Origin of the sequence: Pseudomonas sp. YH-1 (assembly GCF_051990045.1) — a bacterium.
Classification (GTDB): Bacteria; Pseudomonadota; Gammaproteobacteria; order Pseudomonadales; family Pseudomonadaceae; genus Pseudomonas; species Pseudomonas nicosulfuronedens.
In genome coordinates, this window is sequence record NZ_CP178184.1 from 3,918,167 (window position 1) to 3,975,837 (window position 57,671).

At 63.5% G+C, this 57,671-nt stretch carries 46 protein-coding genes and 1 pseudogene (2 of these 47 running past the window's edge); 24 read left to right on the forward strand and 23 right to left on the reverse strand.

The annotated features are described in order from the left end of the window. The 3 genes in view from ACKI1H_RS18140 to ACKI1H_RS18150 are tightly spaced (at most 59 nt apart) and all read left to right on the forward strand, a layout consistent with a single transcriptional unit that may run on beyond the window. Positions 1-211: the 3' end of a DUF1329 domain-containing protein gene (locus tag ACKI1H_RS18140; protein WP_440465830.1), read on the forward strand. Its footprint begins 1,148 nt before the window's first position; 211 of the gene's 1,359 nt are visible here — the last part of the coding sequence; the start codon falls outside the window, past its left edge; it ends in the stop codon at positions 209-211. A 54-nt stretch (positions 212-265) separates the two neighbouring features. Continuing rightward, positions 266-1,354 carry a WD40/YVTN/BNR-like repeat-containing protein gene (locus tag ACKI1H_RS18145; RefSeq protein WP_440465831.1) on the forward strand — a complete coding sequence of 363 codons (1,089 nt, stop codon included), beginning with the start codon at positions 266-268 and terminating at the stop codon, positions 1,352-1,354. Positions 1,355-1,413: 59 nt separating this feature from the next. Next, positions 1,414-3,849: an efflux RND transporter permease subunit gene (locus ACKI1H_RS18150; RefSeq protein WP_440465832.1), complete on the forward strand. Its 2,436-nt coding sequence runs from the start codon at positions 1,414-1,416 to the stop codon at positions 3,847-3,849. Positions 3,850-4,110: 261 nt separating this feature from the next. Here ACKI1H_RS18150 and ACKI1H_RS18155 read toward each other — a convergent pair whose 3' ends face one another. Further along, entirely contained in the window at positions 4,111-5,004 is an 894-nt protein-coding gene (locus ACKI1H_RS18155; protein WP_138523089.1) for a LysR family transcriptional regulator, read from the reverse strand. Positions 5,005-5,135: 131 nt separating this feature from the next. Between ACKI1H_RS18155 and ACKI1H_RS18160 the strand changes: the two genes are divergently transcribed. The 6 genes from ACKI1H_RS18160 (at position 5,136) to ACKI1H_RS18185 (ending at position 11,523) form a co-directional block, all read left to right on the forward strand. Further along, positions 5,136-6,215 (forward strand): ABC transporter ATP-binding protein, encoded by a 1,080-nt coding sequence (locus ACKI1H_RS18160; protein WP_440465833.1) that lies wholly within the window; start codon positions 5,136-5,138, stop codon positions 6,213-6,215. 39 nt (positions 6,216-6,254) lie between these two features. Further along, on the forward strand, positions 6,255-7,388 hold the full coding sequence (locus ACKI1H_RS18165) for an ABC transporter substrate-binding protein (protein WP_440465834.1): 1,134 nt from the start codon (positions 6,255-6,257) through the stop codon (positions 7,386-7,388). Between the two features lies 1 nt (position 7,389). Next, positions 7,390-8,241 (forward strand): ABC transporter permease, encoded by an 852-nt coding sequence (locus ACKI1H_RS18170; protein WP_138523095.1) that lies wholly within the window; start codon positions 7,390-7,392, stop codon positions 8,239-8,241. Next, a complete protein-coding gene (locus tag ACKI1H_RS18175; protein WP_440465835.1) occupies positions 8,238-9,080 on the forward strand; it encodes an ABC transporter permease in 843 nt (280 codons plus the stop codon). The genes ACKI1H_RS18170 and ACKI1H_RS18175 overlap by 4 nt, the downstream gene beginning before the upstream one ends. Positions 9,081-9,171: 91 nt before the next feature. Continuing rightward, positions 9,172-10,323: a M24 family metallopeptidase gene (locus ACKI1H_RS18180; RefSeq protein ID WP_440465836.1), complete on the forward strand. Its 1,152-nt coding sequence runs from the start codon at positions 9,172-9,174 to the stop codon at positions 10,321-10,323. A 105-nt stretch (positions 10,324-10,428) separates the two neighbouring features. Next, entirely contained in the window at positions 10,429-11,523 is a 1,095-nt protein-coding gene (locus tag ACKI1H_RS18185; protein ID WP_440465837.1) for a hypothetical protein, read from the forward strand. 198 nt (positions 11,524-11,721) lie between these two features. Here the strand turns inward: ACKI1H_RS18185 and ACKI1H_RS18190 are convergent, their stop codons facing one another. The 3 genes from ACKI1H_RS18190 to ACKI1H_RS18200 form a co-directional block, all read right to left on the reverse strand. Next, positions 11,722-12,546: a lytic transglycosylase domain-containing protein gene (locus tag ACKI1H_RS18190; protein WP_440465838.1), complete on the reverse strand. Its 825-nt coding sequence runs from the start codon at positions 12,544-12,546 to the stop codon at positions 11,722-11,724. A 314-nt stretch (positions 12,547-12,860) separates the two neighbouring features. Then, the gene (locus ACKI1H_RS18195; protein WP_440465839.1) at positions 12,861-13,220 is read right to left on the reverse strand and encodes a cupin domain-containing protein; all 360 of its coding nucleotides are present in this window, start codon (positions 13,218-13,220) and stop codon (positions 12,861-12,863) included. Between the two features lie 11 nt (positions 13,221-13,231). Continuing rightward, on the reverse strand, positions 13,232-14,617 hold the full coding sequence (locus ACKI1H_RS18200) for an NAD(P)/FAD-dependent oxidoreductase (protein WP_440465840.1): 1,386 nt from the start codon (positions 14,615-14,617) through the stop codon (positions 13,232-13,234). Positions 14,618-14,856: 239 nt separating this feature from the next. Here ACKI1H_RS18200 and ACKI1H_RS18205 point away from each other — a divergent pair, with 239 nt between their 5' ends. Further along, the gene (locus tag ACKI1H_RS18205) at positions 14,857-15,597 is read left to right on the forward strand and encodes a helix-turn-helix domain-containing protein (protein ID WP_425049022.1); all 741 of its coding nucleotides are present in this window, start codon (positions 14,857-14,859) and stop codon (positions 15,595-15,597) included. Positions 15,598-15,816: 219 nt separating this feature from the next. Continuing rightward, positions 15,817-17,289 (forward strand): aldehyde dehydrogenase family protein, encoded by a 1,473-nt coding sequence (locus ACKI1H_RS18210; RefSeq protein ID WP_440465841.1) that lies wholly within the window; start codon positions 15,817-15,819, stop codon positions 17,287-17,289. Positions 17,290-17,501: 212 nt separating this feature from the next. On the opposite strand, the gene ACKI1H_RS18215 is transcribed toward ACKI1H_RS18210, so the two are convergent. Further along, positions 17,502-18,416: a LysR family transcriptional regulator gene (locus ACKI1H_RS18215; protein ID WP_138523113.1), complete on the reverse strand. Its 915-nt coding sequence runs from the start codon at positions 18,414-18,416 to the stop codon at positions 17,502-17,504. A 106-nt stretch (positions 18,417-18,522) separates the two neighbouring features. Between ACKI1H_RS18215 and ACKI1H_RS18220 the strand changes: the two genes are divergently transcribed. The 3 genes from ACKI1H_RS18220 (at position 18,523) to ACKI1H_RS18230 (ending at position 22,922) form a co-directional block, all read left to right on the forward strand. Then, complete coding sequence (locus ACKI1H_RS18220; RefSeq protein ID WP_138523115.1) at positions 18,523-20,247, forward strand: amidohydrolase; 1,725 nt, start codon at positions 18,523-18,525, stop codon at positions 20,245-20,247. Between the two features lie 93 nt (positions 20,248-20,340). Further along, positions 20,341-21,420, forward strand: a complete 1,080-nt coding sequence (locus ACKI1H_RS18225; RefSeq protein ID WP_138523117.1) for a C45 family autoproteolytic acyltransferase/hydolase — start codon at positions 20,341-20,343, stop codon at positions 21,418-21,420. 167 nt (positions 21,421-21,587) lie between these two features. Then, positions 21,588-22,922 (forward strand): MFS transporter, encoded by a 1,335-nt coding sequence (locus ACKI1H_RS18230; RefSeq protein ID WP_440465842.1) that lies wholly within the window; start codon positions 21,588-21,590, stop codon positions 22,920-22,922. Here ACKI1H_RS18230 and ACKI1H_RS18235 read toward each other — a convergent pair. From ACKI1H_RS18235 to ACKI1H_RS18245, 3 genes are all read right to left on the reverse strand, one after another. Beyond that, positions 22,919-23,803, reverse strand: a complete 885-nt coding sequence (locus ACKI1H_RS18235) for a DMT family transporter (RefSeq protein WP_138523121.1) — start codon at positions 23,801-23,803, stop codon at positions 22,919-22,921. The genes ACKI1H_RS18230 and ACKI1H_RS18235 overlap by 4 nt on opposite strands. Before the next feature lie 335 nt (positions 23,804-24,138). Then, on the reverse strand, positions 24,139-25,128 hold the full coding sequence (locus tag ACKI1H_RS18240; protein ID WP_138523123.1) for a D-2-hydroxyacid dehydrogenase family protein: 990 nt from the start codon (positions 25,126-25,128) through the stop codon (positions 24,139-24,141). A gap of 229 nt (positions 25,129-25,357) precedes the next feature. Continuing rightward, positions 25,358-26,341: a GlxA family transcriptional regulator gene (locus tag ACKI1H_RS18245; protein WP_440468886.1), complete on the reverse strand. Its 984-nt coding sequence runs from the start codon at positions 26,339-26,341 to the stop codon at positions 25,358-25,360. A 108-nt stretch (positions 26,342-26,449) separates the two neighbouring features. On the opposite strand from ACKI1H_RS18245, the gene ACKI1H_RS18250 reads away from it, so the two are divergent. Continuing rightward, positions 26,450-27,244 (forward strand): SDR family NAD(P)-dependent oxidoreductase, encoded by a 795-nt coding sequence (locus tag ACKI1H_RS18250; RefSeq protein WP_138523125.1) that lies wholly within the window; start codon positions 26,450-26,452, stop codon positions 27,242-27,244. Positions 27,245-27,524: 280 nt separating this feature from the next. Here the strand turns inward: ACKI1H_RS18250 and ACKI1H_RS18255 are convergent. The 4 genes and pseudogenes from ACKI1H_RS18255 to ACKI1H_RS18270 all read right to left on the reverse strand — a co-directional run bounded on the left by ACKI1H_RS18255 (position 27,525) and on the right by ACKI1H_RS18270 (position 31,204). Continuing rightward, positions 27,525-28,419 (reverse strand): annotated as a pseudogene (locus tag ACKI1H_RS18255) (serine hydrolase domain-containing protein). A 244-nt stretch (positions 28,420-28,663) separates the two neighbouring features. Beyond that, a complete protein-coding gene (locus ACKI1H_RS18260) occupies positions 28,664-29,302 on the reverse strand; it encodes an SDR family oxidoreductase (protein ID WP_440465843.1) in 639 nt (212 codons plus the stop codon). Positions 29,303-29,332: 30 nt separating this feature from the next. Next, a complete protein-coding gene (locus tag ACKI1H_RS18265) occupies positions 29,333-30,262 on the reverse strand; it encodes an alpha/beta hydrolase (protein ID WP_440465844.1) in 930 nt (309 codons plus the stop codon). A gap of 27 nt (positions 30,263-30,289) precedes the next feature. Continuing rightward, positions 30,290-31,204 carry an alpha/beta hydrolase gene (locus tag ACKI1H_RS18270; protein WP_440465845.1) on the reverse strand — a complete coding sequence of 305 codons (915 nt, stop codon included), beginning with the start codon at positions 31,202-31,204 and terminating at the stop codon, positions 30,290-30,292. A gap of 117 nt (positions 31,205-31,321) precedes the next feature. On the opposite strand from ACKI1H_RS18270, the gene ACKI1H_RS18275 reads away from it, so the two are divergent. Continuing rightward, the gene (locus ACKI1H_RS18275; protein WP_440465846.1) at positions 31,322-32,242 is read left to right on the forward strand and encodes a LysR family transcriptional regulator; all 921 of its coding nucleotides are present in this window, start codon (positions 31,322-31,324) and stop codon (positions 32,240-32,242) included. A gap of 179 nt (positions 32,243-32,421) precedes the next feature. Here the strand turns inward: ACKI1H_RS18275 and ACKI1H_RS18280 are convergent, their stop codons facing one another. The 5 genes from ACKI1H_RS18280 to ACKI1H_RS18300 form a co-directional block, all read right to left on the reverse strand. Then, positions 32,422-33,987 (reverse strand): aldehyde dehydrogenase family protein, encoded by a 1,566-nt coding sequence (locus tag ACKI1H_RS18280; protein ID WP_440465847.1) that lies wholly within the window; start codon positions 33,985-33,987, stop codon positions 32,422-32,424. Between the two features lie 28 nt (positions 33,988-34,015). After that, positions 34,016-35,317 carry an NAD(P)/FAD-dependent oxidoreductase gene (locus ACKI1H_RS18285; RefSeq protein ID WP_440465848.1) on the reverse strand — a complete coding sequence of 434 codons (1,302 nt, stop codon included), beginning with the start codon at positions 35,315-35,317 and terminating at the stop codon, positions 34,016-34,018. A 14-nt stretch (positions 35,318-35,331) separates the two neighbouring features. Then, positions 35,332-36,669 carry an aspartate aminotransferase family protein gene (locus tag ACKI1H_RS18290; RefSeq protein ID WP_440465849.1) on the reverse strand — a complete coding sequence of 446 codons (1,338 nt, stop codon included), beginning with the start codon at positions 36,667-36,669 and terminating at the stop codon, positions 35,332-35,334. Positions 36,670-36,725: 56 nt separating this feature from the next. After that, positions 36,726-38,144, reverse strand: a complete 1,419-nt coding sequence (locus ACKI1H_RS18295; protein WP_440465850.1) for an amino acid permease — start codon at positions 38,142-38,144, stop codon at positions 36,726-36,728. 177 nt (positions 38,145-38,321) lie between these two features. After that, complete coding sequence (locus tag ACKI1H_RS18300) at positions 38,322-39,194, reverse strand: MurR/RpiR family transcriptional regulator (protein WP_440465851.1); 873 nt, start codon at positions 39,192-39,194, stop codon at positions 38,322-38,324. Positions 39,195-39,579: 385 nt separating this feature from the next. On the opposite strand from ACKI1H_RS18300, the gene ACKI1H_RS18305 reads away from it, so the two are divergent. Further along, a complete protein-coding gene (locus tag ACKI1H_RS18305; protein ID WP_440465852.1) occupies positions 39,580-39,708 on the forward strand; it encodes a hypothetical protein in 129 nt (42 codons plus the stop codon). Positions 39,709-40,119: 411 nt separating this feature from the next. Here the strand turns inward: ACKI1H_RS18305 and ACKI1H_RS18310 are convergent, their stop codons facing one another. Next, a complete protein-coding gene (locus ACKI1H_RS18310) occupies positions 40,120-40,365 on the reverse strand; it encodes a hypothetical protein (protein WP_440465853.1) in 246 nt (81 codons plus the stop codon). Between the two features lie 22 nt (positions 40,366-40,387). Between ACKI1H_RS18310 and ACKI1H_RS18315 the strand changes: the two genes are divergently transcribed. Continuing rightward, complete coding sequence (locus ACKI1H_RS18315) at positions 40,388-45,613, forward strand: autotransporter domain-containing protein (RefSeq protein ID WP_440465854.1); 5,226 nt, start codon at positions 40,388-40,390, stop codon at positions 45,611-45,613. A 313-nt stretch (positions 45,614-45,926) separates the two neighbouring features. On the opposite strand, the gene ACKI1H_RS18320 is transcribed toward ACKI1H_RS18315, so the two are convergent. Next, a complete protein-coding gene (locus tag ACKI1H_RS18320) occupies positions 45,927-47,363 on the reverse strand; it encodes an IS1182 family transposase (RefSeq protein WP_440465640.1) in 1,437 nt (478 codons plus the stop codon). 578 nt (positions 47,364-47,941) lie between these two features. Between ACKI1H_RS18320 and ACKI1H_RS18325 the strand changes: the two genes are divergently transcribed. Then, complete coding sequence (locus ACKI1H_RS18325) at positions 47,942-49,375, forward strand: basic amino acid/polyamine antiporter (RefSeq protein WP_440465855.1); 1,434 nt, start codon at positions 47,942-47,944, stop codon at positions 49,373-49,375. A 1,760-nt stretch (positions 49,376-51,135) separates the two neighbouring features. Here ACKI1H_RS18325 and ACKI1H_RS18330 read toward each other — a convergent pair. From ACKI1H_RS18330 to ACKI1H_RS18345, 4 genes are all read right to left on the reverse strand, one after another. After that, positions 51,136-51,993: a helix-turn-helix domain-containing protein gene (locus ACKI1H_RS18330; RefSeq protein ID WP_440465856.1), complete on the reverse strand. Its 858-nt coding sequence runs from the start codon at positions 51,991-51,993 to the stop codon at positions 51,136-51,138. A gap of 289 nt (positions 51,994-52,282) precedes the next feature. Then, a complete protein-coding gene (locus ACKI1H_RS18335; protein WP_440465857.1) occupies positions 52,283-52,417 on the reverse strand; it encodes a hypothetical protein in 135 nt (44 codons plus the stop codon). Between the two features lie 86 nt (positions 52,418-52,503). Further along, a complete protein-coding gene (locus tag ACKI1H_RS18340) occupies positions 52,504-53,157 on the reverse strand; it encodes a hydrolase (protein ID WP_138525646.1) in 654 nt (217 codons plus the stop codon). 205 nt (positions 53,158-53,362) lie between these two features. Beyond that, entirely contained in the window at positions 53,363-54,226 is an 864-nt protein-coding gene (locus tag ACKI1H_RS18345; protein ID WP_440465858.1) for a LysR substrate-binding domain-containing protein, read from the reverse strand. A gap of 138 nt (positions 54,227-54,364) precedes the next feature. On the opposite strand from ACKI1H_RS18345, the gene ACKI1H_RS18350 reads away from it, so the two are divergent. The 5 genes from ACKI1H_RS18350 to ACKI1H_RS18370 form a co-directional block, all read left to right on the forward strand. Further along, positions 54,365-54,811 carry a putative quinol monooxygenase gene (locus ACKI1H_RS18350; protein WP_440465859.1) on the forward strand — a complete coding sequence of 149 codons (447 nt, stop codon included), beginning with the start codon at positions 54,365-54,367 and terminating at the stop codon, positions 54,809-54,811. Positions 54,812-54,851: 40 nt separating this feature from the next. Next, positions 54,852-55,313 carry an L-alanine exporter AlaE gene (gene alaE / locus ACKI1H_RS18355; protein WP_440465860.1) on the forward strand — a complete coding sequence of 154 codons (462 nt, stop codon included), beginning with the start codon at positions 54,852-54,854 and terminating at the stop codon, positions 55,311-55,313. A gap of 597 nt (positions 55,314-55,910) precedes the next feature. Then, positions 55,911-56,441, forward strand: a complete 531-nt coding sequence (locus ACKI1H_RS18360; protein WP_440465861.1) for a sigma-70 family RNA polymerase sigma factor — start codon at positions 55,911-55,913, stop codon at positions 56,439-56,441. Then, positions 56,438-57,397, forward strand: a complete 960-nt coding sequence (locus ACKI1H_RS18365) for a FecR domain-containing protein (RefSeq protein ID WP_440465862.1) — start codon at positions 56,438-56,440, stop codon at positions 57,395-57,397. The genes ACKI1H_RS18360 and ACKI1H_RS18365 overlap by 4 nt, the downstream gene beginning before the upstream one ends. Positions 57,398-57,500: 103 nt before the next feature. After that, a protein-coding gene (locus tag ACKI1H_RS18370) for a TonB-dependent siderophore receptor (RefSeq protein ID WP_440465863.1) crosses the window boundary here: on the forward strand, positions 57,501-57,671 show its beginning. Its footprint extends 2,262 nt past the window's final position; the window shows 171 of its 2,433 coding nt (coding positions 1-171); the start codon lies at positions 57,501-57,503; the stop codon falls past the right edge of the window.

Consider the following 57,671-nt stretch of genomic DNA (forward strand, 5'->3'; position numbering starts at 1 on the left):
TGGCCAGCTCTACCGCGGCTCCTTCGCCTTCCTCAGCCAGAGCTATGACAAGCGCATCCCGGACGCCACACCGTTCATGATCTACGACCTCACCGCCGGTTCCTACAACATCAACGGCGTGGTCGGCCCGTACGGCGGCATCACCTACATCGATCCGCTGGCCAAGACCCAGTGGTCCCCCGAGGCGCTGGCCGGCAGCGGCATCCGCTGACCACGGGCGGCGGTCCCGGCCGGGGCCGCCGCTGCTCTACCCGAGGAAAGCTCCATGCAGATTCCCTTCAAGCGCCTGCTGCTCCTGGGCGCCTTGCTGCTGGCCAGCGGCGCCCATGCCGGTGACGACGCGGGTGGCTTCGTCGATGTGCTCGACCTGCCTGCCGTCTACAGCAATGTTCCCAGTCGTGTCCCGCTGCTGGCCATCAGCCGCGCCGGCAACCGGCTGATCAGCGCGGGCGCGCGTGGCCACATCCTGTATTCCGATGACGGCGGCAGCAGTTGGCGCCAGGCCGAGGTGCCGGTGAGTTCCGACCTGACCGCCGTGCGCTTCCCCACACCGCAGGACGGCTGGGCCGTCGGACACGACGGCGTGGTCCTGCACAGCGCCGATGGCGGCCTGCACTGGCAGCGCCAGCTCGACGGCCGGCAGATCGGCCAGTTGATGATCGATTACTACAACGCCCACCCGCAGCCGGACAACGCCACCTGGCTGGCGCAGGCGCAGCGGCTGAAGGAGGAGGGCGCTGACAAGCCATTCCTCGACCTGTGGTTCCGCGACGCCCGTGAGGGCTTCGTGGTTGGTGCCTTCAACCTGATCCTGCACACCACCGACGGCGGGCTCAGCTGGGAACCCTGGAACCACCGCATCGACAATCCCCAGGCGCTGCACCTGACCGCCATGACGGCGAGCGGCGATGACCTGTTCATCGTTGGCGAGCAGGGCCTGCTGCTGCGTCTGGCTTCTCGAACGGTGAGTCGACAGGAGAGTCAGCAGCCGCGTTTTGTCGCCCTGCCGTCGCCCTACGCCGGCAGCTTTTTCGGCGTTGTCGCGCGGCCCGGCCTGGTGTTCGCCTACGGCCTGCGCGGCCACGCGATCCGCAGTCTCGACGGCGGCGAAAGCTGGACGGCCGTGGATACCGGCCTGCCGGTGAGCCTGACCGCCGCCAGCTTCGACGCCAACGGCCGGCTGTACCTGTTCAGCCAGGCCGGCCAGGGGCTGGTCAGCGATGACAGCGGTGCCAGCTTCAAAGCCCTGGACCTGGCCGAGCGCCTGCCCGTCAGCGGCGCCGTGGCCGGACCCGGTCGGCTGCTGCTGGTCGGCGCCCGTGGCATCCGCGAGAACGCGATGCCGGTGCGCTGAGCGCGCCGGTGTCTCACCCGTTCAAGAACCATAAGAACAAGAGATAGAGAGACAGCCTCATGGTCGACCTGAAGCAAGGCGAGATGCCTGTAGTCCGCGAACTGCGGGACTTCGACACCCACAGCGGCAACCTGCTGGAGCGCCTGGTGTTCAACCACCGTGCGCTGTTCATCGCCCTGATCGCGCTGGTCACCCTGGTGCTGGGCTACATGGCCGTGACCCGCCTGGAGATGCGCCCGGCCTTTGAAAAGATGATCCCCCACGGCGATCCCTACATCCGCAACTACCTGGACAACCGCGCCGCGCTGCGCGGCCTGGGCAACTCGGTGCGGGTGGTGGTGGAGAACCCCGACGGCGATATCTTCGACCCGGCCTACATCGACAGCCTGCGGCAGATCAGCGACCAGTTGTTCCTCAGCCACGGCGTCGACCGCGCCTGGATGAAGTCGCTGTGGTCGCCGGCGGTGCGCTGGACCGAGGTCACCGAGGAAGGTTTCCAGGGCGGCCCGGTAATGCCCGACGGCTATGACGGCAAACCGGAGTCCATCGCTCAGCTGCGTCAGAACATCGCCCGCGCCGGTATCGTCGGCAGCCTGGTGGGCAACGACTTCCGCTCCAGCATGCTGGTGGTGCCGCTGCTCGATCGCGACTCGGCCACCGGCAAGGGCATCGACTACCGCGAGTTCTCCCGTGCCCTCGACGACCTGAGGCTGAAGTACGAATACCTGGGCGACGCCCGCGCCTTCGCCGCTGGCGAGGAGGGCAAGGGCCCGGTGCGCCTGCATGTGATCGGCTTTGCCAAGCTGGTGGGCGACCTGATCGACGGCCTGGTGCGGGTGATGCTGTTCTTCGGCCTGGCAGTGGTCACCGCCTTCGTCATCATCCTCTTCTACACCCGTTGCCTGCGCAGCAGCCTGCTGGTGATCGGCTGCTCACTGCTGGCGGTGGTCTGGCAGCTCGGCCTGGTGGCCTGGCTGGGCTATGCACTGGACCCGTATTCGATCCTGGTGCCGTTCCTGATCTTCGCCATCGGCGTGTCCCACGCCACCCAGAAGATGAACGGCATCATGCAGGACATCGGCCGTGGCACCCACAAGCAGGTGGCGGCGCGCAACACCTTCCGCCGCCTGTTCCTGGCCGGCGTCACCGCGCTGCTGTCCGACGCCGTGGGCTTCGCCGTGCTGATGCTGATCGACATCCCGGTGATCCAGGACCTGGCGATTGCCGCCAGCATCGGCGTGGCGGTGCTGATCTTCACCTCGCTGCTGATGATGCCGGTGGCGCTGTCCTATGTGGGCGTCAGCCAGCGTGCCGCCGAGCGTGCGCTGCGCGAGGAGCGCCAGGTGGACCGCCAGCAGGGCATCGGCAAGCTGTGGGCGCTGCTGGACCATTTCACCGAACGTCGCTGGGCGACCATCGCGCTGGCCGTGGCAGCGCTGCTGGGCGTGGGCGGCCTGCTGGTCAGTCAGCATCTGCAGATCGGCGACCTCGACGCCGGCGCCCCGGAGCTGCGCGCTGACTCGCGCTACAACCGCGACAACGCCTACATCACCAGCCACTACGCGCTGTCCAGCGACCTCTTCGCGGTGATGGTGAAGACCGCGCCGGAAGGCTGCCTGAACTACCGCACGCTGGTCCTCGCCGACCGCCTGGGCTGGGCGCTGCAACAGCACGAAGGCGTGCAGGCCACGACTTCGCTGGTCAATGCGGTACGGCAGATCACCGCCGGCACCTACGAGGGCAACCCCAAGTTCGCCAGCCTGCAACGCAACCAGGACGTGCTCAACTACGCCGCCCAGCAGGCCTCGGTCAACACCCCGGAGCTGTTCAACACCGAGTGCTCGCTGATGCCGGTGATCGCCTTCCTCAAGGACCACAAGGCGCAGACCCTGGACGAGGTGGCCGGCATCGCTGAGAACTTCGCCCGCGCCAACAGTACGCCGGACCGCCAGTTCCTCCTGGCCGCCGGCAGCGCGGGCATCGAGGCAGCGACCAACCGCGTGGTGCGCGAGGCCAACCATCGCATGTTGTTCTACGTCTATGCGGCGGTGGGCATCTTCTGCCTGATCACCTTCCGCAGCTGGCGCGCGACGCTGGTGGCGCTGTTGCCGCTGGTGCTCACCTCGATCCTCTGCGAGGCGCTGATGGTGGTGATGGGCATCGGCGTGAAGGTCGCCACGCTGCCGGTGATCGCACTGGGCGTGGGGATCGGGGTGGATTACGCGTTGTATCTGCTCAGTGTGCAGTTGCAGATGCAGCGGGCCGGTTTGCCGCTGTCGGTGGCCTACCAGCAGGCGGTGGCCTTCACCGGCAAGGTGGTGGCACTGGTCGGCGTGACCCTGGCGGCGGGCGTCATCACCTGGGCCTGGTCGCCGATCAAGTTCCAGGCGGACATGGGGATTCTGCTGACCTTCATGTTCCTCTGGAACATGCTCGGGGCGTTGATACTGATTCCGGCGTTGTCGCATTTCCTGTTGGGTGGGAAGAAGCTCTGATGACATAGCCGCCCGCCGCTGCGGATATTTGTTCGCGAGCAAGCTCGCTCCTACAGGGTGCGCCATGGTGCTCTTCGTAGGAGCGAGCTTGCTCGCGAACTGGCCCATCACCGGACCGCGCGGCTATGCGGTCATCAATCAAACGCCGGAATCGCTGCCAGTACGTAGGATGGGTGGAGCGAAGCGATACCCATGCTGTCCGTGCACGAAATTGATGGGTATCGCTGCGCTCCACACCATCCTACGAGAGCATCTTGCCACTCAATCAAACGCCGGAATCGCCTCCAGCTCATGCAGCAGCCAATCGGCGAACTCCCGCGCCAGGGCTTGGTTGCCGTGGGGCGGGATGATCAGGAAGTAGGGGTGGGGTGCCGGGAAGTCGATGTCGAACAGGCGCACCAGGCGGCCTTCGGCCAGCTCCTCGCCAGCGAGGATATGGTCGCTGATGGTCACGCCGCCGCCAGCCAGCGCGGAACGGATGGTCAGGTAGGCGTCGGGCAGGAAGACATTCTGCCGTGCTTGCAGGCCGGGCACGCCGGCGGCGAGGAAGTAGCGGCTCCAGTCGAAACCGTCGTCCTCGTGCAGCAGTACCTGGCGCGCCAGGTCGCGCGGCTTGCGCAGGTGTTCCTGGGTGTTGAGCAGGCGCGGGCTGCACACCGGGAAGTAGCGGATGTCACCCAGCGCGGCGAAGCGCTGGCCTTCGATGTGCGTCTCGCCGAAGGAGATCACCATGTCCACCTGGCCCAGGTCGCTGCTCATCGGCAGCAGGTGCAGGGCGACCTCCTGATAGTTGCGCAGGAATTTCTCCAGCAGCGATGACACCCGCGCCAGCAGCGCCGGGGCGCAGGCGATGCGAAGCTCGCCGGCGGGTTCCTCGGTGGGCAGCGCGCGGCGGATGTCGCGCAGCTGGTCGAAGGCGCTGCTGATCTGCTGGCTCAGCTGGCGCCCGGCCGGGGTCAGCTTGACGCCCTTACCCTGGCGTTCCACCAGCGCCACGCCCAGCTCTTCTTCCAGCTTCTTCACCTGGTGACTGACCGCCCCATGGGTGACGTGCAGCTCCAGCGCCGCGCGGCTGATGCTGCCCTGGCGGACCAGCGCCTCGAAAGCGCGCAGGGCGATGAGAGAGGGCAGGCGGAACGCACTGTTCTGACGCATGAGGGACCTTCTTTCGTGAATTTGACTAACGATTCAGGCGGAAATCTATTGAATTGTCGTTAGTTAAATTTGCACAGAAGATGAGCCCAAGCCAACACCGATCAACAAGAAAAAACGGCTGGAGATCCGCCATGCAGCATTTCGTCGACTTGCTCGGCCTGGGCAAGCGCTACGGCAACCTGCAGGTCCTGAGCGACCTCAGCCTGAGCATCCGCCAGGGCGAATTCCTCACGCTGCTCGGCCCTTCGGGCTCGGGCAAGAGCACCACGCTGATGATGCTCGCCGGCTTCGTCGAGCCCAGCGAAGGGCGCATCGAGATGGACGGCCGCGACATCACCCACCTGGCGCCGGATGCCCGTGACTTCGGCGTGGTGTTCCAGGGCTATGCGCTGTTCCCGCACATGAGTGTGGCGCAGAACGTTGCCTACCCGCTGCGTATCCGCAAGGTGCCGGGCGCCGAGATCGAGCGCCGGGTGGCGGACGTGCTGGAACGCGTCGGCCTGGGCGGCATGGGCAATCGCGGCATTGCCCAGCTCTCCGGTGGCCAGCAGCAGCGTGTGGCGCTGGCCCGCGCACTGGTGTTCAAGCCCAGACTGCTGCTGCTCGATGAGCCGCTGTCCGCCCTCGACCGCCGCCTGCGCCAGGAGATGCAGGGCGAGCTGGCGCGGATGCACAAGGACTTCGGCACCACCTTCGTCTTCGTCACCCACGACCAGGAAGAAGCGCTGGCACTTTCCGACCGCATCGCCGTGTTCAACAAGGGCCGCCTGGAACAGCTCGGCACTCCGCGCGAGGTCTACGAGCGTCCGGCCAGCCGCTTCGTCGCCAACTTCCTCGGCGATACCAACCTGCTGGAGGTCGGCGTGGTGGGCCGCGAGGCAGAGGCCACGCTCTGTGATTTCCGTGGCCAGCACCTGCGGGCGGCCTATTCGGTCCAGGCCAGTCAGGGCGGCAAGAGCTGGCTGGCGGTGCGCCCGGAGCACATCGACCTGCGCCCGTTGCAGGACGCCGGCCGCGACAACGGCCTCTGCGCCACGGCTGGCAGCGCCACCTACCAGGGCGCCCACGTCAATCTCGAACTGACCCTGGAGCAGGGCGAACGCCTGGACCTGCGCCTGCCGGTGTCGCACCCGCTGCTGGGCGAGCTGCGCAGCGGCCAGCGCTACTGGTGCAGCTGGTCGCCGCAGCACTGCCACCTGTTGTCTGCCTGACCCACGCATAACGAAAACAAACCATCGGGGAGCAATCACATGAGCGATTATCCAAAAGCAGGCCAAGGCTTCATCGAAGACGCCATCGAAGTCGCCGCTGAAAAAAGCGAGCGCGCCGGCATCAGCCGCCGCGATTTCAACCGCAGCCTGCTGCTGCTTGCTGCTGCCAGCGCCTTGCCTTTCGGTGCCGGCAGCCGTGCTTTCGCTGCGGGCGGCAACCTTGTGCTGGCCAACTGGGGCGGCGACGCGGTGCCGGCCTTCGAGAAGAGCTTCGGCGGCTTCGACCAGGTTGCCGGCCTGACCCTGAAAGTGGACGGCAGCGGCCCCACCGAAGGTGCGCTGAAGACCCAGGTGAGCAGCGGCGCGGTGCGCTGGGATGTGTGCGACGGCGAGATGTATTCGTCCTACCGCCTGGGCAAGGACAAGTTCCTCACCCCCATCGACTACGGCATCGTCGACAAGTCGCTGATCGGCTATGGCGACGTGCATGACTTCGGCCTCGCCAACTACACCTACAGCTACGTGATCGGCTACGACCACGAGCAGTTCGGCAAGAACCCGCCCAAATCCTGGGCCGACTTCTGGGACGTGAAGAAGTACCCGGGCAAGCGCACTCTCTACAAGTGGATGAGCGCCAACCTGGAGTGCGCGCTGCTGGCCGACGGCGTGCCGCCGGAGCAGCTCTACCCGCTGGACGTGGACCGCGCCCTGCGCAAGATCGAGGAGCTGCTGCCGCACATCGCCACCCACTGGTCCACCGGCGCCGAGTCGCAGCAGCTGATCCGCGATGGCGAAGTGAGCATGGCGCAGATGTGGCATACCCGCGCGGAGCTGGTGAAGAACGACACCGCCGGCAAGATCGACTGGAGCTTCGATGGCGGTATCGTCTCGCCCTCGGTGTGGATGGTGCCCAAGGGCAACCCGGCCGGCGCCAAGGCGGCCATGGACTTCATCGCCTATGCGCTGCGACCGGAGGTGCAGGCAAAGCTCATGGAGGTCTACAACATGGGCCCGGTGAACCTGAAGGCCAACGACCTGCTCAGTGCGCAGTTGCAGGCGATCAATCCCACTGCGCCGGACAACCTGAAGAAGCAGGTGTCGCTGAACAACAAGTGGCACGCCGAGCACTACGGCGAAACCCTGGAGCGCTACCTGGCGCTGATCGGTGGCTGAGATGCGACGTTTCGCACCGGGCGTGCTGCCGGTCTACGGCCTGCTGATCCTGCCGCTGCCCTTGCTCGTGGTGGTCGGCTACCTGCTGCCGACCCTCGGCGTGCTGGGCTGGAGCTTCAGCCTGCCGGAGTGGGGCACACAGAACTACGCGGCCATCGCCGACAACGCCAACCTGCAGGCGGTGATCTGGCGCACCCTGCGCATCTGCCTGCTGACCACCGCGATCAGCGTCGCCATCGCCTACCTGATCGCCTACCGCTGGCGTTTCGCGACACCACGCGGCCGGCAGCTGATCGAGCTGTTCGTGCTGCTGCCGTTCTGGCTGTCGATGCTGATCCGCGCCTTCGCCTGGTTGGTGCTGTTGCGCAACGGTGGGCTGGTCAGCCAGGGGCTGATGGCCACGGGCTGGTTCGATGCGCCGCCACCACTGGTGCGCAACGAACTGGGCGCGCTGATCGGCATGGTGCACTTCATGGTGCCGTATGCAGTGCTGCCGCTGTTGTCCTCGCTCAAACAGGTGGACGACAGCCTGCTGCGGGCCTCCAGCAGCCTGGGCGCCAGCCACTGGCAGACGCTCAAGGACATCTTCATCCCGCTGACCCTGCCAGGTGTGGTTGCTGCATCGGCCATCGTCTTCGTCTTCAGCCTCGGTTGCTTCGTCACGCCGGCGCTGCTGGGTGGTGGCAAGGCGGCGATGCTTGCGGAGTACATCTACGTGCAGATGTTCCAGCTGTCCAACTGGGGCCTGGGCGCGGCGCTGAGCATCGTGCTGATGCTGCTGGTGGTCGGTTGCGCGCTGCTGTTCGGACAACTCATCGGCTACCGCCGCCTGCTCGGGAGGACTGAGCTGTGACTCCGCAGGGAACCTATCTCTCCGCCATGCCCAAGGGCGTGAAAAAGCCGCAACTGCCACGCCCGCCGATCGGCCGCTGGCTGTCCTGGCTCGCCCTGTCGCTGTCGGCACTGTTCCTGCTGCTGCCGATTCTGGTGATCGTCCCGCTGTCGTTCGGCAACCAGCGCTACCTGGCCTTCCCGGGCGGCGACTGGTCGCTGCGCCACTACGCGACGCTGTTCGACGGCGCCTGGCTGGTGTCGATCCTGCAGAGCCTCGGCCTGGCGCTGGTGGTTGGCGCGCTGTCCACGGCGCTGGCCTTCCTGTTCGCCACCGGCATCTGGCTGCAGCGCCGGCACCGCACCTTGCTGACGGCGATCGTGCTGTTGCCGATGATCGTGCCGCAGGTGGTCTCGGCCATGTCGATCTACTACCTCGATGCCCGCCTGGGCGTACTCGACAGCCTGCTGGGCGTGGGCTTCGGCCATCTGCTGATGGCGCTGCCGTACTCGGTCATCGCCCTGCTGGTGGCCTACGCGCGGCTCGACCAGAGCCTCTACAAGGCGTCGCGCTCCCTCGGCGCCGGGCTCTGGCCGACGCTGTGGAACGTGCTGCTGCCCAACGTGCGCGGTGGCGTGGCCGGCGGCTTCTTCATGGGCTTCGTGATGTCCTGGGAAGAAGTGGTGGTGACCCTGTTCACCAGCGGCCTGAACGTGGTGACGCTGCCCAAGCGCATCTGGGACGGCCTGCGCTACAACCTCGATCCGGCGATTGCCGCCGTGTCCACCCTGATGATCGTCCTCACCCTGGTGGTGATGCTGGTGCGCCTGTACCTGGCGCGGCACCAGCCACCCAGCTGACTGTTTTAACCCCGCATATGGCCGCTGGATGGCGGCCTCAAACAAAAAACGCCTGTATCGCTTGCACCTTGTCCCTGAGGAGGGAATCCCCATGCTTACTGCTTTCCCCGCTCGCACCTACCGTCAACGCGTCGAAGCCGTCAAACGCCGCATGGCCGACCGTGGCCTGGATGCCCTGGTGGTCAACTACCCGGACAATATCAACTACCTGACCGGCTTCGACAGCCTGGGCTTCCTCTGGTACCAGGCGCTGATCATCTCGCCCAAGCTGGCCGAACCGGTGTTCCTCACCCGCACCAGCGAAGAGCCCTGCACCTGGGAGCTGTCGTGCATCAACGAGGCGATCTTCTATGACATCGCCAAGCAGGACCCGCTGAAGATCGTCGCCGACGTGCTCGCCCAGGCGGGCCTGAGCCAGGCGCGCATCGGCCTGGAAATGACTGCCTCGACCTTCTCCCCGGCACAATACAACGCGCTGCTGGGCTACATGCCCGAAGCCCGCTTCGAAGACGCCGGCCCGCTGGTCGCGGAGAATCGCCTGATCAAGACTGCCGAGGAAATCGAATACCAGCGCAGCGCCGCGCGCATGGCCGACCAGGGCATGCTGGCCGCCTTCGAGGCGCTGCGTCCGGGCATTTCCGAGGTGGAAGTAGCGGGCATCGTCGCCAACGCCCTGGGCCGCGCTGGCAGCGAGTACTCGGCGATCAGCCCGATGTGCGCCACCGGCCGCCGCAGCACCATGACCCACGCCATGCCGCACCGCCAGACCATCAGCCACGGCGACGTGGTGATCCTCGAACACGCCGGCGTGTGCAACCGCTACCACGCCATCCTCATGCGCACCGTTGTAATCGGCAAACCCAGCCCGCGGGTGAAGGAAGTGGCGACCCTGCTCACCGAGGCCTTCAACGCCGCCATCGAGATCGCCAAGCCGGGCACTCCGGTGGGCGAGGCCAACCGCGTGTGCAACCAGATCCTCGACCGCATCGACCTCTCGCGCACCCGCGTGCACCGCATCGGCTACAGCCTGGGCCTGGCGTACCCGCCGACCTGGCTGGAAGCAATGATGGTGGACGAGGCCGACGACCACGTGTTCCAGCCGAACATGTCGTTCTCCATCGAACCCAACCTGTCCTTGTACAACGAAGGCTTCGGTATCAAGCTCGGCGACACCGTGCTGTGTGGCGAGAAAGGTTCGGTGAGCCTGTCGGAGATACCGCCCGAGCTGACCATTATCGACTGATGGAGGTTCGCCCCCGGTCCGCATACTGCCGGGGGCGAAGCCGTGTTGCGTGTCTGCGCCCGAGGGTGCAGCGAAGTAGACCGAGGGCTTCTGATGAGTCACACAATGGATATTTTCTGGCACGACGACGTGTTGCGCCACGACACCGCCGCCGGCGTGTTCGAGGCGCCACCCAGCGACCTGCTGGCCGAACAGCTGCAGCACCCGGAGAGCAATCCGCGGCTGCTGAACATGCGCGCCATCCTCCAGCGCGGGCCGGTGGCCGGCTCGCTGCGCTGGCATGAAGGTCGCCATGCCAGCGAAGAGGAGTTGCTGGGCTTCCACGATGCCGATTACCTGCGCGGCATCTTCGAGGCGGATGCCCAGGGCAAGCGCTTCAGCAGCACCACCCTGATGGCTGCGGGCAGCCTTGGCGGATTATTGGCCGCCGCCGGCACCAGCCTGGCGGCGCTGGAAAGCATACTGGCCAGCGGCAACCCGGCCATGGCCCTGGTGCGCCCGCCGGGCCACCATGCGGCGCCGGCGATGGCGGACGGCTACTGCTTCTTCAACCATGCCGGGATCGCCGCGCGCGCAGCCCAGGCGGCCGGTCTCGAACGCGTTGCCATCGTCGACTGGGACGTGCACCACGGCAATGGCACCCAGGAGGGGTTCTACGATGATCCGTCGGTGTTCACCGTGTCGCTGCACATGGACCACGGCGCCTGGGGGCCGAGCCACCCGCAGACCGGCGCGGTGGATGAGCGTGGCTATGGCGCGGGGCTTGGCAGCAACCTCAACCTGCCACTGCCCATGGGCTCGGGCGACCAGCTCTACGAGATGGTCTTCAGCCGCTTCGTCGAGCCGGCGCTGCGCGCCTTCAAGCCGGACCTGCTGATCATCGCCAACGGCCTGGATGCCTCGCAGTTCGACCCCAACGGCCGCCAACTGGTGACCATGCAGGGCTTCAATCGCCTGGCCCGTCGTGCCCGCGCACTGGCCGACGAGCTGTGCTCTGGGCGGCTGCTGGTGGTGCAGGAGGGCGGCTATAACCCGGCCTACAGTGCGTACTGCCTGCATGCGGCGACGGAAGGCTTCCTCGGTGAGTCGTCCACGCTGCCCGATCCGCTGGCGTATATGCCGGAGCCTGCGGCACGGGTCGAAGCCGACCTCGCCGCCTTGGATACGCGACTGGCGTCGGCGGGGTGGAAGTTCGGCTGAAACCCTGGTGCCCTTCGTAGGGCGTATAACGCGTCAGCGTTGTCCGCCGAAAAGCCGGCGCATAACCTGTTCCAGGTTATGCGCCCTACGTCCCATCAACGCGGTTCGCGAGCAAGCTCGCTCCTACACCCACGGGCGAGCTTCGGCGTGCTTTCTGTAGGAGCGAGCTTGCTCGCGAACCCCCGCTGACCCCACCGTCTACGGATGATTGCGATAGCGCTCGGTCAGGGACTGCACGCGGGCGACGTAGGTTTGCGTCTCGGCGTAGGGAGGGATGCCGTTGTACTTGTCGACGGTCATTTCCCCGGCGTTGTAGCTGGCCAGCGCCAGCCTCTGGTTGCCATTGAAGCGCTTGAGCAGCCAGGCCAGATAGCGCACGCCGCCGCGGATGTTCTGCCGCGCATCGAACGGATCGCTGACGTTGAAGCGCTCGGCGGTATTGGGCATCAACTGCATCAGCCCCTGGGCACCGGCAATGGAAATGGCGTTGGGCTGGAACGCCGATTCGGCATGGATCACCGCGCGGACCAGCGCCCTGTCGACGCCGTAGCGCAGTGAGGCGGCCTCGATTTCCCGGCGATAGGAGCGGGTGTCGAGGCGCAGCGTGGCGACGTTGAAATCCTTCGGCGCCATGCACAGGTAGCAACCCTTGATGTAATACACATCGATCACATCGACCCGCGCGGAGATCCCGACAGGACGTCGACTGACATACTGGCGGACACCCTTGTGGACGAAGGTGTAGACCCGAACCCGTCCTGAGCCCGGATCGTCCCCGCGTGCGGCTGCTGGCGCGGCCTTTGACCTGGCGCCAGCAGTCGCACTCGTCTTGCCGGTCTGGCCAGTCTTGCCGTTCTGAAGCGTGCAGTGCGCGCCGGCAACGGCGTGGCTGGTGTGGCTGACGGTCCCGTCGCGGGCCTGGCACCTGAACAGGGCGCTGGCGTAGAGCGGAGCGACCAGCAATGCCAGTCCGATGCAGCCAGGAAGGCTCCTGCGAGCCCATCGCCAGGTTCTGGAACTCATCAAACCGCTCCGCGCCGCGGGCGCCGATCAGGCTCGGGAGTACCTGATCCATGCAAGGGGGAAACGCCAATAGGGGCTGTCGCTGCAGGGGGGAGCCTGCCGACCTGCCGTTTCGTTTCGCTAGTTATAGCCCTTTCAAACGGCGGTGGAGCTTTGGGGGACGTACGGCCAGCGGGGGCTGAGGAGCGTGGCGTAGGTTTGCGCTGAGGAAGCAGGTTTGGGGGCGGAGTAGAGGCAGGTCAGAGTCGTCACCGGTGATGCCGGTTTTCAGGCTGTTCGCGAGCTTGCTCGCGAACAGTCGGCAAACACTGAAGTCACCCGAGAATGAAATAGACCTTGCGCACCGGCGTGAGGTTTTCCCAGGTGCCCTTGAACCCCGCCGCGACCACGAAGGAATCCCCCGGGCCGAAGGTCTTCGCCATGCCGTCGGTATCGGTCAGGCGTACGGTGCCTTCGAGGATGTGGCACAGCTCGTCGTAGTCGCACTCGCAACGCTCCAGGTGCACGCCGGCCTCCCAGATGCCGGCGATGGCGCTCTTTTCCGGTGCCGCAAAGTGCCGCCAGCTGCGGCTCTGGTAAGGCGCATCGACGATGGCCGGGTCGTTGATCTCGCGTTCCTGCGGGGCGAGCTCGGGGTTGGCGAAGTCGATGACATGGCGGGGCAGGGTGGGCATGAAGTTCTCCATCAGGAATCGAAACCGATGCCGAAGGCATCGAAGGTCTTGAGCAGCAGGTCGCGGCGGCCGTTGCGGTCTTCCTTGGCCAGCGAGCGCTGGGCCAGGCGTACGCCGAGGTAGCGCAGCGGCTCGGGCGGGAAGGGGAAGGGCTTCTGCGAGGTCATGCGCAGTTCGGTGCGCTCGGTGCGCTCGCCACCCAGTTGATCGAGCATGTTCAAGGCGGCGAAACGGCTGGCGGAGACGCCCTGGCCGGTGAAACCCAGCGCGTAGGCGACGCGCCCGCCGAGCACGCAACCGGTGAACAGCGTGGTACGCGCCGAGGTGTCGATGATGCCGCCCCAGGCATGGCTGAACTGCACCGGGCCAAGCTGCGGGAAGGCCTCGCGGAACTGCCCGGCCAGGCGTTCGAAGCTTTCCGGACGCTGGGTCAGGGATTCGTCGCGGCGGCTGCCGAAATGGTAGATGGCGTCGAAGCCGGCCCAGAGGACGCGGTTGTCGGCGGTCTTGCGCAGGTAGTGGAACTGGTTGCCGGCATCGGCGATGCCGTAGCGATCGACCCAGCCGATGGCGCGCAGCTGTTCGTCGCTGAGCGGCTGGGTGACCAGCGAGTAGTCGTACACCGGGATCACGCTGGAATTCAGGTGGCCGAGCAGCGGCGGGGCAATGTTGGTCGCCAGGGCGATCTGCCCGGCCTCCAGTTCGCCACGGTCGCAGCGCAGCAGCAGGCGGTCGCCGCGCTGGTGCAGCTCGTGCACGGGGGTATTCTCGAACAGCTCGATGCCCTGCTCCCGGCAGACACGGCGTAGCTCAGCGGCCATCTTCGCCGGGTTGAGCAGCGCGTAGTTGGGCTCGAACACGCCGGCCTGGTAGGCGGGCGAGTCCAACTTTCCGGCCAATTGCGCCTTGTCGAGAAAAGCGGACTCGATACCGAAACGCTCATAGTTGCGCTGCATGCCACGCAGGCCGTCGACCTGCCAGGGCTGGGCGGCGACGCTGAGCTTGCCGCGGCGCTCGAACTCCACATTCATGCCGAAGCGCTTGAGGTCCGCCTCGAATTCATCGAGGTTCTGACGGCCCAGGCGTACCAGGGTTTCGGCTTCTTCCGGCCAGCGGCGCAGGGCATTGCCTACACCGTGAGAAATACTCGGTGCGCAGAAGCCGCCATTGCGCCCGCTGGCCTCGCCGCCGCAGCGTCGCGCCTCGACCACTGCGATGCTCGCGCCGGGCCAGCGCTGACGGGCGTGCAGGGCAGTCCAGAGACCGGTGAAGCCGCCGCCTACCACCACCAGGTCGAAGCGTAGATCCGCTTCCAGCGCCGGTGCGGCAGCAGCAGGATCAAGGGTGTCGAGCCAGAAGGGTCGGGGAGTGGTGTGCGCAAGAAGGGCGGATGTCATCGGAAAACTCCGGCAGAATGTCGGAAGAAAAAGCGGTCTTCGGGCCGCGTCCGAGTTTTGTAATCGCTTCCGGGGGCCAGGCATACGCTCCAACGCTTTCTGCGGGCACGCCCGGAGCAGGAAAAGCCGGCCGAGACCGGCAGGGGAAAACAATGAGCGAAGAACAGGGCTGGAGTGCCACGCTCGAAGGCAGGACCTACCAGCCCGATCCGGCCAGCGCCGCTACTCACGCCGTGGTGATGCGTTATCACCAGGCCTGGCGCCGCCATGACATCGAAGCGCTGATGGCGCTGTTCGACCCGCAGGTGGAGTACAACGACTTCTTCCAGGGGCGTCGGATCGCGCCGAACGAACTGCGTGAATACCTGCAGACCAGCATGCCGGCGGCGGGCGATGAATCGCAGGTCTACACCGACCGTCTGCGGGTGGACGGCGACACGGCTTTCCTGCAGTACCAGGTGACCCTGCGCGGCACGCAAGGTCTGGTGTCCTTCCGCACCACCGAGGCCTATACCGTGCGGGATGGCCGGATCATTCGGGTCAACGAGCACGCGGCGCTGGTCGGTCAGCCGCAGAAACCCGCCGGCGAACCGCAGCCACGCATGGCCGACAGCCGCCTGGGGCTTTCTGCGCGGCAGTTGAGCCAGTTGGGCGGCGACATCCAGCAGTATTTCCAGCAGAGCCGGCCGTTTCTCAACCCGGACCTGGACATGCCCCAGGTCGCGGCGGCCACCGGCTACACGCGCAACCAGATTTCCTACTTTCTCAACCAGGTGCTGGGCCTGAGTTTCTACCAGTACCTGAACCAGCTGCGCCTGCGCCACCTGCTCGGTCAGTTGGGCGACGCCACCAGCGTCACGCGTATCGACGAACTGGCGCGGGCGGCGGGATTCCGCTCGCTGTCCACTTTCTACCGCTGCTTCCGCGAAGAGACGGGGTTGTCGCCCAAGGCCTACCTGGAGCAGAAGGCGACTTCGTGATCGGATCGCTTTGTAGGATGGCGTGGAGCAAAGCGGTATCCATCAATCGCTGGCGACCCTGACGATGGGTATCGCAAGCTCCACCCATCCTACGAGAGCCATGTCCCCGCATGGCCCGCTCCGCGCGTGCCCGCATGCACGGCAGCTGCGTTATCAATCCCGCGCCCATTTCCCTATGCTCGGTCCACAAATAGTCCAACCCGTTCAGGAGACCTTCGCATGCGCGACCAGCTCTATATCGATGGCCAGTGGCAGGCACCCGCGAAAGGCGGCCGCTTTGAGGTGTACGAACCTTCCAGCGAAACGGTGCTGACCGAAGTCGCCGCCGCCACCGGCGAGGATGTGGATCGCGCCGTGCAGTCTGCGCGCCGGGCCTTCGACGAGGGTGAGTGGGGTCGTAGTACCGGGAAGGAACGCGCTGGCTACCTGCGTGCCATCGCCGACAACCTGCGTGGCCGCCGCGAGGACCTGGCCCGTCTGGAAGTGCAGGACAACGGCAAGCCGCTGCCAGAGGCGCAGTGGGATATCGACGACGCCATCGGCTGCTTCGATTACTACGCCGAGCTGGCCGAAGGGCTGAATGACGACGGTGAAGTGGTCGCGCTGCCCGACGAGCGTTTTGCCTGCCGCGTGCTGCGCGAGCCGGTCGGCGTAGCGGGGCAGATCATTCCGTGGAACTACCCGCTGCTGATGGCTTCGTGGAAGGTCGCTCCGGCGCTGGCTGCCGGATGCACTGCCGTGCTCAAGCCTTCCGAACTGACGCCGCTGACCTCCCTGGAGCTGGCCGCCGCGGCCGATGCCGCGGGCCTGCCCAAGGGCGTGCTCAACGTGGTGACCGGTCTGGGCCGCGACGCCGGTTCGCCGCTCTCGGCGCATCCGGGCGTGGACAAGCTGGCCTTCACCGGCAGCGTGCCGACCGGGCGCGCGATCATGCAGGCGGCGGCCCAGGACATCAAGAACGTCAGCCTGGAGCTGGGCGGCAAGTCGGCGTTCATCGTCTTCGATGATGCGGATGTCGAAGCGGCCGTGGAGTGGATTCTCTTCGGTATCTTCTGGAACCAGGGCCAGGTATGCAGCGCCACTTCGCGTCTGCTGGTGCAGGATGGGCTGCACGACCGGTTGATCGAGCGGCTGGTGGAAGAAACCCGCCGTATCACTATCGGCAACGGCCTGGAACCGGGTGTGCTGCTCGGCCCGTTGGTCAGCGCCGGTCAGCATGCCAAGGTGCTGCAGGCCATCGAGGCCGGCGTGCGCGATGGCGCGAAACTGGTGACCGGCGGTAAGCGCCCGGCGCATCGGGACAAGGGTTGGTTCGTCGAGCCGACGGTGTTCATCGACGCGCCGCTGGAGAGTGCTGTGTGGCGCGAGGAAATCTTCGGCCCGGTGCTCGCCGTACGCCGTTTCAAGGACGAAGCCGAGGCGCTGCGCCTGGCGAACGACAGCCAGTTCGGCCTGGCGGCGGCGGTGATGTCCGCCGACCCCGCACGCTGCCAACGCGTGAGCCGGGGCCTGCGTGCCGGCATCGTCTGGGTCAACTGCTCGCAGCCGACCTTCACCCAGGCGCCCTGGGGTGGCTACAAGCAGAGCGGCATCGGCCGCGAGCTGGGTGTGTGGGGCCTGGACAACTACCTGGAGACCAAACAGGTCACCGAGTACCTCAGCGACCAGCCTTGGGGGTGGTACATCAAGTAGGTCGATGCGCGGCGCGGTGAATGTTGCACGTGGCGCCTCGGAACATCGATGGCCATTGTTCGCGAGCAAGCTCGCTCCTACGAAAAGCAGCTACGTACATGCCTGTAGGAGCGAGCTTGCTCGCGAACCCGCCCAGCGCCGGCTTTGTTGGGAGGGCACAGAACGCCCTGGGTGCTCAGGTATGCCATTACACCAGCTGGCGCGAACGTAGATCAGATCAACCCCTTCCCCTGCAGATGCTCGCGCAGGTACTCGATGAACACCCGCACCTTGCGCGTACTGCGCCGGTGCGGCAGGTAGAGCACATGCACCCAGGGCCCGAAGGCGCTCTGGTCGCGCCAGCAATCGGGTAGCTGCTCCACCAGCTCGCCGCTTTCCAGGTAGGGCAGCGCGCTCCATTGCGGCAGGAACTGCAGCCCTTGTCCGTCCAGCAGGCAGGAGAGCAGGAAATCGTAGTTGTCGCTGGCGATGCGCGGCACCGGCTGGCGGATGCGCAGGCGTTCGCCGTCCTTCTGCACCCACCAGAAATTTCGGTTCAGCAGTGGGTGGCGGAAGATCAGCCAGTCGTGCTGCTCGTAGTTCTCCAATGTCACCTCCAGACCCTTTTCAGCGAGGTACCTGGGGCTGGCGCAGAGCATCAGACGGTTCTCGATCAGTGGCTGGGCGATCACGTCCGGCAGGTCGATGGGGCCGTCGCGCAGAGCGATGTCGTAGCCGCCTTCCACCAGGTCGACGAACTCGTCCAACAGGTCCACCTCCAGGCGCACCTGCGGGTGCTCGCGCAGGAAGCGGCAACACACCGCGTTGAAAAAGGCCGGGGCGAAGGAGGGTGGCGAGACGATGCGCAGGCTGCCGCGCAGCTCGGTCTGCAACTGCTCGACCTCTTCGCTGGCGCGCTGCAGTTGCATCAGCGCCGAGCGCGCACCTTCCAGGTAGATGTGCCCGGCCTCGGTCAGTGCCATGCGTCGCGTGGTGCGCTCGAACAGGCGCTGGCCCAGGTCGGCCTCCAGTTGCGCCACGCCTTTGGTGATCGCCGAGGGTGTCTTGCCCAGCTGTTCGGCGGCGCGGCTGAAGCCGCCGTGGTCGGCGGTGGCGACGAACATGGTGAGGGCGGTCATCTTGTCCATGGATTGCTTCCTGACAGGAACAGAAGTTGTGCGGGAAGTCAGTGTTAAAGCCGCCGGGGCTTTTGCTTAACCTTCGTCACAGATCAACAATAACGAAGGCTCTGCGATGAAACTACTGATTCCGGCGCTGGTGTCGGCGGCTTGCGCTTTTTCCTCGATGGAAACTATGGCCGCCGTCGACCTCATCTTCCACGGCGGCAAGGTCTACACCGCCGAACCCGGCCAGGCGCTGCAGCAGGCGGTGGCGGTGGAGAACGGCCGTATCCTCGCCGTCGGCTCCGATGCGCAGGTCCTCAAGCTCCGGCAGCCGTCGACCCAGGTCATCGATCTGCAGGGTCAGGTGCTGATGCCCGGTTTCATCGATGCCCATACCCACCTGGTCAAGGGCGGCCTGCAGATGCTCCAGGCCAACCTGGACAACCAGGACCTGCCCCTGGCCGAGTTCGAGGGCAAGCTGCGCCAGTGGCGTGACGACGGCCGCGCGCGGCGTGGCCAGTTCCTCTATGTCGGTGGCGTGCCGACGGCGTACTGGGACGAACTCGGTGAATTGCAGCAGCGCTTCAACCAGGGAGAATGGGCAAAGCAGCCGATCCTCCTGGCCGGCGGTGACTATCACACCGGCTGGGCCAACCAGGCGCTGCTCGACCTCGCCGGGATCGACGTGGCCAAGGTCAAGTCGCTGAAGGGCGAAGAGCAGGCCACCATCGGCCACGACGCCGACGGCAAGCCCAACGGATTCCTGGTGGATGCCGGTCTGTACCCGGTGCAGGCGCTGCTGCCGTTGGCCAGCAACGACGAGCTGCTCAAGGCCCTGAAGGGCGCGCAGAGCTACTACCACGAGCTGGGCATCACCGCCTGGATGGAGCCCCTGGCGAACGAGAACCCCGGTGGTGACATCCACAACGACTCCGTTGGCGTGCTGCCGGCCTACAAGCTGCTGGCGGAGCAGGGCGGGCTGACGGCGCACGTCGCCGCGCTGCTGATGGCCGACTCCAAGGCCACACCGGCCGACCTCGACGAACTGGACAAGGTGCGCCAGCAATTCATTGATGTTCCCAACCTGACGCTGCCAGGCATCAAGGTATTCGCCGACGGCGTGGCCGAGATTCCGGCGCAGAGCGCGGCGATGATCGAGCCCTACAGCAATTCGAAGAAGTACGGCGAGTTGCTGATCGATCCCAAGCACTTCGGTGAGCTGGTCAGCGCCGCCGACGCCCGTGGCTGGCTGGTGCACATCCATGCCATTGGTGACCGCGCGGTGCGCGAGTCGCTCAACGGCATCGAGCAGGCGCGCAAGGATCGCCACAGCGGCATCCCGCATTCGATCACTCACCTGCAGATGGTCAATCCCAAGGACTTCCCGCGCTTCAAGGCGCTCGACGTGATTGCCGCCATGCAGCTGTACTGGGCGGCCGCCGACGAGAACAGCGTCGACCTGGTCAAGCCCTACGTCAGTGCCATGGCCTTCCTGCACATGTACCCGGCGCGCTCGCTGCTGAAGAACGGCGCGACCATTTCCGGCGCCAGCGACTGGCCGATTACCACGCCCGATCCGTGGAAGGCCATCTACCAGGCGATCCAGCGCGTCGGCCCGAAAGGGGTGCTCAACGCCGCTGAGGACATCGACCGGCAGACCATGTTCCAGGCCTACACCCTCAACGCCGCGCGCACTATTCGTCTGGAGGGCAGCATCGGGTCGCTCAAGCCGGGCAAGCAGGCGGACCTGGTCCTGCTCGACCGCGACGTGTTCACGGTCAAGCCCGAGGCGTTGCGCGATACCCGAGTGCTCAAGACCTGGTTTGCCGGCCGCGAAGTCTATAGTCGGCCATAGTTAAAAAGCGTGCGACAAACCCTGACCCTTCTTCATTCTACAAAGTGCGCTTTGCTTCAATTCATTCGTTCATGTAGTAACAGGAGCCTTGCCGTGATTCTTCACACCTTCACCACCGACATCCGCGACCCGCTGCAGCGTGGCCGGCAGATAGGTGAAACCTTCGCCGAGCAGATCCGCCAGACCGTGGCGCTGTACCTGGACTTCTTCCCGCGCGTCGGCGTGGAGATCGACAAGGCGCGCGCCATTGGCGAAGCGAGCCTGGCAGCGCTGGCCGACTGGTGCCCGGCCCTGGCGAAGGAGGTCGAAGGCCTGGCCCTGGGCGTCGGCCTGCCGCTTTGGCAACTGGCGGCGCTGAACGCCCGCACCGAGATTCTGGCGGTAATGCCCGAGCAACCGGTGGAAGGCGAATGCTCCACCTCCGTCTACGCCCCGGCGGGTGCTGCTGCACCGCGCAGTCTGCAGACCTGGGACTGGCACGACAGCCTGGTGCCCCACGGCCTGCTGCTGGGCTTCACCGGCAGTACCGGCCTGACTGCCAAACTGTTCACCGAGTTCGGGATGCTCGGCAAGATCGGCGTGAACAGCGCAGGGCTGGGGGTGCACTTCAACATCCTGCACCACGCCAGTGACGACGGCAGCGCCGGCGTGCCGGTGCACGCCATCGCCCGTCGGGTGCTGGAAGAAGCCAGCAGCGTCACCGAGGCCATCGACCTGGCGCGGTCGGCGCGGGTCAGCGCATCCACGGTGCTCACTGTGTTCACGCGCAACGACGTCCGCGCCCGCGCCGCCAGCATCGAGATGAGTCCGGCACACACCGCCGTGGTAGTACCGCGCGAAGATGGCTGGCTGCTGCACACCAACCACTTCCTCGACGGCGAGCTGAGCTGGGGCGAGCGCACGGCGGACGTGTCTACCACCTATGCGCGCCTGGAACACCTCAAGGCCGCCACCGCCGGCATGACTGGCAAGGCCCTGCGCGAGCGTGCCGACGCCTTCTGCGGCGCGGACGGCGACCAGGCGGTGGTTTGCTTCCACCCGGACATGTCCGAGCCGGATACCGAGCGCTGGGAAACCCTGCTGAGCATCGGTCTGGACACCACGAACTGCGCCCTGGAGTACGTCGCCGGTACGCCGAAGAAGCTGGCCGACGAAGGCTTCCTGCGTTTCTAGTTCGTAGGGCGCATAACGCGCCAGCGTTATCCGCCGCCGAGCTGTCGGCGGAGAACCCGTTCCGGGTTGTGTGTCCTACGCGTTATCGCATCTAAACCAACGCCCCGTGGCGGCCTGCCGGCCGCCGCGCGGATTTCGTGTTGCCAAAAAAACAAGAGTGAACCGCCATGATCGACCACACGCCCGCAGCTCCTGGCTCGCGCTCGGCCTTTCGCACCTTCTGCGTCTCCGGCATGGGTACCGCGCTGGAGTTCTACGATTTCGTCATCTACGGCTACGCCGCCGCACTGATCTTCCCGCAGCTGTTCTTCCCCGGCATGGATCGCCTGACCGCCGTGCTGGTTGCCTTTGCAGCCTTCGGCGCCGGCTTCTTTGCCCGTCCACTGGGCGGCGTGGTGTTCGGCCACCTGGGTGACCGCTACGGCCGGCAGAAGGCGCTGGTCGCCACCCTGGTGCTGATGGGGGCGAGCACCCTGCTGATCGGCTTCCTGCCAACCCACGCCAGCATTGGCGCGGCTGCGCCCGTCCTGCTGGTACTCCTGCGGCTGGTCCAGGGCTTCGCCGCCGGCGGGGAGTGGGGCGGGGCGGCGCTGTTCGGCATCGAGGTTGCACCCAAGGGTCGCCGCGGTCTGTGGGGTAGCTTCACGAGCATGGGCATCGGCATCGGTGGCATCTTCGGCTCGGCGGTGTTCGCCATTGTCAGCTTCGCCTTCGACGATGACCTGAGCGGCATCGCCTGGCGCATCCCGTTCTGGCTTGGCGGCCTGCTGGTGCTGATTGGCCTCTACGCGCGCCTGCAGAACACCGCACCGTCGCCCAAGGCCGCGCCGCAGGCCGAGGCGCGCATGCCGCTGATGGAGGCTTTCCGCCGCCGTCCGCGCGAGCTGCTGCTGTGCATCGGCATCGCTTTCGGCTACGTCACCATCGCCTACATCGGCAGCACCTTCTTCCTCGCCTACGCGACCGATATCGGCTATAGCAGCAGCCACGCCTTGCTGTTCGATTTTTCGTTGTCGGTGGCCATCGTGGCGTCCGCACCGTTCTTCGGCCACCTGTCGGATCGCTTTGGGCGCCGCGCGGTGATGATCTTCGGGGCGGCGATCATGGCGCTGGGGTTGTTCGCCTTCTTCCCGCTGATCGGTCTGCACAACCTGCCGTTGGCGTTGCTGGCGTACGTCGCCGTGGGCTTCTTCATGGGCGCGACCCAGGGGCCGATCCCGGCTTTCCTCGCTGAGCAGTTCCCGCGGGAAATGCGCTACTCGGGGATTTCCTTCAGCTACCAGATCGGCGCGGCACTGGGCGGCGGCACGGCGTCGAGCATCGCCACGGCCATCCTCATCGCCACGGGCCGCAACCCGTTCGGCGTGGCGCTCTACGGCGCGGCGGCGCTATTGCTGGTGGCAGTGTGTTCCTGGCTACTGCGTGAAACCTCGCGCCTGCCCATGGAAGTGATCGACCGCGACGACGCCGCAACTGGCATCGCCCAGGCCCAGGTCAGCTAAGTGATGGCGCGCGCCCTGGTGCCGGGCAGCAGCCCGAGCACCAGGGCACAACCGATCAGGATGATCAGCGCGCCCACGCCTTGCATCAGCGACAGGCTTTCGCCCAGCACTAGCGCACCCACCAGAACGGCGACGACGGTGACGACGAATTCCACGCTGATGGTTTTCGTCGCCCCGATGCGCGCGACGAGTTGGAAGTACACGACGTAGTTCACCGCACTGAGCACGCAGCCGCAGAGCAGCAGGAAGAGGAAGTCGACCGGTTGCGGCGTACCCGGAACCGGCACCCAGATCAGCAACGGAAGCGTCAGTAGCCCGCCGATGCCGAAGGCGCCGCAAGTGACTTCCCAGGGACCGGCGGTGCGTAGTCTGAGGCTCGCGTAGTTACTGCCGAAGGCCGCGCAAACCGCGCCGAACACCGAGGCTGCGCTGCCGAGGATGAATTCGTGGGTGACCGGTACCGCCGGGAATCCCACCAGCAGCACCATGCCGCAGAAGCCCAGGACCAGCCCGCCCAGGCCGCTCCAGGTGATGCGCTCCAGGCCCCAGAGACGGCCGATGAGCATGGAGAACAGCGGGATGCCGGCGACGAAGATCGCCGCCATGGCGGTGCCGATGCGTGGGGTGGCGTAGGTCATGCCGATCAACTGGCCGGCCACCGTCGTGGCACCGACCACGCACAGTGGTTTCCACAGTCCTTCGAAATTCAACCGGCGCCCGGACAGTTTCGCCACTGCGAACAGCGTGAAGCTGGCGATCAGCGCGCGGAAGCTCACCGCGCCCACCCAGCCGAACCCGGCAATGGCCTTGAGCAGGACGAGAAAGGACAGCCCCCAGCCGAGTGCGAGGAACAGGTAGGCGGCAAGGTCGCGCGGTTGCATACGACTCCGGTGGCGCAAGGCAGACGGGGACCACCGAAAAGCGGCGGCGAATGCCGCTATCTTGCCGGGCCGCCATGATCCTTGGGAAGGCGGCGCACCGACGTTTTTCTATCTGCCGACGGTGCATTTCGCCTGCCCGTACCTGCCTCTTTCCTCGGCGAGGTCGGATGCGCTGTCGTGCTGCCTGGTACTGCAGTGCGCCGGCGATCTTCAGGTTCGCTGGAGATTGGTATCCGGCTCATGTCGGGATCTGTGTCCGTTTCGAGTGCTGCGCAGGGCCTTGCCACTTTCCAGCTTGAGTGCGTGGCCCTGATGCGCCGAAGCGGCAGAGTCCGCTAGGGCCTTTGCGTCCGCCCAGCCGCCAGGGCTTGCGGATTCGCCATGTTCTTCGGTGCTCCGTCGAAGAACGCCACCACGTTGTCGAAGGCATCGCCGAAGTACAGCTCGTAGCCGTTCTTCTCCACGTACCCCAGGTGCGGGGTGCAGAGTGCGCGGGGATGATTCAGCAGGTCGTTGTCGGGGGCGAGCAGAGGTTCCTGCTCGAACACGTCCACGGCCGCGTAGCCAGGCCGGCCGGCGTCCAGGGCCTGCCGTAGCGCGCCGGGGGCAATTAGCTCGGCGCGGCTGATATTCACCAGCAGGGCGCTGGGCTTCATGCCAGCCAGGTCCGTGGAGGTGACCCCATGGCGAGTGCTGTCGGACAGGCGCAGGTTGAGGCTGAGGATATCCGCTTCGGCGAAGAAGGCTGCGCGCGAAGTGGCCGCCTGATGGCCGTCGGCGACGGCGGCGGCCCGGCTGTTGTCGCTGCCCCAGACCAGCACCGGCATGTCGAACGCCTGGGCGTAGCGCGCCAGACGCTGGCCGATCTTGCCGTAGCCCCAGATGCCCAGGGTCTGCCCGGCCAGCGCGTGGCCCAGGTTGACCTGCCATTGCCCGCTCCTGAACGCCTCGATGGCTGGAACGAGTTGCCGGCGTGCGGTGAGGATGAGCGCCCAGGCCAGTTCGGCGGGCGCCACGGGCGAGCCCCGACCCTCCGTCACCACGACGCCGCGTTCGGTGCAGGCGTCCAGGTCGAGGTGCCCCGAGACCTTGCCCGTCTGGCTGATCAGTTTGAGCCTGGGCAGTCTGTCGAGCAGCGCAGCGTCGATGCGGGTGCGCTCGCGGGTGAGCACCAGCGCGTCTGCATCGGCGAAGCGCGCAGCCAGTTCGTCCGGCGAGGCGGGCCCCAGGTCATGCAGCACGTGGACATCGTGCCCGGCCAGTCGGGTGTAGCAGTCCAGCGTCCGGATCACGTCCTGGTAGTCATCGGGAATGACGATGTTCATGGGGAATCCGCCTCTGCGCTTGTTTGGTTTAACGCAGGACGATATCCGATCTTCAGGAGGCTTTCGATCCATGACGTCGCGATGGCAATGGTCGTCTTACTGCGTTTGCCATCGACTATCCCCAACATGCTGTCGTGCAGCTTGAGGGCAGCCCAGGATTGCCTGAATTCCCATGCGAGCATGGAGTGCTGACTTAATTTTTGTGCCAATGCGGATTCATGGGAAGCAATCAGCTTGCTTGCCCATCAGTCAGTCCGGAATGAGCAGGCATTACCCTGCGAGCATCTCGGCGTACGGCTTGTGGCGGCACACCGAAGCCGCGCATGAAGACTTCTCGCATATGACGGCGATCTCGGAAACCTGTCTCCCTGGCCACTACATCGAGTGAGTGGCGGCTTTGCTCGATCATCAGCCGGGCGGCTTCCAGGCGCAGCCCTTCGATGGCCTTGGCCGGGGACTGCCCCGTCTCGGCGGTGAACACGCGGGTGAACTGGCGGGGGCTGAGGTGTGCGATATCGGCGAGTTCCTCGACGCCCAGCGGTTGCTTCAGGTGCTGTCGGGCATAGTTCAGGACGCTCTGGATACGATCGGATTTGGGGGCGAGGTCGAGCATTTCAGAGTGCTGCGATTGACCACCCGAGCGGTGCTGGTGCATCACCAACTTGTGCGCCACCGAGCGGGCGACCTCGGGCCCCAGATCCTTCTCCACCAGGCCGACGGCGAGGTCGAGGCCGGCGGTCATGCCGGCCGATGTCCAGAAGGGCCCATCGACGATGTAGATACGATCTTCCTCGACCGAGATATCTGGATGGCGACTCTGCAAGGCCTGGGCGTAGGCCCAATGAGTTGTTGCACGCCGCCCGGCGAGCAGCCCTGCTTCTGCGAGGATAAAGCCGCCAGTGCAGATACCGACGGTGCGGCGCGCTTGGCTACCGGCCTTGCGCACGAAGTCGAGAACCGTTGCTGCTGTCTCGCTCTCCAGCGGGTTGTTAACCCCGACCACCATCCAGGTGTCGGCCAGTCTTGGCGCTTGCAGGGGGCGGGTCTGCATCGTCAGGCCCAGCGAGGAACGAACCAGGCCTCCGGATGGCGAGAAGTGCTCGATGCTGTAGACCGGCTTGCCAACCACCAGATTGGCAAACTCGAAGACCGACTGGGTGGCCAGGGAGAGCACTTGGAACCCGTCCGTAAGCAGATAGCCGATGCGGTGCATGATGAGTTCTCGAATGTCCTTAATCACTACCTTATACGTCATTTGAGATATCGCCAAGCCGCTGCATTCTGATCTCCAGTTCCTCCCAACCGCCGCTGGAGAATCGACATGACTCACTCTCAACCTGGTACTGCACTGATCACCGGCGCCTCGTCCGGAATTGGCGCCATCTATGCTGAACGCCTGGCTCGTCGTGGCTATGACCTGATCCTGGTCGCCCGTAACCGTGGGCGTCTGAATGCGCTGGCCAAGCGCCTGAGCGATGAAACCGGACGTGCCATTGAAGTCGAGGTCGCCGATCTGGCCGACAGGGCCGATCTGGCCCGGGTCGAAGATCTGCTCCGCTCGGATGCCAGCATCTCTGTGCTGGTAAACAACGCCGGTGTCGGTGCAACCCGCCCCTTGCTGGAGTCGAATGTCGACAAGCTGGAGGACCTGCTCACGCTGAACGTGAATGTGCTGACGCGCCTGACCTATGCCGCCGTGCCCGGCTTCGTCGCTCGCGGTGGCGGCACGCTGATCAACATCGCTTCCATCGTCGCCATTGCACCGGAGGTGCTGAATGGTGTGTACGGTGGCTCCAAGGCATTCGTCCTCGCCTTCAGTCAATCGCTGCGCCATGAACTGGCGGACAAGAACGTCCGAGTACAGGTGGTACTGCCTGGTGCAACCGCCACCGACTTCTGGGGCCTGGCCGGCACACCGCTGGAACATCTGCCGGACGCTATCGTGATGAAGGCGGACGACATGGTGGATGCGGCGCTCGCCGGGCTCGACCAGGGCGAGTTCGTCACCATTCCGGCGCTACCGGAAATCAACGACTTGAATGACTATGAAACGGCGCGCCAGAAACTGATGCCCAACTTGTCGCGCAACGTGCCGGCAGCCAGATATCAGGTTTGAATCGGGCGAATACCGGGCCTGCCTGAGGGCAGGTCCGGCCTGGCAGGCCGACCAAGGCGTGCGGGTACCTTTCCTCGCACCACCTGGGCGGATGTCGAAACTGCTCGGGATATCATGTTCCATGTCGCTTCTGTGGGAGAGAAGGACGCCAAAGTTGAGCGCGCGTTGGCGAACATCGCGCCACGTCTTCAAGGGGTTCGAAGACGGGTGGTTCACTGTTGGCTAACGACCCAGGGAGGACATTGCGCAGAGAAGGCGCTCCGAGCAGGCTGGTGCAGCTTCAGCGTCTGGCTTCCAGTGCCTGTCGTATCCTTTGCACAAGCTGCTTTTCGAGAGCTGCCTCATCCGCCCCCATCGCGTGCATGGCACAGCAGGCGGTGGAGTCGCCAACGGCACATCGATAGACCGCAATAACGCTTCCTGGCCCGCACCCGGTATGCCCAGCCAACGTCAGATCACCCTCTATGCCTCCTCGCATCAGGCCCAGCGCATACCCAGGCGCTACCCAGGGCCGGCCTGCCATCGGGCCGCCCAGTACTCGCGTCGCCTGCATTTCCTGAAGCAGGTTGGCGGGCAGGAGATCTCCTGCAAGCACACCATCAAGCAGCCGGGCAGCCTGCGAGACAGGGCCAATCAGCAGTCCGTGATAGACCCAGCCGGGGTCGTAATTCAACGAACTGCCCAGGCACGCTCCACTCAGTTCAGTTCGCTCCATTGCCAAGCGAGCCGTCGATATGCCCAGCGGGCGGGCCCAGGACTTGTTGCCGGAGAGCCTCTGAGAGCGGCAAATCGGCAGCACGCTCGATGATTTGGGCTACCAGCATGAAACCAACATTCGAGTAGCGCCAACCCGTTCCGGGGCTGTATCGGAGGCGGTGGCCATCCAGGCGCCGCATCATTTCGTCTGCGGGCCATGCTGGTTCATGGTTGGCTACGGCGGCGTGGTACTCGGCCAGTTCGCCATAGTCCGCAAGGCCTGCTTCGTGACGCAAAAGCTGGCGCAGAGTGAAGGCACCTTCGGGAAGCAACGCATCCAGATCGAGCCTACCGTCGCGCACCAATGTCAGAGCAGTCGCGGCCAAAACCGTTTTCGTGAAACTCCACCAGGGCACCAGGGGGTCGTCCTGCAAGGGCGGTGTTGTTGATCGGCCGTTGATAAGGGTAGAGCTCAGCATCAAATACTCGCGCAGGAATGACAGGTCAGTTTTGAGGATGGGACGACAACTTAGCCCATTTCCACGGCGCCCCCCACTTGATGTGTTCCGATACGGGGCATTCCACGCCAAAGACCGCTTCTGGCCGATGACTGCCCCCTGGTGAGAGGCGGCTACAGACCCATAGCGGACGTTCAGGTACGACGCCGATCCGGCCTCAATGGCGTCCCCGCCACTTGGCTGGCGGGAATGCTTCAGTCAGGGACTACATGAAGTAAGGCTTGTCGCCCTCGCTCCCGGGTTTATTCACGCCCAGACTCGCACCCACATGCAGGCCGGGGGTCCGGATCAGATGGATGACCAGGTCGCCCACGCTCCTGCGCGACACCACCGTGCCTTTGAACGGTTCATCCTTGCCGGTGGTTTCGTAGTCCACTTCGTCCTCGTCGGTCAGCCACGCTGGGCGCAGGATGGTGAATTCCAGCCCTGAGGCTTCGATGGCATCGGCTGCGCGCCGGTAGTACTTGAGCGGCTCGCTGATGACTTCGTGATTCCACTGGCCAAACTTGCCAGGGATTTCGTCGTAGATGCCCAGTGAAAGGACAAAGATCAGGCGCTTGACGTGACTGGTCTGCATGGCATCGATCACGCTGTTTGCCTGCTCCTCCAGATCGTCGCCGCTGAGGTTCCCATAGACGATGTCCTGGCCTGCCATGACCTCGCGCAGCAATTCCTGATCCAGCACGTTGCCGATAACCACTCGAGCATTTTCAGGCTCTGCTCCGGAAAGCTTCCTGGGGTCGCGCAGCAGTAAGGTCTGCTGCACTCCGCTCAGTTGCCCAAGCCCTCGTACGACCCACGAAGCGATCTGCCCAGTGGCGCCGAGGATGAGTACATTTTTCATGAGGCGCTCCGCGTCTGCGATTTGCGTGGACTACAGGTATTCCTTGAAGAAGGGCGCGACCTGAGCCATGGCCAGGGCCACAGGTTCTGGCTTGTCGTACAGGTCATAGTGCGACCAGCCTTCGGCGACGAAAATCTGCTTGGCAGCCGATGCTGCCCGGCCATAGATCTCCCAGCCGTCGCGGTAGGCGCCAAAGGCACCGGGCTTGTCACCAATCACCACCAGCAGCGGTTGGGTCAGTAGCGTTTCGGCATGGGCGAATGCATCCCAGGCCATCGCTGCACTGTTGAAGGAGAACAGGCCACTGGTGGCCCCATTGGGTTGCTGGCCGCGTGCGGACTTGTAGTACTCGGTGGCCTCCAGTACGTCGATGTCTGTCAGGCCGGCCTGTTTCCCGGCTTCCACCGACTCCGGCAGGTAGTCGATCACATGGCGTGGCGCGCCCTGGGCTTCGGCGGTGCGCTGGGCGGCCATCGCTTTCAGGGCGCCGAGCGGATCGAACTGGCTGAAACCTTCGCGGATCAGCCGCCCGAAGTTGACACCGGTAATCGAGACTAGGGCTTTGATGCGGTGATCAGTGATCGCTGCGTTGATGGTGTAGGCACCACCACCGCAGATGCCGATGGCGCCAATGCGTTGCGCATCCACATAGGGCTGGGCGACCAGGAAGTCGATAGCGAAGCGGATATCGGAAACGCGGATGGCCGGGTCTTCGATGAAGCGTGGTTCGCCACCACTGGCGCCCTGGAAGCTGGCATCGAAGGCGAGTACGACGAAGCCCTGTTCGGCCAGTTGCTGGCCGTAGACGTTGCCCGAGGTCTGCTCCTTGCAGCTGCCAATGGGGTGGGTGCTGACAATCGTGGGGTATTTCTTGCTCTCATCGAAACCCGGCGGCAGGTACAGGTTGGCGGCCGAGTCCCAGCCCAGGTTGCGGTAGGTGACGTGCTGGATGGTGGTCATGCTGCGTGCTCCGAACAAGGGAATGGCTTACAGGCGGCTCTGGAAAAATCCGGCCAGCACCGACATGGCTTCGTCGACATAGGGTTGCTTGTCATAGAGCGACATGTGGTTGGCGCCCTCGATCAGGTGCAGGTGCTTGTCGCTGGAGGCCGCACGGGCGAGCAGGTCATCGCTCATCCATTTGCTGCCGGCCTGGGTGCCCGCGACGATCTGCAACGGTTGGGTCAGGAAGGCCTCGGCCTTGTGGTAGGCGTCGTAGGTGATGATCTGCGGCAGGCTGCGGGCGGTCATGAAGCCCGGTGCATTGGGGTGTTCGCAGCGCGGGGTGTGGTAGTACTCCCAGGCTTCGCGCAGTTCTTCGTTGGGGGCATCTTCTTCGCGCATCGGTGCCAGGGGCAGGGTGGCCAGCTCCTTGCCTTGTGCATCTTGGGTGCGGGCCTGGGAACCGTGCTCGATGTACGGCAGGGCCTCGGCATCCTTGATGGTGTTCTCCCAGCCATTGCGGAACATCTGGCCGATGTTCACGGCGCTGACCGTACCAACTGCCTTGATGCGGCGGTCATTGATCGCAGCGTTGGCGGTGTAACCGGCGCCTGCGCAGATGCCCATCGCGCCGATTCGGTTGGTATCGACGTACGGAAGAGTCGTCAGGTAGTCGATCACGGCACTGATGTCTTCGGTACGGATGTAGGGGTTCTCCAGCTGGCGCGGCATGCCGGTGCTTTCACCCTGGAAGGACGCATCGAAGGCGATTGCCAGGAAGCCCTGTTCGGCCAGCTTGCGAGCATACAAGCCGGAGGCCTGCTCCTTGACGCCGCCACCGGGGTGGGCGACGACGATGGCGGGGTACGGTTTGTTCTGGTCGAAACCGGCCGGCAGATGGAGATCAGCGGCGAGCGTGATGCCATGACCATCGAGGGTTTGAATGCGGATGTGTTGCATGAGCCTGGCTCCTGGGAGTGAGCAACAGGGCGTTGCTCGATGGATTCATGCTAGGCCCAGTTTTGTTTTGGAAAAACGTGCCAAAATCGACATGACTCGTAAGCAAGGCTAAACAATATGTCGATCAATCCTGCGCTGCTTCCCGGCCTGGCCTGGTTCGTCCACATCGCCCGCCATCGCAGTTTCACCAAGGCCGCGACGGAGATGGAAATTTCCCGGGCGGCACTCTCACAGCACCTCAAAGGTCTTGAGCAGCAGCTCAATGTCCGGTTGTTGCATCGCACGACACGGGACATGTCACTGACCGAAGAAGGCCGGCGCCTGTTCGAGGCGGTAGCGCCCGCGTTGAAGATGATCGACACAGCCGTTGCCGAGCTCAGTGAAGTGACGTCTGCGCCAACGGGTCTGATTCGAGTCAACTCCTCTCGCATCGCCGCACGGACATTGCTGGAGCCCCACCTGGGGGAATTCCTTTCCCGCTATCCCGGATTGCGGCTGGAACTGGTACTCAACGATGGCTTCGCCAACATCATTGCCGACGGAGCCGATGTAGGGGTTCGGCTGGGCGAGAGCCTGGACGAACACATGGTGGCCGTGCCGATCACGCCGCGAATCGAGATGGCGATCGTCGGATCACCAGCGTATTTCAAGCGCCATGGCATCCCGCAGACACCGGCCGATCTGGTGCAGCACAATTGCCTCGCCTACCGCTTCACCAGCAGCGGGACGCTGGATCGCTGGGCTTTTACGTCGCCGGAGGACGAGGCAATCACTCAGGTGTTCGAGCCAAGGGGCAGCGTCGTCTTCAACGACGACGAGAGCATGCTCAAGGCCGCCGTCCAGGGCGTCGGGCTGATCAAGTACCTGGACGTCTGCGTCCGCGAGCAACTGGCATCCGGAGAACTGGTGCGCGTGCTGCAGCCCTGGTGCCAGTCCTTCCCCGGCTTCTACCTGTATGCCCCCACGCGCGCCCAGATGCCAGCCAAGGTGCGGGCGCTGATCGACTTCCTCGTAGAAAAGCGTGGGACCATGGGCTGAATAGGATGGGGTTGCTCAATGTCCGCTCCTGGCCGATAGCTGCCGTTGGTCAGAGGCAGTATCGAGTCAGTTACGGGTGCCGATTACGCAGTGGTGCGCAGTGCTCGAAAGTCTAAAACAGTCCAGAAATGAAAACGCCCCGGCAGAAACCGGGGCGATCCTGGGTGCGAAGGGAGGGCTTAACGAAGAATCGTGCGGCTCTGCTCGCGCATGTACTGAGGCAGATAGTTAGGGCCCAGGCCACCTTTGTGGCTCATCCCCGATCCCTTCCAGCCGCAGAAGCTCTGTACGCCCGGCCAGGCGCCGGTGGTAGCACCGCTGGGACGGTTTGCGTAGAGAGCGCCGGCTTCTGCATGTTCCAGGAAGTACTGCAGCTCAGCTTCGTCGGTGGTGTAGACGCCAGCCGCGAGCCCGTAGTTAACCGCATTGCCTTCTACCAGTGCCGCTTCCAGGCCATCTACCGAACGGATTGCTACGAACGGGGCGAACAGCTCTACACGAACCAGGGGATGGTCTTTAGGCAGCTCTACCACTGCGGGAACCACGTAATGGCCTTGGGCATAAGGTGCGCTCTCCACACGGGTACCGCCGTACAGCACGGCGCCATCGCGTCGCGCAGTCTGAACTGCGTCGAGGAAACGCTCGATGGCTGCCGAATCGTAGAGCGGGCCCATCCATGCATCGCGAGTCTGCGGATCGCCGATGGCGACCTGGTTGGCTTCAGCGATCAGTGCCTGGACAAATTCGTCTTTCACCTTGCTGTCGACGTAGACCACTGAGCAGGCGCTGCACTTCTGGCCCTGTAGGCCGAACGCCGAGCGCGCCACGCCACGAGCTGCGTGTTGCAAGTTCGCACTGGCACAGACGTAGGCGGGGTTCTTGCCACCCATCTCGGCGATCAGCGGCTTGGAGTAGGGCGCTTTGGCCAGCTCACGATGAATCGCCATGCCGGTGGCGTAGGAGCCGGTGAAGGCGATGCCATCGATCTCGGGATGGGCGACCAGTGCCTTGCCGCATTCGTCGTGGCCGGCGAGCAGATGAATCAGATGCCCCAGGCCCGCTTCACGCAGAGTGTCGACCAGCAGGTTGGCGGTGATACCGCAGTTGGGCGAGGGCTTGAACACCACGGTGTTGCCGCCTAGCAGGGCGCCGGTGACCAGGTTTACAGACAACACCAGCGGGAAGTTGAACGGCGCGATCACCCCGAACACACCGATCGGGCGCAGACGGGTGCTGGTTTCCTCGGTGGGGAATTCGCGGCGCAGGGGCTGCAGGTAGCCGTTGTTACGCTCGTACTCGCCACAGTAATACTCGACCATATCGAGGACTTCGTCGGCTTCGCCCAGTGCTTCGATACGCGATTTACCGATCTCCAGCAGGCAGGCGATGGCGATGTCGTACTTGCGGCGACGCAGCACTTCCACCCAGCCTTGGAGGGCTTTTACTCGCTCCTGCCAGGGAGTGTGTCCCCAGGTCTTGAACTGCTTGCGAGCGGCCTGGACCGCGCGGTCAACGGCAATGGTGTCGGCGGATACGAAGGTACCCAGCAGTGTCTCGTTGTCGATCGGGCTGAAAGCCGAGTACTGGGTGCCTTGTTCGCTTGCTTGGCCATCGATCAGATTGGGCCAGTGACGGCCCAGCCATTTGGCGCGAAACGCCGGGATTTCCTTGTCCAGAAACTCATGCAGCGCTGAAAGGTCTTCGCCCTGAGTGGCGTAAGTGACGCGCGGGAATTGGGTTGTCATTGGAATACTCCGTTGGTCAAAAGAGGGCTCACGCAAGAGCACCGGCAGGTGTGCGTCGATCGAGGAAGCGGTAGTAGCCGAACACAGCCGGCAGGAACCACGGCTTCTCGCTGTAGAGGGGAAGGCTGGGGAAGCTGCGATCACGGAAGACCGTGAAGGCGTCCGTGCGACCGAGAATGCCGGCGGCGATCTTCCCGCCCAGGTAGGTGCCCATCGGCACACCTACGAAGCAGTAGCCCAGCGAGTAGTGGATGCCCTGATGAGTGCCCAGGTGCGGGTACAGATCAAAGGTTCCGCTGCAGCGGCCAGTCCAGGAATGCTCGATGGCTACCTGGCCCAGGTCCGGTAGCAGGCGGCACAGCAACGCGCGCAAGCGCTCGCCCTTCTTCTCAGGAGTATCGGGCTGCTCGCCCGTGAGGGCGCCGAACAGCAGGCGGGTGCCATCCGGCGATTGGCGCACGAAGAACGGGTTGTGGTTGGTGTCGATGCATACCCGACCATTGGGGATTATTCGCTTCACCAACTGCGGGGACAGGGCCTCGGTGGAGATCATGTGTGCGTCGAATGGGATGATGCGACGACGCAGCCAGGGGAGCAGAGAGTCGGTGTAGCCATTGGTAGCCACGACCACATCCCTGGCCCTGATTTCGCCACGCGATGTCTCCACTCGTACCTGGCTATCGCCTTGCGGTTGAAGGTTGCTGACGTGGGTATTGGGGATCACCGTCGCGCCTGATTTCAGTGCGCTGGCGAGAAGCCCTGCGTGGTACTTGCCAGGGTGCAGTCCACCCAGGTCGGGCAGCAGGGCTCCACCTTGATAAATGTCCGTGGCGAGTTCGTCACGGACTCGTTCACGGGGAATCATCTCGAACTCGAAACCCAGGTGCCGACGCTGGGTATCCAGGTCATTCGCCAGGGCTTCATAGGCTGCTGCCGTTGGGGCTGGCATGAAGCGACCGATCATCTGAAGATCACAGTCGATCGATTCGCTCTGCACCATGTGGCGTACGGAGTCCACGGACTGCTGCAGTTCCCGGTGCAACTGGATGGCATAGTCCTGGCCGTGCTTGCGTTCAAGGTCGCCGAAGCTGTGCTTGAAGGAGCGCGATATGTATCCGGCATTACGAGTGCTGGCACCGCTGCCGATCTCTCCGGCATCGACGATAGTCACGCTGCGTCCCGCTCGAAGAAGGGGGATGGCTGCGCACATGGCCGTGATGCCGGCGCCCACGATCACCACGTCGCTGTAGTTCGGCAACTGCTCGCCGGTGACCCTGGCGAGTGGTGCTGCCTCCCACCAGTACGGGCTGCTGTTGATGGGCTGATTCATCTTGGAAGTACCTCTCAAACTGCTTGGGCCGTTTCCAGGCTCTGTACGACGTCGTGCAAGGCACCTTCGGCCGCGGCAATCACCTGATCGATGTCAGCGTCTGACATGCTGGTCGAGAGCGCCATCAGACCATAGCTGGCTGCCAGGACGCCTCGGTTGAGCAAGCCAAGATTGAAGGTGGCCAGCAGCTTGGCGGTGTCTGCGTTCTGGTAGGCGCTGCGGTAATCCACCACCGCGTTGTTAGTGAAGTGAACCTTCAGCAATGAACCGCGACCGGTGGTGCGTCCTGGAATGCCCAGGCGCTCGAAGGCGGCATCGATACCCTGGCGAACCCGATTGCCGATAGCTTCGAGACGTTCGAAAGCAGGCTTGTCGAGCAGACGCAGGCTGGCAATGCCCGCTCGCATGCTGATGGGGTTGGCGGAGAAGGTGCCGCCGTGTGGGAGCGCTGGCTTGCCCGAGGTGGGATCGAACACGGCCATCACTTCTTCACGACCACCCACGGCACCGATGGGGTAACCGCCACCGATGATCTTGCCCAGGGTGGTGAGGTCGGGTTTCACGCCCCAGATGCCCTGGGCACCGTGGTAGCCCAGACGCAGGCTGATCACCTCGTCGAAGATAAGCAGAGTGCCGGTTTCTTTCGCTACGCGAGCCAGGCATGCCATGTACTCGGCAGTAGCCGGTACGAGGCCGGCACGGTTGGGCATCGGGTCAACGAGCACGGCGGCCAGTTGGCCGGCTTGCTCGCGGAGAAGACGCTCGGTGAGTTCGGTATTGTTAAACGGCAGCACCACCACGTCATCGAGCACACCGGTGGGAGTGCCTTTGGCATAGGGTGTGGAAGTCGGTGCCGAGTCGCCCCAGTTCGCGGGTGCGGAGTCCAGGCTCACCTCGGCGTAGTCGTAAGAGCCGTGATAGGCACCTTCGACCTTGGCGATCTTCTCTCTGCCGGTGAAGGCTCGTGCGGCCTTGAGCGCCATCATCACGGCTTCGGTACCGGAGTTGGTGAAGCGTACCTGGTCTACGCCGGCGAGGCGTTCACAGAGGATTTCGGCCAGCTCGATCTCGCTCTCTGTGGGCATGCCGAAGCAGGTGCCCAGAGCAAGTTGCTTGCGTACAGCCTCGTCCACTTTCGGGTGGCAGTAGCCATGGATCATCGCGGTGAAGTTGTTGATGCAGTCGATCCGCTCGGCGCCATCGGCATCCCAGACTCTGCAACCTTCACCGCGAACTGCATAGAGCGGGAACGGTTTCATGTAGACCGTCGTACGGGTGTTGCCCCCGGGAAGCACATGACGGGCACGCGCATAGATCTGTTGAGAGGCGGGGGCGTCATCGGGGTAGTTCATGCGTATCTCCAGCGTGAGCGAGCCGCCGCTGGGCGGCTCGCAGAATGACGGTGACGTCAGTTGGCGCGACGGGCGCGAAGGATCTGGTCGAGGTGCGCTGCCGAGCCAGAGCTGGCGGTCTTGCGCAGCTTGTAGATGGCCAGCACGACGGCAAGCAGAACGACGGAGGCGACGAACTGGGTCTGGAATTCAGGACGTAGCGCCATTGCAATGAGCATTGCGGAGATCGCTGCGATCACGGCGTAGGTAAGCCAGGGGAACAACCACATACGCAAGCTGAGCGCCTGGGGGGCTTCCCGCTCGAAGCGCGAGCGGATGCGCAGCTGTGCAGCGGCGATGAGCAGGTAGATGAACAGCATGATTGCGCCCGAGGCGTTGACCAGCCAGAGGAACACCCCCTCGGAAGAGACAATGGAGCTGAGCACTGCCACGAAGCCGATAACGCTGCTGAACAGAATGGCGCGTTGCGGTACGCGATTTGCCGACAGCTTGATCATGCCTGTGGGAGCTTCGCCCCGCTGGCCGAGACTGAACAGCACACGGGAAGCAACATACAGCCCCGAGTTCAGGCAACTGAGGACAGCAATCAGCACCACGGCATTCATCATGTCGCCGGCGTACGGAATGTTCATCAGGTCCATGGCCGCCACGAACGGTGAGTGGCCTGCTTTCAGCGTATCCCAGGGCACGACGCAGACGATCAGCAGGATCGAACCGACGTAGAAGGTCAGCACCCGCACGATGACCGAGCGGGTCATGCTGGCGACGCCGCGAGCCGGCTCGTCCGACTCTGCCGCTGCAATGGTGGCGATCTCGGCGCCGCAGATGGCGAAGATCACCATGGGTACGCCGGCGATCACTGCCTGGAAGCCGAACGGCATGAAGCCGCCATGCTCGACGATGTTGCCGAAGGTCGGGGCAGGGGAGGTGATGCCCAGCGCGTAGGAGGCAGCGACGACGATGAAGACGATGATCGCGGCGACCTTCAGCGAGGCGAACCAGTATTCGAACTCGCCGTAGGAGCGTACCGAGAGCAGATTCACCACGGTCATGGTGCTCAGCAGCACTATGCCGATGATCCATTCGGGCACGGGTATCCAGCGATGCAGCATGCCGGCGCCTACGACGACTTCCACGGCAACCACGATCACCCAGAAGTACCAGTACAGCCAGCCGGAGGTGAAGCCTGCCCAGTCGCCCAGGCCGACGCGGTTGTATTCGGTGAAGGCACCAATGCCGGGAATCGCAATAGCCATCTCGCCGAGCATGCGCATGACCAGCAGGACGACCAGTCCGGCCAGCGCGTAGCTGAGTACAGCGGCTGGGCCAATGGTGGTGATGACGGCGCTGCTGCCTACGAACAGGCCTGCGCCGATGATCCCGCCAAGCGAGATCATGGTTACGTGGCGTTGCTTGAGCGCACGACTCAGCTTGGCCTCGCCTTTATGGGCTACAGAGGGGGTGGAATCACTCATTTCCGGGGCCTCGTTGGAGTTATTGTTGGCAGATCAAGTGTTTCATTTTTTATTTTGAATGAAACATGTGTTTCATTTCGGGGCGAGCATAAGGCTCGTTGCAGGGAGCGTCAACTGGGTTTTGAAACGAATGTTGCAAACGGTCGGCGGAGTACCTTTGGGGTGCGCCGAGAGGCCTCAGCGCTCTTTCACGTAGACATTGAAATGGCGGAGCTGGGCCTCGCTGTTGGCGACCTCCTGCATGCTCGTGTCGGCACTGTTGGCGATCAGCAGGGCGGCCAGAGTCTGCGAAACCGCCAGGGCCGGTAACACGGACGGAAGCAGGGAAGGGGTGGTGTTGGGGGCTAGCAGAACACAGCTCGCCGCGGGAGCTGTGGGCGCCAAAGGACTGTCCGTGACCGTGATGATCTTTGCACCGCGCTCCGTAGCGAAAGCGATCGCCTTCAGCGAGTCCTGGGTATAGGGGTGATAACTGAACACCAGGAGTACGTCCCGTTCACTGATGCGCCGAAGCTCATCGGCAAAGGTGCCGCCGATACTCGTTACCATGGTCACGTTATCCATGAACATGCTGCAGGTGTAGTTGAAGTAGAAAGCGGCCGAGAACAGGCTGCGCAGGCCCATTACGTAAATGCGCCCAGCTTGCTGCAGGAGAAGAAGTGCGTCGGCTATGGACGGATGTCGTTCGGCTCCCAGGGTCTGGACGAGGTTATGCGACTCCGCGTCGAGCCACAGGCTCACCAGCTCTGCATTGGCGTCACCGTGCGGCCCTTGGCGAAGCGCCTTGGCTCGATCAGTCAGTGGCGAATCACGATCGGCCAGCCAGGTTCGGAAGTGCTCGCGAAAGACTTCGTAGTTGTCGAATCGCAGGTGTCTTGCGAGGCGCAGCATCGCAGCAGGTTGAACGCCAGCTTTGCGTGCCACTCCACGCATGGAGTCGAGAGCCACTTCCGTGGGGTTGCTGATGACGAATTTTGCCGCCTGCTGCAGTACTCGAGGCAGAGAGTCGAACTCCGTTTCGATCAGCTTCTCGATCTGTTGCTTGTCCATTCAGTGTCCAGGTGATTTGGCCTTGGATGGGAACTGTAATGGATTTGGATGAAACAAGTGGATCATTCATTTCTGCGCGAGCTACAGGGGCGGGTTCGCTTCCCGGCTCCCCCCTCGGCGAGAGGCAGCTACCGACCCATAGCGGACGCTCAGTGGAATCCGTTAACCCGCCCAGGGTAATCGCTGTCCCTGAGTTGACCTCCGGACGGGAGAAGTTGGTGTCGAGGTCTTTCTCGACAGGCCAATCTGATCTTTCTGAGCCGCTAATAAAGCCTGCTCACTCCCCCTGGCATTGCCGCGCAGCGGTGGTTTTGCCCAGCAACGTCCGCGAGGCGTTGAATCTTGGCCGGCCCGCATCGGCGGGCTTGAAGAAGTTCGTGAGCAATTGCGTGAAGCACTTCGTGCACAGCGCCTGGAACAATTCGCCACGCAGTACGTGGAAGAGATGTTCCATCAGTCGACCCTGAGCACCGATTGCGTGGCGCTCAACAAGGCATTCGAAGCTCAGTTTTGAGCTGGACTCTCAGCGGAGGACTCTGACTCTTCCGCTGCTATCTCACCTTCAAAATCCGGAGCCTCCCTTGAAAGGGGATGAACAGCGCTGTTCATGTGGTGGCCATTTGAAGTAAAAAGGCCACCATCAAAAAAACAATTCGCCAAGCTCAGCCTTTCTACTGCTACAGGATTTTCCAGTTCGTTAAGCGCTGGGTAGTTCTGTGCTTCAGGGATGAATTGCGAGCGACAAATGGAGCAGTGTTGTGGGCAGTCGAGCATCTTCCGTATTTCGCGTACGTCGTCACCCCCTGGCCCTCGCTGTAGCGCTTAGCGCAGCCGGTTTGATCAGCGCCGCATCCAGCCCCGATGCGCTAGCGGTCTGCTCCACTGCAGGAAGTATTCTTACCTGCAGTGGAGCAACGATTGGTAATCAGTCAGCGGCAAACTCCAACCTGACCTTCAACGTAGTGAGCGGCGCGACCATCACGCCAATAATACAGGGCACCCCGGTGGTCAGCCTCACCGGCACCGGGGTCACTGTCAACAACAGCGGGCGGATTGATCCGGCCTTGCTCGCTGGAATGTCCGCACAGACCACCGGCCTGAAAATTTCCAATGCCGCCGGCAGCACGGTGACCGTAAGGAACCTGTCCAGCGGTGTGCTAAAGGGAAGCACGACTGGACTCCCTGCAGGCCTCATGGGCAGCCTGGATGGTAATGCAGTCATCATCGAAAACGGCGCTGGCGGCTCCTCTACCCTGCAGAACTCCGGGCTGATCGGCGCCACGGCGCTGAGCAACAGTAATGTCCCGGAAGAAGATATCCCGGTAGTCGCCATGCGTGGCGGCGCCAGGAACACTGTGACCAACACCGGCACCATCACCGGCCGGGTGGCGCTGCAGGCCGTGTCCCTGGGAGGCATCGGCAACACCTTCACCAACAGCGGCACCATCAACGGGAGCGTCAACCTGGGGGCCGGCGGCCTGTCCAACAGCTTCTACGCCAGTACCGGGTCATCGGTGAACAAGGGCAACGGCGTCGCCCTCGACCTGCCGAGCATCATCAGCCTGGGCCTCACCTATGCCGCCACCGGGTTCGTCAACGGCGGTACCCTCAATAACGGCAACACCCTGTACCTGCAACTGAACCCCGACAACAGCCAGTCCAATACCGGCAGCATCAACGGCAGCAACTACGTCAACTTCAACAACCTGGTGGTCACTGGCGGTACCTGGTCGCTGACCAACCAGTTGTTCAGCGCCAGTGCCATCAGCCCGAGCGTATTGCTCAGCGGCGGCCTGCTCAATGTCGATAGTGCCGCGCTGACCGGCGCCGGTATTACCGCCAACGGCGGTGCCCTGGGGGCTGCGACCGCCGGGGCGACGGTGGCCAGTGGCATTACCCTCGGCACCAACGGTCTGACGGTCACCACCGGTACCAATGCCCTGTCGCTCGACGGCATGCTCACCGGAAGTGGTGCTCTGACCAAGACCGGTACCGGCAACCTGACTCTTGGTGGCGCCAACAACTTCACCGGCGGCACCACCCTTGCAGGCGGCACCATAACCCTCGGCAATGTCGCTGGGCTTGGCCCCCAGGGGCTCAACGTCACCGGTGCCAGCATCCTGGCGACCACGGGCGCGATGACGGTGAACAATGCCATCAACCTCAACGGCGCCAACCTCACGGTGGACAACGTCGGCGCCCTGACCCTCAGCGGACTGATCAATGGCACTGGCTCTCTGACCAAGTCCACCTCCGGCGGCGACCTGACCCTGAGCAACGCCAACAGCTTCGCCAGCGGCCTGTTCAGCAACGGCGGCAACCTGATCCTCAACGGAGCCAACTCGATCGCCGGTGGCCTGTTCGTCAACGCTGGCAACGTCACCGTGAATGCCGTGAACGATGTCAGCGGCGGCGCGTTCATCAATGGCGGCAAGCTGACCCTGGGCAATCTCGGCGACATCGGTGCAGCCACCATCACTGCCGGCGTCGGTGGCACGGGGGCCCTGGATACCAGCAGCGCACGGACCCTGACCAACCTGGTCCAGCTCAATGGCAACCTGACCCTGACCGGCACCAGCAACCTGACCCTGTCGGGGAAAGTCTCCGGTACCGGCGGGCTGAACAAGGCCGGCGCCAATACCCTCACCCTGAGCGGCGCCAACGACTTCACCGGCAACTCTACCCTTGGCGGCGGTTACCTCGTGCTGCAGAACAACACCGCCCTGGGCAGCGGCCAACTGAGCCTGACGGCCAACTCCGGCATGGATGTCAGTGGGCTCAACATCGGTAACGCGATCAACCTGTCCACTCGCAACCTGACCCTGAACAACGACACCGCCACCAGCCTTTCCGGTGCGCTCAGCGGCACCGGTACGCTGACCAAGACAGGGGCGGGCGACCTGACCCTGAGTGGTAACAGCGCTGGCCTGGCCAACACCTTCCAGCTGACCAGTGGCAAGCTGATCCTCGACAGCAACACGGCCCTGGGCAGCAGTTTCCTGCGGGCTTCCGCCAACACCTCCCTGGACACCACTGCCGCACGGACGATCGGCAACAGCGTCCAGGTGACCGGTAACCTGACCATCGACGGTAGTCACGACCTGACGCTGAACGGCAGCATTCTCGGGAGTGGCGGGCTGACCAAGAACGGTTCGGCGACCCTTGCGCTCAATGGCAGCAACAACTTCAGCGGCGGCGTGCAGCTCAATGCCGGCACCCTGCGGGTCGATGGCACTCTGGTTAATGGCAGTGTCGCTGTGCAGAGCGGCGCGACCCTGGCCGGTGGAGGCGACGTGGGTGGTGCGGTCACGATCGGCAGTGGTGGCCATCTGAGCCTCGCGAGCGGTGGCGTCCTGGGCCTGGGCTCGCTGGTACTCAACAGCGGATCGTCTGTCGACGCAGCGCTGGGCGCTCCAGTGCTGGGTGAGCCAGGCCTGGCAGATGTTGCCGGTAACCTGACCCTGGACGGCCAGCTCAATATCTCCGACGCGGGTGGGTTCGGTGCCGGCGTGTACCGCCTGTTCGATTACGGTGGAGCGCTGACCGACAACGGCCTGACGTTTGGGACGCTCGGAAGTGGGGTTCCTCTCAGCGAACTGGGACTGCAAACCAGCGTCTACGGCCAGGTCAACCTGGTAGTGGGCGGCGATTCGAATGTCCGATTCTGGGATGGCAGCCAGCTGACGGGTAATGGCATCATCGAAGGCGGCACTGGTACCTGGAACAGCGCCAATGCCAACTGGACCACCGCCAATGCAGACCTCAACGGGGCCTGGAACAACACCTTCGCGGTATTCCAGGGTGCCAGTGGCGTGGTCACCGTTGATGGCACCCAGAGCGTGACAGGCCTGCAGTTCCTGAGCGATGGCTACACCCTTGCTGGCGGTAGCTCGGGCATGCTGCAGTTGGTCAACGGTACCAATGGTACTGCTGCCGTGCGCGTCGACAGCGGCAAGGTTGCTTCGTTGGATGTCAGCCTCATTGGCGCTGGTACCCTGGCCAAACTGGACGCCGGTACTCTGCTGCTCAATGGCAACAACAGCTACACCGGCGGCACCGCCCTGAATGGCGGCACGTTGGTGCTGGGCAATGCCGGCGCCCTGGGCAGCGGCGGCCTGACCGCCGCCAACGGCACCACGCTGGACAACAGTGCGGCCTTGGCGCTGAACAATGCAGTAACCCTCAATGGCGAACTGACCCTGGCCGGCAGCCACGACCTGACCCTGAACGGCAACGTGGGCGGGAATGGCTCGCTGGCCAAGAACGGCAGCAGCGCACTGGCACTCAACGGCGCCAACACCTATAGCGGCGGCACCCTGCTCAATGGCGGCACGCTGGTGCTGGGCAACGCAGGCGCCCTGGGTAGTGGCAGCCTGACCGCAGCCGCAGGCACCACGCTGGACAGCAGTGCGGCACTCACGCTGAACAATGCCGTCACCCTCGCCGGTGAACTGACCCTCGCCGGCAGCAATGACCTGAACTTGGCCGGCGTCATCAGCGGTGCCGGTTCGCTGACCAAACAGGGCGCCAGCAACCTGACCCTGAGCGGTGACAATACCTTCAGCGGGGCTCTCAACATCCTCGACGGCGGCCTGACCCTGAGCGGCGACAATGCCCTGGGCAATGCCAGCCTGAACGTCAGCGATGCCGCTGCGGTCGGTGTCAGTGGCACCACCGTGCTGGGTGCCTTGAGCGGTGAGGGCGACCTGGCCCTTGCAGCGGGCAGCGAACTGCAGGTGGGCAGCAACAACACCAACAGCGTCTACGATGGCAACCTCAACGGCGCCGGCAGCCTGAGCAAGACCGGCAGCGGCAAACTGGTGCTCAACGGCCAGTCCAGCATCACCGGTGGAACCCAGGTCAATGCCGGCAGCCTGATCATCGGCGGTGCCAGCGGCAGCACGGCGAGCCTGGCCAGCGATGTGCAGGTCGCCAACGGCGCTTTGCTGGGTGGCCATGGCACCCTCGTTGGCCGCCTTGACGTCGCCAGCGGCGCCACGCTCAATCCGGGCAACTCCATCGGCACGCTGCACGTCGACGGCGACGTCAACCTGGCCGCCGGCTCCACCTTGCAGATCGAAGCCAACCCTGACGGCAGCTCGGACAAGCTGATCTCGACCAGCACCGTCACCCTCGCCGGCGCCAACCTCCAGGTACTCGCCGGGGCGGGCGATTGGGCACCCAGCACCACCTACGGCATCGTCCAGGCTGCCGCGCTCAACGGCACCTTCGCCACTGTCAGCAGCAACCTGGCATTCCTCACCCCGGAACTGGCCTACAGTGCGAGTGGCGTAGAACTGACCCTGGAGCGCAACGGCGTCAGCTTCATCTCGGCGGGTCGTACCTACAATCAGCGCACGATCGCTGCCAACATCGAATCGCTGGGCACCGGCACGTTGTACAACGCCATCAGCGTACTCTCCGCCGAGCAAGCTCAGACTGCCTACGACAGCCTCTCCGGCGAACTGCATGCCAGCACCCAGGGCGCGCTGTTCGACGACAGCCGCTACGTGCGCGACGCCATTGGCCAGCGCCTGCGCGCGGCCCAGGGGCAAGCCTCCACCGACGCCATCCTGCACACCGATGCCGACAGCGGCATGACCTTCTGGCTGCAAGGCTATGGCGGCTGGGGCGACACCAGCGGCAACAGCAACACCGCGCGCCTGGATCACGACAGCCGCGGCACCCTGCTGGGCATCGACCTGCCGGTTGGTGACAACTGGCGCATGGGCATGGCGGTCGGTTACGGCAGCAGCAACCTGGACGTAGATGCCCGCAGCTCCTCAGCCGACATCGACAGCACCTCGCTGAGCCTGTTCGCCGCCGGTCAATGGGACGCCATCAACCTGCGCCTGGGCGCGTCGCAGGCGTGGAATGACATCGACAGCAGCCGCCACGTCCAGGCCGGCGGCCTCGCCGAGCACGACAAGGCGAGCTACGACGCCAACACCACGCAGGTCTTCGGCGAACTGGGCTACGCCATCGCCGCCGGCGACTTCACCCTGGAACCCTTCGCCGGCCTGGCGCACGTCAAGGTCGACAGCGACAGCTTCAAGGAACACGGCGGCAGCAGCGCCCTGCACGGCGACAGCGAGAAGGACGAAGTGACCTACGGCAGCCTCGGCCTGCACGCCTCGACGGCGCTGACCACCCTGGGCTCGGTGCCGCTCGCGCTGCAAGGCACACTCGGCTGGCAACACACGTTCGACGACCTCGACCCCAAGCGCCAGCTGTCATTTGCCGGTGGCGATTCCTTCACCGTCAAAGGCACACCGCTGGCGCAGGACACCGCCCTGGCGCAACTGGGCGTGACCGCGCAGGTCGCCAGCGGCACCACCGTGGGCCTGGGTTACTCCGGGCAGTTCGGCGACGGCTACAAGGACAACGGCATTCGATTGGGGCTGAATGTGAGCTTCTGAGTGAACCGGCTCTGACTTGTACTCTTTGAGTTCTTGGACGCTCTCGTCTTGGTAGGAGAGCGTCCACATTTTGTCAGCATGTGTCGCATGACTTGGTTAAGAGGGCACGGGGCAGCCTTGTCTCCAAGCGATAGTCCGCTACCGACCCAGGCTGTGTGAAAACGTCGAAGTACTTACATCAGAACCGCATTTGGAATTGGGCCCCGAAGGAGCGTGCGACTGGATCGACCACAGGCTGTTAGCCGCTGCCAGTACCTGCTGAGGCGATCTGCAGCGGTTTTTGTGGTGGAGAGACGCCGGAAAATGGCCGGCCTCAGGCCCGCATTGCCTCCATTGCACCGGTGACGCCAAAGATGCTCATCAGCCGCTTGAGGTTGTAGGCCAGCACATGCAGGCTCATTTCCGTGCTGACTCGGGGGAGTGTTCGGGTCAGGAAGTGCGTCGCGCCCATCCAATGTTTGAGCGTGCCAAACGGGTGCTCCACGGTCTGGCGGCGCACGCTCATCATCTCGGGTTCGCGATCCAGCCGCTGCTGCATGGCCTCCAGCACCGCCTCGTGCCGCCAGCGTTTGAGTCGGCGATAACTGCTCGTGGTGCAGCTGCTGCGTATCGGGCAGCTCGGGCAGGCAGAACTCCAGTAAGCATCCAACTCGAGGCCATCTTCCACCGTCGAGAAGCGCTTGATTGCACGCTGCCCAGCAGGACATTGGTACTCATCATCAGCGGCTATGTAGACGAAGTCCTGTTTACCAAAACGCCCTTCAGCCTTGCTGCTGGAGGTCATCGGCTTGGGCACGAAGGGAGTAATGCCCGCCTGCTCGCACGCGAGGATTTCCACCCCGCTGAAGTAGCCTCGATCGGCAACAACACTAAGTCTTTCAGACCCGGTGGCCTCTCGAGCCTGCTCGGCCATCGAGGCGAGCGCCGCACGGTCATGGCCGACGTTGGTGACTTCGTGCGCAACGATCAGGTGGTGCTGGGTATCGACCGCAGTCTGCACGTTGTAGCCGACTACGCCGGTGCCTTTGCCGCTGGTAGCCATGGAGCGTGCATCCGGATCGGTGAGCGAGACTTGCCCATCCGGTGCTTCACGTAGCTGCTGCTCCATCTCCTTGAGCGCCTGCATCTGCTGGCGGAGTTTCTCGATTTTGTCCTGGAGGCGACTGGCCTTGGCTTCGGCGACATCGGATTGAGTTCGGTCGGCGGTGTCCATCGCTGCCAGATAGCGGTCGATGCTTTTTTCAATCTGCTCCATCCGGGCGCGCAACTTGCCGTGGGTGAAGTTGCGATCACGGTTGTTGACCGCTTTGAATTTGCTGCCGTCGATAGCCACGAGCGACTGGGAGAACAAATCGAGTTGGCGACACAGCACGACGAACTGCCGGCAGACATTGCGAATGGCTTTGCCGTTGTCGCGCCGGAAGTCGGCAATGGTTTTGAAGTCCGGAGCCAGTCGCCCAGTCAGCCACATCAGCTCGAGGTTGCGCTGGCATTCGCGCTCCAGGCGACGGCTGGATTGAATGCGGTTGAGGTAACCGTAGATGTAGACCTTCAGCAGTACGGCGGGGTGATAGGACGGTCGCCCAGTTACGGCAGGAGTGACCCCATCGAACTCCAGGGCCACCAGATCGAGTTGCTCGACGAAGGCTTCGACCACGCGGATCGGGTTGTCTTCGGCGACGAAGTCATCCAGGCATTCGGGAAGCAAGCTGACTTGTGCCCGGCTCGTCTCTTCGATGAATCGCTTCATACGCCGCCCCGCTGAGGTTGCTCCAGCAACTCTAGGCGAGGACGACGTTTTCACACAGCCTGGACCCATAGCGGACATATGTTCGCGTCAGCCCTCCAGAGACTAATTGCAGCTTTCGGGCAGGTTGGATGCGCTCGTCTTACCTGGCATGAGCGGCTTCTCCTCATGATCCGCTCGCCTGGGTTTCACCCCGTTGCCATGGTCGATTTGAAAATGGTTGAAACTTCAGATATTGCCGGGCATCCCTCGCAATGCGGTGCTGAAGGCCTGCGAGCAACACCCTGGCGGAGCGTTGCCGTCGACGTCTGTGCAGTGGCTGCGTGAAACCAGCTGACTTGTACCGCTGAACAGCCCGTACCCTTGTTCGGCAGATTGGCCAGCTGCCACTGCCTCTCGTTGTGCCGCTCGCAGAGCAACGGTATGGCCGAGAAACTTCTGAAAACGGTGACGCTCGGCAACTTCTGCCTCATGCCCGATGTGCGTTATGTCTGTGGCTATACTCTGCGCCAGCCGAGCCACCTGCCTCGCGCAGCATCTGCAAGCCTTTCCCATGGCAGCCAGGGATATTGGAGGTCAACGTGAGTGAACGCCCCGTCACCAAGCTCTCTCTGCTTGCGCTTTTCGCGATGGTTGTCGGCTCCATGGTCGGTGCTGGCATCTTCAACCTGCCGGGACGCTTCGCCATCGCGACCGGTCCTTTCGGCGCCATCATCGCCTGGGCGATCGCCGGCACCGGAATGTACATGCTGGCTCGGGTGTTCCAGACCCTGGCCGCGAAGCGCCCGGACATCGACTCTGGCGTCTTCGCCTACGCCAAGGCCGGGTTCGGCGACTACGTAGGCTTTCTGTCGGCATTCGGCTACTGGCTGGGCAGTTGCCTGGGCAATGTCTTCTACTGGGTGCTGATCGGCTCGACGCTCGGGCGCTTCTTTCCCGAGGTCTTCGGCGATGGCAGCAGCGCCCCGGCCATCGCCGTCTCGCTGGTCGGCATCTGGCTGTTCCACTTCCTCATCCTGCGTGGGGTCGAGCAGGCCGCCTATATCAATACCGTGGTGACCATCGCGAAGATCGTGCCGATCCTAGTGGCCATCCTCTCGTTCATCTTCTTCTTTCACTACGATCAATTCGCCGAGAACTTCTTCGGCGGCACCGGCATGCCGGAGAAGCCCCTCCTGCAGCAAGTGCGGGACACGATGCTGATCACCGTCTTTGTGTTCATCGGCATCGAAGGGGCCAGCGTCTACTCGCGCTATGCGCGGACTCGCTCGGACGTCGGTCGCGCCACCATCCTGGGATTCGTCGCCGTTACCGGCCTGATGGTGGCGGTAACCCTCCTGCCTTACGCCGTAGCGCCACGGGCGGTCATCGCAGGGGTTGCCAATCCTTCGTTGGCGGGGGCCTTGGAGCTGGTCGTCGGCCACTGGGGGGCGGTGTTCATCTCGATCAGCGTCCTGGTTTCGGTCCTCGGCGCCTACCTCGCCTGGTCGCTTATCTGTGCCGAAGTGCTGTTCGCCGCCGCCGGCTCCAAAGACATGCCCAGGGTCTTTGGGACGCAGAACGCCAACGCGGTTCCGGCCAACGCGCTCTGGCTCACCAACGGGGTGGTTTCCTGCTTCGTCATTTCGACGTTCTGGTCGCGCGATGCCTTCAACCTCATGCTGGACATGACCAGTGTCACCGCACTGCTGCCGTACTTGCTGGTTGCCATCTACGGCGTGCAGGTGGCGCGCGGCGGCGAAGGCTACGAGCACACTTCCGGCGAGCGAGGACGCGACCTGGTGATCGGTGCGCTTGCCGTTATCTACACCCTGTTCATGTTCGTGGCTGCCGGGCTCGAATATGTTCTGCTGATGGCAGTGCTCTGCCTGGCCGGTACGGTGCTTTATTTCTGGGCCAGGAAGGAGCAGAGCGCTCGGCTGTTCTCCGGTGTCGAGTTGTTGATATTCGTAGTGACGATTGCTGCCGCTCTCGGCGGGATCTATGGCTTGGTGACCGGCACCATCAAGATCTAGGCCCCGCGGACGCCCCATGCATCTCTCTCAAACCCGTTTCCGGGGCAGTACTTAGTCGCTTGAGTCGCGCCGGCGCATTGTGTCGAATCGGCAGTTGCAGGCACCCACGCGGACGGCAGGTCGCTTTCATGCGCCCATTCCAGAATCCGGCGGCGCTCCAGAGAAATCTCGGTTGAAGGAGCTGCAGTTCGCTCCCCTCAGAATCAGGTACGCACTACAGCTGGGGTTCCGAACGCACTATTGGCAGCCGGTTTGCGCGGACGGATCATTTCTTCTAGTTCTCGAATCAGAAAAGAGGGGCAACTCAGTTGATTATTAATGACAGGTGGCGGACTTGGAAAGATACTCATTTTAGTCTCCACGTCAATTGGCTTGCCAATTCTCTTGGCGATTCTCCGGAGTGAGCTATGACCCTCAATAAGCTTCAAGTCGTGCGCATCACTCGAACCGCTTCGTACAATGACAATTTGGTCGCCGAGCTATTGCTAGAACTCAGCGAATTAGCATCTGACGAGCACTTGGCACTCCGTACGCTTGGCATGATTCAACAGATGAGGGATGACTCCAAAGCGCTTGAGGAGGTCTCCACCTCCATCATGGGAGGATGCGTAGCTCTCTGCTTTCACTCGCCAGCCTATCGCTCCGCCAATTGCATAATCTGAAAGAATATGCGCCCCCGACCCGCCGTACCAACCGCGCGCTATGCGAAGCAGTTGAGATATTCAGTGCTCTGTTTATTTCTACCGATGTAGGCTAACGATTCCACGTATCAATACCTCGCTTCATCTAAGCCATTTGTCGTGCATTAACTATATGCACGTCCACTTCTGGCCGATTGCTGCCGGTAACAGATTCGCCCAGAAGTGGATTTCTTGAATAGGGAAATCAACTCAGTATAAAGAGCGCGCCCCTACAGCTTTGAATTCCGAGACCATAAGTCAAGATCGCTACCGCAGGCGGCAACTATATAGTTGCCACACCATGAAAATCCGTACGCCCTTAGATGTTCGACGTAAATTATCCTGCATTCCGTTTGATGGCCTGGTACGAGTGGGCTTTTGAATGACTTGCTGAGAATGAGGTTGCTTTCAGGCCAATTTGGATGCACCACCTCCAAGCAGTCCCCGGCGCTATTGCCAAGCGGTAAGCCGCCTCCAGAAATTCCACCAAGCGGTACCAGTTCATCTGCAGTCACTCCGATTCCCTGGCAATGCAGTCCTACCTTGCTTAACCCTGCGTAGGCTTCGTAATCGCGCGCTATTTTCTCGCCTGTCTCGCAGTCAATTAGGCCTCGCCCAGCGCTCGACACCACTAATAGGTACGGGCCGAGCTGAGAAAACCCTACAGACTCCAGCCCTCCAACTGCCATTGTCGTGACATGAGTCCATCCCTCAGGCTCCTTTTCAAAAGAAACCTGATCAATGAGCTGTATGAGCCGCTTCCGATTTTCTTCTTTGTATGTGTTCATTTTTTCGGATCGAGAACTAGAAAAAATTAAGCTGATTGTAAAGGTTTGCGGGTTGAAGTTTCACCGTCCGCTCCTGGCCGATACCCGCCCCTGGCAGGAGGCCGCATCCTGCGGGAGGTTGAGCGCCAGAGCGCGGACCATCACGGCAGGATCATGGTGGATACCCAGTGCCAATGATGCACATGCCGCGAGTGTTACCTCGTGGTGGGGGCAGAATCGGCCTCATCCATTTGAGTCCGTCTCCGGGAAGGGCAAAACCGTTGCGTCGGTTATCGCGTAGCGTCTGTGTCGGCTATTGGTCAGTCGGGCAATCACGCGCGAAACGACTGGCACGCCGCCAGCGTGCTGGCGGTGATCCCGTTACGCGCTGGAAAACTCGTGACATGTGCGACTGGTCGGCGAAGCCGCAGTCCTGGCTGATCCGGGCCAGCTCCAGGTCGGAATGCAGCAGCAGTTCCTTGGCCTTGTCCACGCGCATCTGCAGGCGCCAGTCCTGGGGATTGACCCCCGTGCTCTGGCGGAAAGCCCGGCTGAAGTGGCTGCGCGACAGGGAACACTCCCGCGCCAACTGCTCCAGCGAAAGACCGTCGGTCAGGTGGTGTACCAGCAGTTCCTTGGCCCGGCGCAACTGCCAGGGTGTCAGGCCCGTGTGGCCTCTCGTGGGCTGGCTGGCGTTGCCGTAGCGAGGGCCGATGTGCAGGGCCAGGGCGAGCATGACCTGGTCGATGAATAGCCGGTTGCCCTCGGCCGGCCGCTCCAGCGTTGGTAGCAGGGCCTGGGCCAGGTGATAGATCACCGGGTCGAGGATGTCCTGGGCACTGTTCAGGTTCGCGTGGCCGCGGATGCCTTCCTCGCGGAACAACTCATCCAGGCTGCTGCGCGGCAGGCCCAGGCGCACATTGTCATAGGCCGCCATATGCTGGCAGCGCAACTCCGCGCCCAGGTTGGCGATGGAGCTGCTTCCCTGGCGGTGCCCGCCGTTGTAGGCGAGCTGGCTACCGCGCCACAAACGGTGTGCGGGGAAGTCCTGCAGTTGCACGATGATGGCGAAACCATCGCTGCCGGGAATCTCAAGCACTTGCTGTGGGTCCGGCGCAAGGTTGCGGTTGCGCTGGATGGAGTAGGACTGGGACGCGGGAGGTGGGGACATCGAGAGATTCGCTCCGGCAAGCTCTGCTGGTGGGGCCGAGGGCAAGGATAGTGGGTTCGCCGGCGAACCGGCTGGCGGGGAGATGAGCGGGCTCGGAGCCTACGGGCGGTTACAGAAGGCGAAGCCGAACAGCCCAGGACGCTCCAGAGGCCCTGGAAGCCACTCATCAGCCTGCCCGAGCGACGCTCTGGCTCGTGACTGTGGCCTTGCGCGGCTCAGACGCCTGCGCATTGGAGAACAGCACTCCGCGGCTGAGCCTGCAGTCGCTGGAGGACCTGGCCATCGGCGACTAGTCCGGCGGCAGCGCAATCGCCACTGGCGCCTGGCGTTCAAAGCTGCCGCTGTCGGACACCCAGTGGCTGTCCAGTACGGTCAGCTCGCGCATGAGGGTTTTACAGGCGATGACACTGTTGGAGCGCGCCATGGCGGACGACCAGAAGGAGCAGCTGAGGGGTGAGGGGGCTTACTTCCGGAAAGTGGGAGCCGCCCCCGGGTGAGTGCAGGCGGCCGTCAGTGGCCTTCGCTGGCGTTGAACATGGACTTGGCGTAGATCAGGCCCAGGCCATAGGCGCCGCCGTTCTCGATGGCGGTCTTGACGGTCTGGTTGTAGGTTTCGCCGCGAGCCCAGTCACGCTGCAGCTCCAGCAGGTATTGCACGGAGGTCATGGGACGGGCGCCCAGTTGGATCATTCGTTGCATCGCCATCTCGTGGGCCTCGGTGGAGACATCGCCGCAGGCGTCGGCGATCACGTAGACCTCGAAGCCCTGGTCAATGGCCGACAGGGCTGGGCCGACGATGCACACGGAGGTCCAGAGGCCGGCGAGGACGATCTTCTGCTTGCCGAACCTGTTCACTTCCACGGCGATGCGCGGGTCTTCCCAGGTGTTCATGCTGGTGCGGTCGATGACGTTGTGGTCGGGGAAGACCGACTTGATCTCGTCGAACATCGGGCCGGAGAAACTCTTCTCGGCGACGGTGGTGAGGATGGTGGAGACGCCGAATTCCTTGGCCGCCTTGGACACCAGGGCTGCGTTGTTGCGCAGGGTCACTGCGTCGATGGACTGGGTGGCGAAAGCCATCTGCGACTGGTGGTCGATCATGATCAGGGTGTGATCGGAGGGGTTGAGCAGGGTCTTGCCAGGGGCGGCATGTGCAACGGCCATCGATAGGCTCCTGTTAGTCGGTAACAGCTGCCAGTGTGCGTACTGGATCGACGCGCATATTGGATCGTTGCGATTTTTTTGAACGCTTGTGTTTTGCCCGATGGGTTCAGGTTTGCGCGGATCTGCCATTTCGAACCATCCCGGCAGTCGGTTGGATGTCCGCGATGGTTCGTGGCTCGGGTCAAGTTGCTGAAGCAGCAGGCCGTCACGGTGATTGATGCGCGAACTCATAGCGTAACCACGACAGTACGCGTTGCGCCGATCTTGAGAGCTGGCCGCTGCGCTCAATCAAATGGAACGCTCGTCCGGAGCGGAGTCGATGGTCGGTCAGGCCCACCAGGCGCCCTTGTTCGATCAATGGCGTAACCAACGGTTCTATGCCGATGGCAACGCCATCCCCGCGCATGGCGCGCTCGTAGAGCAGCGCGGAGTCGACAGGGCGGATGCGGACCTCCTCCTTTTCAAGCTGATGTGCGTTCAGCCACTCCGCCCAGAATTCCGGACGATGGTTCGGTCCCAGTAAACGGTGTCGCAGAAGATCCGCAGTGTCGGTTATGTCGCTGATGTGATCCGGGCTCCAGACAGGGTAGAGGTGAATCGCGAGTGCAGGGCCTGTAGGAGCGGTTGCTGCCTTCGATAGCCGGATGACCGCATCCAGATTCCGGGCATCGAGGTCTTCCAGAACCGCTGAGGTCTGAACGTCGACTTCAATATCGGTGTTCTCGCGTTCAAAGCGACTGAGGCGGGGAAGTAGCCAGCGTGTGGCGAAGGTGGGAATCGTCGACAGTCGCACGACATGATCATGCTCACCTCTGGCGTCACGGCTGGCATGCCGGAGTTCCGCGAGTGCGGGGGCGACTCGGGCCAGAAAAGCCTCGCCCGCCGGGGTCACAACCACCCCTCGGGGCACTCGGTCGAAGAGGCGTACCGACAGGTCCGACTCCAGTTGTGCAATGCGTCGGCTCAGCGCCGGTACCGACATGGCCATTTCGTCACCCGCCGCCGCAAGGCTGCCGAGGCGGGCGACGGCCAGGGCCGCCTCAAGAGACCTGAGCGAGGGTAGCCGCATGCTGGGAACCTCCTGTATCCATCGCTGAACCTTTCACTTTCCGAAAGGCACTTGTCGAGATCGCAATTGTTCTCCGTTGACGACGAACAGAGACTCCTGGTGATCAGGAACACGAATCTGCACTTGGAGGATAAGGCAATGTCAGACCCTAAAGCTCCCTGCTTCCCCGGAGAAAGCCTCGTCACATCACCGGGCCCGGTTCGGGGCAACGAGTATTCCAGCGGCGGCCAGCTCCATCGAGGTGTCGAAGTGCTTGGTGAGAATGGCGACGAAGGGCCAAAGGCTTTCTACATCCACATCGAGGCGCGTCCAGGCAAAGAGGAAGCCGTTATCCAGATGCTGCGTGACATCCATGGATGCGTACTTGGTGAGCCCGCGACAGGGCCCTGGTTTGGTGTCCGTTATTCAGCGACTACCTTCGGCATATTCGAGGCATTCCCGAGTATTGCGGGGCGCGACGCGCATGTTGCCGGGGGCGGTGGGGACATTTTCCGCGACAGGTCCCGGATGAACGAGATTCTTGCCTATCCAGCCCAGGTGCATCGGGTTGATGTGCTGTTGGTCAAGGACCTGTTTGCCGGATAGGTGACTCGCAGCTTGGCAAGACCGGAATAGGAGGGGTGACTTGCTTCAACGCTCGCCATGGCAAAAGCGTCAAACCGCATTCATTGCCGACACCACTGCGCTGATCCTGTTTTTCACCACCACCGGGATCATCAATGAACGATTCCTTGCCGGCATGGCGTGGGACCAGGTGCTTCACGCCCGGATCCTGGGGGCGCTGCTGATGGTTCCCGTCGCGAGGCCATACGGCCTATGGAGGGATTGGGTGATGAAGCGAGCCACTGATCGCCGGATGTCCAGGCTGTTGTGGGACAGTCTCGCTCTGCTGAGTTTCCAGGTGCCGATCTATGCGGCGATCATCGCCAGTAGTGGTGCTTCAGGGGTGGGCCTGTTGCGAGGCACGCTCGGCGCAGCCGTGATGATGCTCGTTCTGGGCCGGCCTTATGGCGCCTTTCTCAACGGGGTGCGCAAGCTCTTTGGGGTGCCGGCTGGCGGCGATAAACCCATGTCGCTGAACAGTTGACCAGTCGCCATCAACTGCAGCGGCCAATCATTCGGGCGCCCAAGGAAAAACAACGATGAAGGCAGCCTTCTACCAGGTACAGGGCAGCACCCGGGACGTACTCGAGGTAGGGGAGGTTGCTGAACCTGTCCCGGGCAGGGGGGAGTGCGAAGACGCGTTGTCGTCTTGGGGCTGAATCCGAGTGACATCAAGGCAGCAGCCTATGTGCCCGAAGTCGGGACGAGGGTGCGCCTGGATCAGATTGCCGACGCCCATGAGGCAATGGAGTCCGCTGCGGTGATCGGCAAAATCCTTGTCGAGGTCACGAGCGACGCTCGGTGAGGACTTGTCTGCTGACGCAGAAAGGCGATTCGCTGTAGCGAGAAATCGGCTGGGCGCGGAGTGCAGCGCTCGGTGCGCTATTGAGTTGGCATCGCTCCGATGTTCGTTATGGACCGATGGCTGTCCCTGGCGCGAGGCTGCTATCGACCGGAAGCGGACGTCGCCAGGCGAATGTCGCCGCAAGAAAATCCCTACAGCGCATTGACGAAGGTTGCCCGGATTTCTCCAGGGTTGATATGATAATTATTCCTATTTGCACCTGGAAGACGATTGGCGATGACGAGCCAGGGCCCGATTCGGCAACTGGAGGTAGGCGACCTCTATAAGGAACAGCACCGTTGGTTGCGTGGCTGGTTGCGCAGCCGTGTGGATTGCAGCCAACTGGCGGCTGACCTGGTGCAGGACGTCTTCGTCCGCCTGCTCGGCAGTACCGACCGGCAGGGGCGCATCGAGGCCATGCGTGAGCCGCGAAGCTTTCTAGCGACGGTCGCGCGCCGGTTGATGATCGATCACTACCGCCGTCAGCGCCTGGAGCGCGCGTGGCTGCTGGCCCTGGCCGAGGCGCCGGAAGCCCTGGACATATCCGAAGAGGATCGCCTGATCCTCATGGAGACCCTGGCCCAGCTCGACGCCATGCTTGCCGCGCTCGGTGACAAGGTGCGCCAGGCCTTTCTGTTGTCCCAGCTCGATGGCATGACCTACCGCTGCATTGCCCAGACCCTTGGAGTGTCGCTCGTTACGGTGAACCGCTACATCGCGAAGGCCTCGCGGCATTGCATGCTCTACAGCCTGGAGCACGGCTTGTGAGCGGCGCCGGCATCAGCGCTGCGCAACTGGATTCCATCGAGCAGGCGGCGGACTGGTTCAGCCTGTTTGCCAGCGGTGACGCCGTTGCTGCGGATCGCGAAGCCTGGCAGCGCTGGCTGGATGCCTCCCCGCACAACGGTTGGGCCTGGCAGCAGGCTGAGAGATTGCAGCGACGCTTGCAGGGGATGCCTGGTGATTTCAGTGGCCGGGTCTTCGGCCTGGCGCGCGAGGACCGGCGCAGCAGCCGTCGTACTGTTCTCAAGGGCATGCTGCTGGCCCTGGGGACGGGCGCGCTCGGGCTTGGCGGCTACCGCGAATTCGAGCAGGGCGCGCTGTTCGCCGATTACAGCAGCGCCATTGGTGAGCGACTGCCGGTCACCCTCGCCGATGGCAGCCAGTTGCTGCTCAATACCCAGAGCGCCCTGGATGTCGCTTATGCCGACGGGCAATGCTGGGTGACATTGCGCAGCGGTGAAGTGCTGGTAAACGCCGTGGCGGGTTCGCGCCTCAGCGTGGCAACGCGGCAGGGCGACGTCCGGGCCGTGGGCGGGCGTTTTTCGGTGCGCCAGTTCGATGTTGCCACCCAGGTGGAGGTCTTCAGCGGACCTGTGCAGGTGCAGCCGAGGAACGCACTGGCCGTCACCGCGCTGGATCAGGGGCAGGCCTGTCTGTTTGATGCAGCCGAGGTGGTCTCCCTGCGCACGGCGGATTACGCCGCAGACGCCTGGTCCCGTGGACTGCTGATCGCTAACGACCAGCGCCTGGCCGACTTCCTGGCCGATCTGGGTCGCTACCGACCTGGCCTGCTGCGCTGTGACCCGCAGGTGGCGGACTTGCGCCTGAGCGGCACCTTCGAGCTGGACGACCCCGAAGAGACTTTCCGTGCGCTGACCAGCGCCTTGCCGGTGCGGGTGGAGCGCCGCACACGCTTCTGGATTACGGTCACGCCGGCCTGATCCGCAAAAATAATTCATGTCGGGTGATATCAATTCGCATCTTCGTTCGACCCATGAAGGACGGCCGATTTGAGCGGTCGGTGACCATGAGAGAAGGACGACGATGAACTCCCCGCATACCCCCAAGGTAAATTCCCTGCACCCTCTGCGCGCTCGTGTGCGGCTGGCCATCCTTTGCTCCGCTTTGCTGGCGCCACTGCCGACGCTGGCCGATACGCAGCGCTACCAGATTGCTGCGGGTGATCTGGGGCAGGTGCTGACGCGTTTTGCCGCC

Coding starts and splice junctions, on each gene's coding strand:
- ACKI1H_RS18340 (WP_138525646.1), bottom strand. CDS start 53,157: ATGGCCGTTGCACATGCCGCCCCTGGCAAGACCCTGCTCAACCCCTCC.
- ACKI1H_RS18260 (WP_440465843.1), bottom strand. CDS start 29,302: ATGAAAAATGTACTCATCCTCGGCGCCACTGGGCAGATCGCTTCGTGG.
- ACKI1H_RS18185 (WP_440465837.1), top strand. CDS start 10,429: ATGGATATTTTCTGGCACGACGACGTGTTGCGCCACGACACCGCCGCC.
- ACKI1H_RS18230 (WP_440465842.1), top strand. CDS start 21,588: ATGATCGACCACACGCCCGCAGCTCCTGGCTCGCGCTCGGCCTTTCGC.
- ACKI1H_RS18265 (WP_440465844.1), bottom strand. CDS start 30,262: ATGACCACCATCCAGCACGTCACCTACCGCAACCTGGGCTGGGACTCG.
- ACKI1H_RS18220 (WP_138523115.1), top strand. CDS start 18,523: ATGAAACTACTGATTCCGGCGCTGGTGTCGGCGGCTTGCGCTTTTTCC.
- ACKI1H_RS18200 (WP_440465840.1), bottom strand. CDS start 14,617: ATGACATCCGCCCTTCTTGCGCACACCACTCCCCGACCCTTCTGGCTC.
- ACKI1H_RS18180 (WP_440465836.1), top strand. CDS start 9,172: ATGCTTACTGCTTTCCCCGCTCGCACCTACCGTCAACGCGTCGAAGCC.
- ACKI1H_RS18295 (WP_440465850.1), bottom strand. CDS start 38,144: ATGAGTGATTCCACCCCCTCTGTAGCCCATAAAGGCGAGGCCAAGCTG.
- ACKI1H_RS18330 (WP_440465856.1), bottom strand. CDS start 51,993: ATGTCCCCACCTCCCGCGTCCCAGTCCTACTCCATCCAGCGCAACCGC.
- ACKI1H_RS18275 (WP_440465846.1), top strand. CDS start 31,322: ATGTCGATCAATCCTGCGCTGCTTCCCGGCCTGGCCTGGTTCGTCCAC.
- ACKI1H_RS18345 (WP_440465858.1), bottom strand. CDS start 54,226: ATGCGGCTACCCTCGCTCAGGTCTCTTGAGGCGGCCCTGGCCGTCGCC.
- ACKI1H_RS18205 (WP_425049022.1), top strand. CDS start 14,857: ATGCGTTATCACCAGGCCTGGCGCCGCCATGACATCGAAGCGCTGATG.
- ACKI1H_RS18165 (WP_440465834.1), top strand. CDS start 6,255: ATGAGCGATTATCCAAAAGCAGGCCAAGGCTTCATCGAAGACGCCATC.
- ACKI1H_RS18160 (WP_440465833.1), top strand. CDS start 5,136: ATGCAGCATTTCGTCGACTTGCTCGGCCTGGGCAAGCGCTACGGCAAC.
- ACKI1H_RS18350 (WP_440465859.1), top strand. CDS start 54,365: ATGTCAGACCCTAAAGCTCCCTGCTTCCCCGGAGAAAGCCTCGTCACA.
- ACKI1H_RS18250 (WP_138523125.1), top strand. CDS start 26,450: ATGACTCACTCTCAACCTGGTACTGCACTGATCACCGGCGCCTCGTCC.
- ACKI1H_RS18245 (WP_440468886.1), bottom strand. CDS start 26,341: ATGCACCGCATCGGCTATCTGCTTACGGACGGGTTCCAAGTGCTCTCC.
- ACKI1H_RS18290 (WP_440465849.1), bottom strand. CDS start 36,669: ATGAACTACCCCGATGACGCCCCCGCCTCTCAACAGATCTATGCGCGT.
- ACKI1H_RS18215 (WP_138523113.1), bottom strand. CDS start 18,416: ATGGACAAGATGACCGCCCTCACCATGTTCGTCGCCACCGCCGACCAC.
- ACKI1H_RS18280 (WP_440465847.1), bottom strand. CDS start 33,987: ATGACAACCCAATTCCCGCGCGTCACTTACGCCACTCAGGGCGAAGAC.
- ACKI1H_RS18300 (WP_440465851.1), bottom strand. CDS start 39,194: ATGGACAAGCAACAGATCGAGAAGCTGATCGAAACGGAGTTCGACTCT.
- ACKI1H_RS18235 (WP_138523121.1), bottom strand. CDS start 23,803: ATGCAACCGCGCGACCTTGCCGCCTACCTGTTCCTCGCACTCGGCTGG.
- ACKI1H_RS18285 (WP_440465848.1), bottom strand. CDS start 35,317: ATGAATCAGCCCATCAACAGCAGCCCGTACTGGTGGGAGGCAGCACCA.
- ACKI1H_RS18240 (WP_138523123.1), bottom strand. CDS start 25,128: ATGAACATCGTCATTCCCGATGACTACCAGGACGTGATCCGGACGCTG.
- ACKI1H_RS18190 (WP_440465838.1), bottom strand. CDS start 12,546: ATGAGTTCCAGAACCTGGCGATGGGCTCGCAGGAGCCTTCCTGGCTGC.
- ACKI1H_RS18315 (WP_440465854.1), top strand. CDS start 40,388: ATGGGCAGCCTGGATGGTAATGCAGTCATCATCGAAAACGGCGCTGGC.
- ACKI1H_RS18320 (WP_440465640.1), bottom strand. CDS start 47,363: ATGAAGCGATTCATCGAAGAGACGAGCCGGGCACAAGTCAGCTTGCTT.
- ACKI1H_RS18335 (WP_440465857.1), bottom strand. CDS start 52,417: ATGGCGCGCTCCAACAGTGTCATCGCCTGTAAAACCCTCATGCGCGAG.
- ACKI1H_RS18145 (WP_440465831.1), top strand. CDS start 266: ATGCAGATTCCCTTCAAGCGCCTGCTGCTCCTGGGCGCCTTGCTGCTG.
- ACKI1H_RS18360 (WP_440465861.1), top strand. CDS start 55,911: ATGACGAGCCAGGGCCCGATTCGGCAACTGGAGGTAGGCGACCTCTAT.
- ACKI1H_RS18150 (WP_440465832.1), top strand. CDS start 1,414: ATGGTCGACCTGAAGCAAGGCGAGATGCCTGTAGTCCGCGAACTGCGG.
- ACKI1H_RS18170 (WP_138523095.1), top strand. CDS start 7,390: ATGCGACGTTTCGCACCGGGCGTGCTGCCGGTCTACGGCCTGCTGATC.
- ACKI1H_RS18270 (WP_440465845.1), bottom strand. CDS start 31,204: ATGCAACACATCCGCATTCAAACCCTCGATGGTCATGGCATCACGCTC.
- ACKI1H_RS18195 (WP_440465839.1), bottom strand. CDS start 13,220: ATGCCCACCCTGCCCCGCCATGTCATCGACTTCGCCAACCCCGAGCTC.
- ACKI1H_RS18155 (WP_138523089.1), bottom strand. CDS start 5,004: ATGCGTCAGAACAGTGCGTTCCGCCTGCCCTCTCTCATCGCCCTGCGC.
- ACKI1H_RS18210 (WP_440465841.1), top strand. CDS start 15,817: ATGCGCGACCAGCTCTATATCGATGGCCAGTGGCAGGCACCCGCGAAA.